A 57,671-nucleotide genomic window follows, 5' to 3' on the forward strand; every position below is an offset into this window, starting at 1 on the left:
GAATAGGTTCTTGGAAAAGACTGAATCTTATTTTAAAAATGCGAAACAATTAGGATGGATAACTGATAAGACAATTTTCGTTTTTCCTGAGTATTATGGCACTTGGCTGGTTGTTTCTGGTGAAAAATCATCTTTATATACTTCCCCAGATCTGCAATCTGGAATGATTTACTTCATTCTTCGAAATCCTTTTTCGTTTTTATATTATCTTCTCGCCTCTAAAGAAAATGATAAAGTTCAGGCTGCTATATTTAAGATCAAAGCAGAAGAGATGAAGGAGATCTATGAGAGTATCCTCTCCGCACTTGCTAAAAAGTACCAAGTCACAATCTTGGCTGGCTCTATTGTATTACCTTCTCCTTCTGTTCAAAAAGGGAAAATTGTTTTAGGTCCTTCTTCTTTATTTAATACAAGCTTTGTATTTGGAAAAGATGGTTCTGTTTTAGGCGAGCCGATTCGTAAAAAGTTTTTAACAGAAGAGGAGAAACCATTCTTAGATTCCAATTTGAGACCCGGAACTGTCATAGATACTCCTGCAGGAAGAATGGGAGTTTTAGTTTGTGCAGACTCTTGGTATCCTGAATCTTATTCGAATTTGAAAGAGTCTGGTGCGGATTTTATTGCTGTTCCTTCTTATATCAATCGAGGAAAAACTTCAGTTTGGGATCAGTCTTGGGCGGGATATAATGGAGCAAAAAATCCCTCTGATGTAGATCCAAAGGATATTGGAAAGATTACAGAAGGGCAGGCCTGGAAAAAATACGCATTGGAAACGAGGGCTGCCCGATCCGGATTTAAGAGCGGAATCAATGTATTTTTGCAGGGGAAACTTTGGGATCTGGAATCAGACGGCCAGGCTTTTATTTTAAGAAATGGAAAGCCGGAAACCGTTTCGGTTTCCGAGCATAATAAAAATAGAATGTATAATCTTTGGCTTTAGGACTTCAGTTTACTTAAAAAATCTGAGAAAACTCCGCTCGTAGGGAGAAGTATAACTTCTCCTTTTTTTAAAGGGACCTTGGGTACCATATATTCTATTCCTGCAAACCAAGGAAGGAAATATTTGCTAATTGCCATTACGCCTGAAACATCGAATCCAGTAGTGGCGATTACCTTAATTCCCTCGAATCCATCTTGATAGATCCTGCGGATCATCCAAAGACCAGAGGTCTGAGTTTCCATTGTGATATCGGTGATGACTGCTTTGAGTTTATGTTTGTTCGCAAGGTAAAGGTCCCAGCCTTGAGATGCATCTATGGCGCGAAGGACTTCGCATCCATTTTCTTGGAGATAAGTTTTGAGATTATTTGCATAGCGATCATTGTCGTCGACTACAAGAACTAATGGTTTCAAGGCAGCATCCCCGCTCCTGCGTATTGGTTGTCTGTAAGTTTACGATAAAGACCGTTTTTCTCCATTAAAGAAGTATGATTTCCTTCTTCTACAATTCTTCCGTTGTCCATAACTAATATGCGCGGAATGTCTTTGATAGTGGAAAGTCTATGTGCGATCACGAATGTAGTGCGATTAGCGAATAATCTACGAAATGCATCGCTGACTAATCTTTCGGATTCTGCGTCTAATGCGGAAGTGGCTTCGTCTAAGATCATAATTTCAGGATCTCTTAATAAGGCTCTTGCGATCACTAACCTTTGCCTTTGGCCACCTGAAAGATTTAAACCTCTAACTCCCAAGATACTATCGTATCCATTGTCCATTTGTTTGATAAAGTCATGAGCGTGAGCAAGCCTTGCTGCTCTGATCACATCTTTTCTACTCGCTCCCGGTTTTCCATAAGCGATATTATCTGCAACTTTTCCGTGGAATAAAAATATGTCCTGAGTTACGATCCCGATCTTATTACGTAGATCCGCAAGAGATAGATCTTTGATATTTTGATTATCAAACTCGATCGATCCAACGCTTGGGTCAAAAAATCTTGGAATTAAATCCATCAATGTGGATTTTCCACAACCGCTGGCTCCAACGATTGCGATTGTTTCTCCCACTTTTACGTTCAAGTTGATGTCTTTTAAAACTTCTGCGTTTGTTCCCGGGTAAGCGAAGTTGATCCCTTTGAATTGGATAGAGTTTGTGACTCTTTCTACTTTTACTTTTTCATCTTCGCTATGATCTTCCGTTTCTAGATCTATGATCTCGAAAATCCTTCTTCCTGCGATGATCGCTTGGGAAATTTTTCCTACCATCTGTGATAGCTGTGTTAATGGGCGGAGAAGGAAAAGAAGAGTGAGAAGGAAAACCATGAACTGTCCTACTGTGAATGGAGAGCCCACGTTACCTGCGAGAATGTATCTTGCGCCTAAAGCAAAAAATCCAAGAGCTACTAATGAAGAAGTTAGCTCCACTAAGCTCGGAGCAATTTGTAAATAATACTGCCCTTTAAAATTTCTACGATAAACGTTCTGATTGATCTTCTGGAATTTTTCCTTCTCGTATTTCTCTGTATTAAAAACACGGATCACTTTAATTCCGGAAATCATTTCTTGTAGATTTGCGTTTAGATCGGCCAGCTTCTCTTGGAATCTTTCAGTGGATCTTGTGATCTTTTTAGTGAATAAGGTCACCGGAAGAATGATCAAAGGGACAGTTCCACACGCGATAAGAAGAAGTTCCGTATTCAGATAAAGTAATACTAAAAGGTGAGTGATCACATAGAAAAAATTGATCGTAGCATCTCTAAAGTTAGAAGAGATAACTGCTGCCACCACTTCTACATCGTTGATGATCCTACTCATCAAAAGCCCTGTTTTTTCCTTAAAGAAAAAGGTAAGAGGGAGCATTTGGTTCTTCTCAAATAATTCCTGACGTATATCCCTGACGGCCCAATAACCGGCTGTCGCAAGACAATACACAGAAGCAAGATACGTGATCAGTTTGAGCCCATACAAAGGAAGGATCAAAAGGCAAACTGCCCAAACAACTTCCTTAGGCTCCATATACTTAGTGCGTCCGTTAGACCATCTTTTGACGTCGATAAGTACTTTCTTAGCTCTTTCTACGGGGTTTAAGCGGATCTCTAAGTTGGATTCTTCTTTAGTGATGATCTCTTGTTCTGCTTCTGTGAATTCAAATTGGAAGCGAGTGTTAGGATCCGCTGCCATAGTATCGAAAAGGGGAATGATTGAAGTTAAGGAGACTGCGTTTAATATAGCAGTCAGAAGTGCGAACGCGATACCTAATGAAAATCTGTACTTATAACGTACTGAATAACTCATTAAGCGGAAAAAAATTTTCATTTGGTTTATGCTTCTGAAACGATTCGAGAAAAGTTTCTCACCAGTTCCAATCCGTCTTGGGTCATGATAGATTCCGGATGGAATTGAACTCCGTATAAATGAGGTTTTGTTTTATGTCGTACTCCCATGATAATGCCGTCTTCCGTCTTAGAGGAAATTTCTAAAACGTCAGGAAGACTTTCAGGTTGGATCACAAGAGAATGATATCTGGTAGCTAAAAAAGGAGAAGGCAAGGACTTATAAATATCCTTACCATCATGTTCTATCAAGCTTACTTTACCGTGCATGATATTTGGAGCGTTTACGATCTTTCCACCATGAACTAAACCAATTGCTTGGTGACCTAAACATACACCTAAGATCGGTAATTGTCCTGCTAGTTCCTTTAAAATATCGATACAAACTCCTGAATCTTCAGGACGTCCTGGACCTGGACTTAATACGATCCCTTTTGGAGCCAATTTTTTGATCTCGCTCAGATCAATCTTATCGTTTCGAAAAACTTCTACTTTATTGCCGATCTGAGAAAAATACTGATACAGATTGTATGTAAAAGAATCGTAATTATCTACGAGAAGGATCATCTGTTCCATTCTCCTTTCAATCCGTTTCTTGCAAAGTCTACCGCTCGGAGTAATGCGGCCATTTTGTTTTTGGTCTCTTCTAATTCGCCTTCTGGAGAAGAATCATAAACAACTCCACCACCTGCTTGGACAAATGCCTTCTCTCCGTAAAAAGAGATAGTGCGGATCACAATTGCCATGTCAGTATCTCCTTGGTAGGAAATATAACCTAAGGCTCCCGAATAAATTCCTCTTCTGGTCCTTTCTAATTCGTCTATGATTTCCATAGCTCGGATCTTCGGTGCGCCTGAAACTGTTCCTGCTGGAAGAGTTGCACGAAGAAGATCGTAAACAGATTTTCCTTCTTCCAAAATTCCGGAACACTGGCTTACGATATGCATAACGTGGGAATATTTTTCTATAATTTTAAAATCTTCTACTCGAACACTTCCTGCTTCGCAGACTCTACCTAAGTCGTTTCTTCCTAGGTCCACGAGCATTATATGTTCAGCGATCTCTTTGGGATCCGCTAGAAGATTTTCTTCCAAAAGTTTATCCGCTTCCGGATTCGCTCCTCTTGGTCTAGTTCCTGCAATCGGTCTTAAATAAGTTTTTCTATCCTTACATTTTACCATGATCTCTGGAGAAGATCCCACCAAGGAAATATCATCCAATTTTAGGAAATACATATAAGGACTTGGATTTACCGTTCTTAATCCGCGATATACTTGGAAAGGAGGAACACCTGGTCGGAATTCCAACTTTCTAGAAGGAACTACTTGGAAGATATCTCCAGCGTAAATATATTCCTTCGCTTTCTGGACTGCTTTCTTATAATCTTCGTCAGGAATATTAGGGATATATTCCAACTTCTCTTTGGTCTCTAAAGGATGCTTCACCCAACCGGGAAGTTCTCCTTCTCTGATCTCTTTTTCAATCGCATCAATTCTTTCTAATGTAGCTTCATAACAAGCTTTAGGATCTTCGTATTCAGAAAGACGTGCATTTACAACAATCCTTAAGAGGCGGTCTACATGATCTACTACAAGCACTTCGTCGTATAACGCGAAATATGCGTCTGGAGCAGGTTCATCTTCCGGCTTTGTATCCGGAATATTCTCATAATAACGGACAGCACCAAAAGAAAGAAAGCCTACTGCTCCTCCTTGGAAAGCTGGAAGTCGATGATCCGGAACATATTTGTCGTCTCCCATGGAATATTCCAATAGGAACAACGGATCATAAGTTATGATCTCTGTTTCAGGTTCTTTTCTTTTAGAAACATAGAATAGACCGTTCTTACCGTAGAGCAATCTGTAAGGATCTTTTCCTAAGAAGGAATTCCTACCAACATTCTCTCCGCCTTCTACCGATTCTAGAAGAAAAGAATGTTTGGCCTCGGTACCTCCCCATTTTGCAAAAAGAGACACCGGGGTTTCCAAATCCAAGAAGACTTGTTTGAAAACCGGGATTAAATTCCCGGATTTTGTTTTCTCCAGGAATTCTTCGTATGTTAAGGAAAATTCCTTCAGAGGTTCGGTCCTTCTATTCCTTTACCTTCTGTCAGGTAACGAGAAATGATCAATCTTTGGATTTGAGAAGTTCCTTCGTAAATTTGGAAAATTTTAGCGTCTCTCATCAGTTTTTCAACCGGGTATTCGGAGTTGAAACCGTAACCGCCTAATACTTGTACTGCGTCAGTCGTAATTCTCATACAAGCATCTGCGCAGAATGCTTTAGCAATAGAAGCTTGGTATGTATTTCTGAAACCGTTATCGATCAACCAGGCAGCTTGGTGACAAAGAAGTCTTCCTGCTTCTATATCTCTCGCCATCTCCGCGATCATAAAAGAGATTGCTTGGTTCTCTACGATAGGTTTGCCGAATGCAGTTCTAGTTTTAGCATATTCTAATGCATGCTCCATGGCGGCTCTTGCGACTCCAACAGCTCCGATTGCGACACCCGGACGAGTATGATCGAATGCTCCCATCGCGATCTTAAATCCTTCGCCTTCTTTGCCGATCATTTGGCTTTTGTGGACTTTCACTTCTTCGAAAGTGATCCCTCTGGTGTCGGAACATTTTTGTCCCATGTTCAATTCTTTTTTGCCAACGACCACACCTGGAGTTTTGGAACTAACTATAAAACCTGTGATACCTTTGTGGCCCGCAGCAGGATCGGTTTTAGTAAGAACGAAAAACCAATCCGCATAACCTGCGTTAGTGATCCACATCTTAGATCCGTTGATGATATACTCATCTCCAACTTTTCTTGCAGTGGTGCGGATACCTGCAACGTCAGAACCTGCACCAGGCTCGGTAACTGCATAAGCGCAGAGTTGGAATTGTTCAGTCATAGGCTGAACCCATTTTTTTAGGACTTCGTCGCTTGCTCCGATCAAAACCGGTGCTAATGCCAAGTTGTTTGCAAGGATAGCGGTCGCCATTGCGGAACAACCCCAGAATAATTCCTCTCCGATGATTGTATCATCTAACTCGGTCATTCCGGCTCCGTTATATTTTTCCGGAATATGGATATTCATTAAGCCGATTTCCCAGGCCTTTTTCAAGATCTGAAGAGGGTATTCTCCCGTTTTATCATGATGTTCCGCTTTTGGGCGGATCTCATTTTTTGCAAAATCTCTGGCAAGACCTCTGAGCGCTTTTTGATCGTCTGAAAGAGCGAAATCCATTATAACTATAACCTTAATTGGAATGAGGGTAATCAGCGGGAGACGCGATGTATGAACCCTGAGGAACAGGTTCTAAGCGGAAGGGTACCGAGTCAAGAACGTACGATTAGATTAGAAGAGATGAGAAGAATCCAGAAATCGTTTAAATGCCGAAAAGACGGCATCGGTTTTTGGATTCTCTTTTGGAAATAAATTTCATAAACGGATATAATGAGAGATAAACTCTCTTCCACTAAGACCCAAATGGGTTTTCATTTAGTTCCAGATTGCAGGTTTCAAATCCTTCTTTTAAATATGTTTCATAAAAAAAGAAGGAGGCTAAATTAGCGAAATTTTATATGAACTTTTGAATTTTGATTGTGGGCGGTCTGTACTTTTTCGGATTATCTTTTACCTTGGCCTTGGGATTTTTACCGGGGCTAAAAACAATTAAAAGGATGTTCCATGAAAAAACTAGTATTAGCGCTTACGACTCTTTCTCTCGTTGTAGCTTTCGCGCTAAGCGCGGAAGAGAAAAAAGAAGCTCCTAAAAAAGAGGAAGCAAAGAAAGAAGCACATAAGGCTGACCACAAAACTGAGACAAAAAAAGAAGCACACAAGGCTGACGCAAAAAAATAATCCCATATGGGTTTATTGACGTCGGCACTGGATATAAGAGTGCAGCGACAAAAAGGGCCTCCCGTAAAGGAGGCCCTTTTTTATTTCAATATAGCTAAAGAAGAACTCTGTATTAGTCGGTCTTCAAAAAAGGATCCGGCAAGGTTTGAGCCGCACCGGATATAAGAGTGAAGCGACGATAGGAGTCCAAGGACTCCCGTTTCTTATTCATAAGATCCTTCCCTCATTGTCAGCTATTTTTTCCTAGTTAGGTCCTTCTGCACTTTTTGATCGACTGTGCGTAATTACGGATTTTTTATCTGCTATAACATTTAGGCTCCCAATATTTGGGATTTCATAAAATGAGCGGACCTTCTTCCTAACTCTAGAGCCAATCTTCCGTTTTCCATTTTATTCGGATGAAGATAAGGAGTATTGGTCACTACTCTAATAATTTTTTTTCCGTACTTCTTAGCCAATAGTTCTTTAAGATCTTTTGTTTCGCTAGCGATCACACTCACGCAGGAATCGAATGCTCTCATTAGAATTTTATCAGAAACAGGTTTTCGGTTTTCAATATCATGGACTACGATTCTTTTGATGCTTGGATCCAAGATAAATTCTTTGATAGGTTCTGCGTCTGCAACACCTCCATCTAAAAATTCCTCTCCCTTTAGGTTTGGAATTTCGAAAAGAATGGGGAATGTCATGGATGCCATGATCATATCGATGATATTCCCTTCGGTCTTTAATTCTCTGATACCTTTGGTAAGATTAGAAACAGCGATCCCCATCTTGATAGGCATCTCGGAAATATCCTTACCTCCCAAGTAAGCTTCTAGTAAGTCCCTGATCTTTTTTCCGGAAAGGATGCCTGAATAATTTTTAAGTCCTTTTCTAAACGGTTTCAGGAACTGGCTGAAAAAATTTCCATCCCAGAAATCGCTTTTTTGCAAAGTAAGTATAAATCTTGTGATCTCTTCCGGAGGAATTCCTGCTGAAACTAAGGAACCTATCAAGGCTCCTGAGCTAGAACCTGCGATTGCTGCCGGTTTAAAACCGATCTCTTTTAGTCCAAGAGAGAAGCCGGAGTGTGCGTAAAAACCGAAAAATGCGGAATTCAAAGCCAATGCGTCATACGATTTTTTAAAGATAAGATTCGGCGATTTTTTGGAAGCCATTGCGAATTTCTTAATTCAGAGGGGGACTTTGTCCAGGATTTTACCTCAACTTTAGGGCTTTCGTTTTGTGAATTCGGAGAATCATTCTTGAAACAATTCAATTCTGGTAGTATCAATATGTGATGAGCTATCGAACTTTTTACGTCACTACGAAGAATGAGGCCGAGGCTTTAGAAATTGCAGAAACTTTAGTGAATGAAAGACTTGTTGCCTGTGCCAATTTGATCCCCGGTATGAAATCTATTTATAGATGGCATGGAAGATTAGAGCATAATCAGGAAACGGTTCTTTTGTTAAAAACTAAAGATTCCGAGGCGGAAAAAGTCGTAGCAAGAATTTCAGAGCTACATAGTTACACTGTCCCTTGTATTGTTTCCTGGGAAATCAAAGAGGCGAACCAAAAGTATTTGGATTGGATAGATTCGGAAATCGGAAAATAATTCTTTCCCTTTAAACATTCTTTTCATACATTCGGATATTTTTATCGAGTCTCTTGGTTGGAAATTCCGATAGATTCGTGACTGAGGCGGATGAATGGTAGAAAAAGCGGAAAAGTTTTGGACCTGGTTTTCCCAAAACAGCCGGTATTACACTAAACTAGATGACCTGGATGATAAAGAAAGAGATCGGCTATTGGACGATCTAATGGATCGACTCCAGGAAGTGAATTCCGAGTTTTTTTTCGAGATCGGCGGGGGAGACGAGAGCCCTCACGAATTCACAGTCGTCACTGCTGGAGACGAGGATCTCTACGCAGAGGCGGAAAGATTTGTAGACCTCGCTCCTGAAATTTCAGGCTGGGATGTATTTTCCGTAGACCAATACCAGGAAAAAGGCACGGTCATATTTCACGAAGGTTTGGAATTAGATTCAGAAGAGATCTGGTTTCTACCTTTAGAAAACACAAGTCTTCCTAAAAGTTTTGGAGTTCGGATCTGTTTCCCTGATTTTCCGAATGTAGAATCTAATCCTCATCTCAAAAAAGCAGTCGGCTTATTATTGGAAGCTCTTCTCGGTGAAGATACGTACACCAAAGAAATCGGATATTATGAGATTGGAATGCTTCCTGACGACCCTGAGGAAGAAGGATTTATAGAACTAGTAGAATTGCCTGACTATATCCAGTGGAGAAAAGAAAGAGAGGCATAAAAAAGGCGGGCAAGCCCGCCGTTAAAAAAGGGGAATGGAATCCGAAATTAATTCTCCGATTGGATCACTAAAGTGGATTGTGGGGTTTTGGAGTGTTTCACATCCAAACCATAAATCAGCACAGTAGGCACCGAGTATTGTGAATCGAAAGTGTCGATTGCAATCGCGATCTTATTTCCCGCAGGAACATCATAAGCTACCGCATTTAGATCGATAGACATATCTTTTGTTTCATACCATCCTGCGTCGAAAATAGTTCCGGTCCCATGAGTGATCAAAGTAGCGGTGCCGTATTTATCTACATCGTAGAAGTAAACGTTCACGTTAGCCTTTCCTAAACTAGAAGAGATCCTTCCGTTCCAGAACATTTTACCTCTGATCTTCACTGTAGAACTTAAGGTAGAAGATTGATAAACAATACCGTTCACTCTGCTTACCAAACCTAAATTGGTAGTTACAGGAATTTCAGCATGAGCAGCAAGAATATCCGAAAGTAAAGGAAATCCAGTACTCGCTACAGTGTCTGCTCCGGAAAGAATTCCTGTATTCGTAACGGTAGTATTTTGGCTCGTAGATAATTCTCCGTTAGTGAACAAGCCTCTTGGTTTCAGATAAAAAGTTTTATCGGAAACAGTCGGAGAAGGCCAAGAAGGAAGAGTTACGCGAGGGCCAGCAAAACGTTTTTGGAAAGTAACTTGAGGTTTGTCCATGATCCCGTTATTGATCCCTTTCAACCAATAATCGAACCAATCGTATGCGTTATCCCAAACAGTGCCGGAAAAACCTAGGATGCCACCGATTTCTGCGGAAGCATGGATTCCTTCGTTCATTAAAAGTTTTTTCGGAATTTGGATTTTTGCAAAATAATCCAAAACCGCATTCGGGTTAAATAAGAAGTCCTCGAAGTTATTCGAGATCATTACAGACTTACCTGAAGAAGCATTCAATTGTCCTACAAAAGTTTCCGGAGAACGATCTGCTGCCCATGTAGTTACAGCATCGATATCCGTATGTTGTAGAAGTTTTCCGAAATTCTGTGCGATGATCGGATCAGGTCTTCCTGTTATATAACTGGAAGCAACAAGCAATAATCCCCAGATTAATCTAGGAGTATCGTTGCCATAAAGAGAACGTTTGAGATTTCCCCATCCGCTCATTGCAACCGCAGTTTTAATTCTAGGTTCAGTGCTCACGCCCGCTAAAGAAATTCCAGCACCATAAGAGATACCTGAAATACCGATGTTTGCAGAATCGGTTTGAGTGTTCGCAAGCAACCAATCGATAATTTTGCTCAAATCTGCTCTGTCTTTTGGACCGGCAGTATCAATGAGTCCTCCGGAAGCTCCGAAACCTCTTGTGCTATAAGAGAGAACGATATATCCCTTTTTAGCGAGTTTCGCAGCAGGAACCAGATACTCGTATTTGTTCAATGCCCAGCTGTTCACAAAAATTACAGTTGGGTATTTTCCGGTAGGGGAAGGTAGAGAAGGTGTGAAAAGGCTCGCTTCTAACACAACTCCGTCGTTTGCAGTTACCTTAATAGTATTGTCGAAAGTGAAACTTCCGTCGCTCTCTTGCGCGAATGCGTTTTGGATCTCACCACTTGAATCTTCTAACTCGGAAACACCTTTGTTTCCTGCAGCTTGAGCCAGGCTTGGATCTAAGGAAGCTAAGAGGGCGGCAGCTTCCGCATTTTGAGAAGAATCACTTTTACAAGAGTAAAAAGATCCTCCTAAGATCAGCATTAGTATGCAAAATCGCATAACTAACGTTCGGTATATTTTTCTCATCACTATTCTCCATACGCTTTTTCAGTCTTTGACTTTTTAGCTAATTTATGGAGATGGAGTATAAGACAGTTATCAGTAAGGGTCGTCTTGGATTCGAATCTTGGACAAATTAAAAGGTCTTAATTTTTTATTTAAACAAATTTGGAAGAAAACGTTCGTTCAATTAAAAGACTTTAGATTTTCGAAGATACTCTCTAGGAGAAACACCTTGTATAGATTTGAATGCAAGATTAAAAGTTGCCTTGGAATTGAAACCGGATCTGTAAGCTACTGAAAGAATATTGGCTCCTTCTTCTTTTTTTAAGATACGAACTGCTTCCGCTACACGGAAACCGTTTACGAACTTCGCGAAGTTAGTTCCCTTTCTCTGATTTAGAAATTCTGAAAGTTGATATGGTTTGATGTCTAACTGATTCGATAGTATAGAAAGAGAAAGATCTTCTTGTAGATAGATTTTTTCTTTTGTCATCAAACTTTCCAGACGATTTTCCAGATCGGTTGTGTCTACACCTTCTAATCTGGAATTACGGTATGCATCTCTCATCGAAGGTCCCATCTCGCTGAAAACTTCCGGAGCATAAATTTGTGCTAGATAACCTGCAACTGCGTAAATGACAGTGCTTAGTACAGAAATGAATAATAAATTAATATCTCTAATTAAATAAGAAATAACAAGGATAGAAGTTACACTCCCGCTTCCGATCACAACGAAGAGGAGTATCCTTGCTCCTGCATCTTTCTTCAGTCTCTCCAACCGGAACGCAGCTCTCGTCTGCCAAACAATAGAAGAATAAAATACTAAATTCGCAGAATAAGCACCTAACAGTAGGATATCGGACCAACTTGTGGAACCTTTTTCGAAATAATCCACAGGACGGTTCCAAAAGATTTGAGGTAAAACTAAATACAGAATTGGAAATAAGATAAGTAGAAGTATTCCAGGAAGATAAAAACCCCTTTCGAAGGCTGTGAATTTCTCCTCTCGAACCGTAACAGAATACAAACTATACATTCCTGGTCCTAAAAACCAGGCGAATGGGATATGAAGATGGTTTAAAAACGAAGGTTCGAAATAAATCCCCTTCAAAAGAAAATAAACATATAAGAATTGGATAGAAACACAAAAAGATAATAAAGATAAGATCCTTAAACCTGCGTTCTTTTCCGGTCGGAGTAGGCATGCCACAGAAAGGAGCATACAAAACAAAACTCCGAAGAATACGATCTCATGGAAATGAGGAACCACGAACTAATTGGATGAATTTTTATCGCCTACTTGTCAAGTTCTTACGGTTAGAATAGGTGCCTGCAGATCCCTTTTCAGGGAAGAAACTTGGGTCGTTTTAGGCTAAATATCTCGGAAATAGACCCGTTTTTTAAGATTCCTTTCTAAGTTTTTGGGGAATTTTTTCGAAACTATTAGTATGGCATTTCGAGGGTTCCTTTTTCTATTCTTCTTAATACCCTCTTATATATTTTCCGAAACTCAAATACTGTTCCGATGGAAAATGAAATCCGGAGATGACCTGGAATTAAACGAATATCATAGAGTAAAGGCCAGACAGGGCCTCAGAGTTATCAATAGAGAAGATAAAAATCGCATTTTGTTAAAAGCGACTTCTTGTAAAAAGGAAGGCTGCGATTTTTCAGCAATATTCGATACATATATTAAATTTCCTGAATTAGATCCCGCTTTTTACAAAGACAAAACCTTTAAGAGTAAATTTCATATTTCTGAAACAGGTCAATATACCGTCCCTCCTGAATATAGTATGCCCAACCTAAGGTCATTGCCTAGTTTCTCCTCCAAAGAAGTTGGAGTTGGAGAAGAATGGACCAAACCTGCTTCTGAAAGTTTTCAATTTCCTACTGCGAGAATAGAGATCCCAGTCCAAGCAAAATATGTTTATCAAGGAAAGGGAAACTGGGAATATGCAGGTAAAAAAGGGAACGCAGATCTGATCGAATATAATTATAATTTAATGAAGGAATCGGATCCGATTGCTCAGAATATTCCCTACAAAATTTACGGTTTTGCAAAAGGAAAAGTTTTCTTTGATTCCGAGCAAGGCGTTCCTCAATATAAGTATGTTCAGCTTGCTTATACATTCGTTTTTCCGAATGGGATCGCGCAAGAAATGTCTTTCGAGATCCACGGAGTTTATTCTAAACAAAACTCTGTTACGGAAAACGATAAGGACAAAATTGCCGAAGAAGTCAAAAGGATCCTCGGGCCTTTTCCAGAAGGAACTGCTTATCCTAAAAAGAAACCGACCGGTAAAAAAGGGAATGGATTAGAATGGCCTGAATGGGAAGGAAATCCGGAAGAAGAAGTCGCGGATCGCGCACCTGTTGAGATCAGAAAATCGAATGAGGGTGTTGTACTTTCTTTGGATAATCTTCTTTTCGATTATAATAAGTCCGAATTAAAGCCGGAAGCCAAAAAGGTTTTGGAAAGGATCGCAGACGTTTTGAAAAAATATCCGGATAGAGAAATTCGGATTGGCGGGCATACTGACGACAAAGGCAGCCAAGAATATAATCTCAAACTTTCGCAAGACAGAGCATTATCAGTTCTGCAAGAGTTAAGAGATTCTCATGGAATAGAAGAAACTAGAATGTCTTATCGAGGTTATGGAAAAACTCAACCTGTAACTGAAAATTCTACAGAATCAGGTAGGGCTAAAAACCGAAGAGTGGATATTACCATCGTTTTAGAATAGTCTTCGGCTTTTGCTCTTATGTAAAAAGTTACTAATTAAAAATAACTTTCACTGTCACATTCGTTAAAATGATTATTTTCCATTAAGCAGGAAAGAAGGATGCTATTATAGGATTCTGTTCCGGGGTCATGAGCAGCAACTGCTTGGCAAACTGCATCTCTCATTACTTTTCTTCTGTCTTGGCAGCGTTTAACAGGATTACTTCCACAAGAGATAAAACCGAATATTAGAATAAGACAAGATATAACTTTCATTCTTTTCACCTATTTCTGTTTGGATTAGCAAGCGGATAACATAACGAAGGGTATGGAAAAAGCAAGGAGTTTTGGTAAAAAGAGGTAGAGAAACTTTGGCGTAAAACGAATTCTATTCGTGAATATAACCCCAGCTTTCCAAGACCTTTCTTACTTCTTTTCCTAACGCAGCTTGTTCAGAAGATTCTGAATTTCCGGAAAGTCCAGCATCGTTATAAAAATAAGGTAGTTTAGAAGTTTTGAATTCGTAAGGAAGTTTTGTAGAAACCACAGATTCAGGAGAATCTCTGTAAATTTTAGAACTCGCTTCCGATAGAATTCCCCATTTTCCGGATTTATAATCTTCCGGTTTTCCATCCTTAGAAATGGATAAACGAAATCCAAAAATAGGTTCTACAGTGTAGAAGGAGAGGATACTTTCTTTTCCTGCCGCTTGTTTGACTGTGAGAGATGCCGATTTTGTTTCTAATCTATTTTCGGTAAATGGAGTATCCGAATGTATTTTATAAATTCCAGCTTGGATACCTATCTCGATCTTACGAGTGCATTCTTTTTCGCAGGCGGGTAATCTGAGTTTATAAACATTTTTCTTTAAGCTGTGAGAGTCGAGATCCTGTCTAGCTTTTGTCAGAAGTGTTGAATTTGTAGAAGATAGATTTTGTAATTCTCCAGGATCGGAAACCAAGGAATAAAATTCCTCGGACATTTTATGAGGTTCTCCCTCCTTGGTTCTTCTTACAAAATCATAACCTGGATATCTACGAATCAGTTTATATTCTTTGGTTCGGATGGACTCTGAAAATCTTCCTTCAGTATATACAAATTCTTCGGATTGAGGACCTTCTTCTCCATATATTGCTTTAGAGTAATCGTTTCCATCGCAAGAATTCGGATCACAAGGTAATCCTAATGCGCCGACTAAAGTTGGGAAAAGAGAAAGTAAGGAAACTTGTTCGGAGAAAATTCTTTTTTCAATATTTGATTTTGCCGATGCAGGAGGATGAATGATCCAAGGAACTTTGATCTCTTCGTCGTAATGAGTTTCTCCGTGGGCATGCAGATTTTCCGCCACGAAATGGTGATGATAATAATGCTCCATGGATTGTAATTCTCCATGGTCAGCCACTACTGCAATCCAGGATTTATCGAAGGCTCCTGTCTTTTTAGCTTCTTCTAAAATTAATCCTATGACTTCGTCTGTATATAAGATCTCCGCCATGTATTTTCTTACATAAGGATCATAACTATTCCAGATCTTTGGATCGGTCTTCTTTGCCAAAATATCCATATACTTTCTTTCCGGCAGATAAGGATAATGCGGAGTATTGATATTTATGTGGAGAAAGAACCTTCTGTTTTTATTCTCATTTAAGAACTTTATAGATTCTGCAAGTATTAGTTCGGTGTCGTCTTTGTCTTTTCCAGGTTGAAATAGTTTATGAAACCCTAAATCTACTCCCACTCCTGTATAATCCAGGAGAAAGACATTATTCATAAGACTTGCAGTTATGTAACCTTTGGATCTTAGATGATTCGGAAGTGTTTCCGGTTTTTTGGAATAGAATATTTTCCTATGAAGGTTACTGGAATAAAACCAAGCGTTTCCCAGACCTAATTCAGATGCGATCTTCGAAGTAAAAAAGGAGATCATACTCGGTTTAGTCCAATTTCCGTTAGAGAAAGCATTCTCAAAAACGATAGAATCGGAAGCAAGTTCGTCCAAATTAGGACTAGTGGGAATCGGAGAACCTCCGAATCCCAAACGATCCGGACGAAGAGCATCTACTACGATCAATATTACATTTTCTTTAGGTCCCCAAAGTTTTGGATCCGCTACAGACGCATATAATGTAGGCTGCCCTACAAATAAAAGATCGTTTTGATTTTTAGGGATCCATTCAAAATTCCAAGTGGTAGAAGGATTTTCTTCCAATGATTTGGAAAGGGATTCCGGGATCTTGATCTTATGATCGATCCATTCTCTTCCTTGGCTTTGAAGTTCGTCGGAGAATACGATCGAATCTCCTAACTTCACGATCAATTTTCCTGAACTCAGAATATTCTCCCCTGAAGTAGAAAGGGCAGTGGTGGAAAAATCCAAAACGACATTTTGTAGATCGTAAAGTTTTGCTCCAGGAATAATAAACTCAGAAGAAATATCGCAACCACCGTTTTGGAATAAAAGTAAACTATCTCTGGATTCGTTTAGAAGAGTTTGTTTATCTTTTAAGATAGTAAGTTGAGTGTTTCTCCATTTTTCATGAAGGGGAAGTTCCGAATAACGGGATGGATTTTTTTTATAATGATAAGAGATCTTTTTAATGGCTTCTTCTGAATTTCCTTTGCATACACTTCCGGATTTTTTTAAAGAACGAAGTCCGTCCCAAACAGGAATTATGGTCTCTTCTTCTTTTGAAAACGATCCGGGAAAAATTTGCCTACAATCCTGTAAAAGATAACAAAGCAGGATAGGGATCATTAGCCTAGAAAGTTTGGAACCAAAAGAAATCATAAGAACAAGGACAGAATTTTACTTGAGGGGTCCGCTTACAACACTTATAGTCCGCCACGCGGGCTTCAGGAGCGAAGCGACTATCATCCGGATGAACACCATTCAGTCGGCGGTTGTTTGAGCGAACAGAACGTTCGTTAATAAAAATTCAATGGACCTGTGGGATCGGTGTCTAAAAAATAGGGCCGTAGAAACGATCTTCGATCCTTCGAAGGTTTTTAAACCAATCCAAAGGAAAAGGATTATGGCAGAAAAAGGCATTTCAAAAGACCTGATCGGCACAAAACTCGACTCCTACGAATTCGACGTAGAGAGAGGAAAGATAAAAGAGTTCTGTCTAGCGATCGGCGAAAGCAATCCGATATACTTCGATCTAGAAGCGGCAAAAAAAGCGGGATACGAGGACATTCCAGCTCCTCCTACATTTCCCACAGTGATCCAGTTTTGGGGATATCCTAAAATATGGAAAGATATGGAGAACATGGGGGTTGACACTTCCAGGATCCTACATCTAAAAGAAAAATATAATTATGTTAAAACTCTTTATCCTGGTAGAGTTTCTTCTCAGGGAGAATGTGTTAACGTAACCGTGGGTAAGATGGATACTATGACTTTCCGCACAACCATTCGTAATGCGAAAGGTGAAACTGTAATAGAAGCAGAGATGTCCATTTTCATCCGTAAACCGGAACAATAATAGGAGGATTAAGATGAGTAAGATTGAATTCGACAAGTACGAAGTAGGACAAGAACTCCCTCCTTTAAAAGTGGATACTATTACACATGCGCATCTGGTACGTTATGCGGGAGCGAGCGGTGACTTCAACCCGATCCATAACGATCCTGATTTCGCTCGTAAGACCGGATTAGACGGAACTATTGCTCATGGTATGTTTGTAATGGCTCAGATTGGAAGACTTTGCACTTCTTGGGCGGATCAAAAACAGATCAAAGAATTCGGGGTCACTTTCAAAGCTATGACCAAGCCTGGACAAAAACTAACTTGTTCCGGAAAGATCAAACGTAAGAAAGAAGAAAACGGAGAGAAAATTCTAACAGTTGCTGTAGAAGCTTCCGATGAATCTGGAGAAGTAAAAGCTTCCGGAGAATTAGTAGTTATCTGCTAATTTTTTTATTTCTTTAATTAAGAAAGCCTCCGGTTTCGGGGGCTTTTTTTATACCTACGCAGGATATTCGGGAGTTTCTCTGGATTCGATCGCGATGATCGTGATATCATCGTATCTTTGTTCGTCTCCTCTGGATCGTTCTTCCATTACTACTAATTCTTCTAATAGTTTTTGGAGGCTTACGCTGGAAAGTGTACCTGCTCTGGATGCAATGGTCTCCACAGTGCTCCATCTATTTTCCTTTCTTCTGTTTTCTATAAGTCCATCAGAGAAAAGTAATAAACGGCTTCCTAATGGGAACTTATAGGTAGAAAATTCAATTTCTAAATCATCGAACAGACCTAATATAGGGCCTGTTTTATGAAGTAGTTCGAAATTACCGTCAGGAGAAAGTAATACCTGGTCCGGATGTCCCGCAGAAGCGTAGAGTACTTCTTTTTTTTCTAAATAGATATCAGCTACAAAACAAGGGAAGATACTTTCTAATGTATCGAACTTTCTTAAAAATCTTCCATTCAATTCTTTTAATACATGAGTAGGGCAGGGCAGTTTTTTTAATTCTTCATATTCCGTTTTTAGAGCCATGGTCATAAGGCTCGCCTGTACTCCATGTCCTACTGCATCGGCTAAAAGTACCCTTACTTGGCCAGGATTGATTTCTGAAATATCTAAGAAGTCTCCGCCTACTTTTTCCAGAGGTTTATAGACATAGTCGAAACGTATTCCTTTGATCTCTCTTTCTGGAGGAGTGAGGATTTTTCTTTGTACATTCTGGGCGATCTCTAGCTCTCTATTGATCTGTTGCAGAGTATCGTTTAGGGTTCTCGTCCTATCTTCTACCTTTTGAACCAACTTTTCTTTCATTTCAAAAAGTTCCAAGTTCATAGTTTGAAGATCTTCTGTGAGAAGTTTTGCTTCTTTATACTTGGAAGAACGATCCGAAGCAATCACCAAAGACTGCAGGAATACAAAGAGTACGAGCGCAATATGAGAAACTTGAAGAGAGGAAACTTTTAAGATATAAGTATAGAATAGATCAATTGCTACTCCTAAGAAGAGTATTCCCGAACCGTATAAGATATAAGAAGAGTTATTCTCCTTATCAAAGTCTATACCAAAGATCACATAGATCACGTATCCGATCGTGATCCCGATAAACAAATGGAAATAGACAACCTTACTACTATTGAATTCCAGAGAACCGAGTAGAGTCATCAGGATGAACAGAGAGATAATTACTAAGGAAATCTTTATGTACAGTTTGGATGCGTAAACAGTGAAAGTTTCATAGAAGAAGAGCAGATATAATCCGGTAGCACACATCATGGAAATTTGTTCTATTATCTGTATTCCGTTTTGGTTGATAGAAGGAAAAAATTCCATGAGAAGTCTTGTGTTCGTAACAAGAGTTCTCATACCTATTGCCATACTCATAAATCCAAAATACAAAGGAGCCTTGCTGGATCTTAAATATAAATACAGAGAGATATGATAGAGCCCCATGATCACTAAACTGGAGAATGCAAAAATATCAGTGAAGATGGCCCTTGTTCTTGTGGACCACATCACTTCGGATGGACCTAATTTAACAGGAGAGCTGATCCCTCCTTGTCTTGCGAAATTATTCGTAACAAAAAGTGCGATTTCTATCTGACTGGAACTAGGAACGAATGAAAAAGATCTAGGTTGCACTCTTGCAACACTAGTTTGAGGAGAAGTGGACGGATCTCCAGATTCTCCTTGAAACTCTCCATCCAAGTATAATCTGTAGGAACTCCAAACAGTGCCTAAGCCTAGTGTGAGAACCTTCCCCACCCAAACATCAGGCAAAAGAACTTTGAGTCTATAGGTGGCATAACCTAATCTTTCATAAGATGGATGTAATTCGGTCTCTCTGTTCCAAGAGCCTGGGACCGTCATATTCCCGTGAAAGGATTCTAGAATTTTCCCAGGCTCTTGACTCCAGAAAAATTCCCATTCTCCGGATAGATCTACCGGGCCGGAGCTCGCACTTTGGATACCTCTGAGGTCGATTACACCTTTGTAAGCGCGTAAGTTTTCTTCCTTATGCCAGGGGGTGAGAGACAGAAGGAAAATGAGGAAGCCGATGGGTCCTAATAAAAAGAATAAATATTTTGCCGTGTGCATTGAGCAGGAAGGTTGGGACCATCCTCCATCGGATTATATTTTCTCGTCAATCTTTCTCCGACTAACAAGAGTATTCGAGAGAATTTTGGAAAATAATAATTTCCAAACCTAACTCTAGAATGTTTGACCTTCAACTTTTGGCTTGGATTCCGTAAATACGAAAGAAGCGTCCCTAAAGTCTATCAGGGAACTTCAAAGACTATTAGAGGAAAAAAAAACGAAGAATTATACGTCCAATCCGACGTTTTTCGTAAAAAAGAAGTATTTTGGCAAATCTACTTAAAAACCGGAAATTCCTGTTGCCATGTTGATCCTTCGGAAGAGCATGAAAAAGACCGATACGAATCACATATATGAGCCGTTTTCATTTTTCGAGAAACTATTCTATTTTAGCTAGCGTTACACTTGTATTGGCGTTTTATTCTGCTTGTTCCGGGGAGAAGGATGAACCTTCTATTTTGGAAATCAGAGATCTGTTGGACTCCGGTCATTTAACAGAATCGGTTCAGAAGGCAAAGGATAAGGCTTTGATCACCGGAAAAATGGACCAGGTCCATTATCTCAGGGGATGGATCCATTATTTACGCAAAGAAGATTCCTCCGCAGAGAAAGAATATAAACTTTGTTTAAAGGAGAATAAAAACTCCATCGATTGCCTGAGAGGTCTTGCTCAGATCGAAAAACATAAACAGAATTATGAAAAGGCGGAAACTAGATATAAGCAAGCCTTAGTAATTGCGCAAGCCACCAAAAACCAAGAATACAGTTCCATGTTACTAACGGATCTGGGAAATTTGGCTCTCTCTCAGGATGAAAGAGAAGAAGCCCTGGACTGGTACAATAAATCTATCCAAGTAAAACCGGAAGGTTCTGCCTATTATGGACTCGGTTTTGTGCATCTATTGAATCGAGACAAGGTAGCTTCTATTCAATCCTTAAAGAAGGGATTGGGAACTGAATATAGAGATTTAATCATCAAAGCGGAAACCTATTATCTTCTGGCAAAGTTACAAAACGATTTCGAAAAAAATCCGCAAGCGGCAAGCGAGTCGGCAAAAAAGGCCTTCGAATTATTTCCTGCAATGGAGAAATACTCAAAATCTTGGGAACAATATTCCAAACTTTCCAGTTCTAAATAAAACAGGACCCAATGAATTTACTCAGAACGATCTGGCGTATCATCCATAAACAAATCATTTTACCCTTCCAAGAATCCTATGCTCCTATTCACGAAGTTTGTTTAGGAACTACTGTAGGCCTGCTTTGGTCAATGACTCCTCTCGTAGGAGTGCAGATGTATTTGGGATTGGGAACTTGGCTTATACTTCGATTGTTCCGTATCCGTTTTTATCTTCCGATTGCGATCGCTATGATCTGGATTACGAATCCGGTAACAGTTCCATTTTTTTATTCCTTATTCTATTGGATAGGCAAACAGGTTTTACTTTTGCTCGGAATTCCTTTCCAACAGATCAGCTTCGATACGTTATTAGCCATCTCTAAAGAATCAGAATCCATGGATCTGATCGGTGGATTATATCATTGGACAATTTTTTTATTTGATAAGATGGGACTTCCAATGTTCGTAGGTGGTTTTGCTTTTGGAGTTCCCTTGGCATTACTCGGCTACCCGATCACCTATCGTTTATTAAATTCTTATAGAGCCAGAAGAGCACATGAAGAAGGTATTAGTCTTCAAGAATGGGAACTAAAACATGTAAGAAAAGACGTAGGATTGTTCGCCGCCAAAACGCCATAGCACCCTTCCGAACTAAACCTACACAATTCCTAAAAGATTGGAAAGAGTTTCCGCATCGTATTGAGATTTGCCGGAACTGCTTTCCGCTTCTGAAATCAAAGAAGCGATCTTACGATTGATCGGAGCTTTATGGCCGACCTTATCCGCTAAACTTACTATTTCTCCATTCAAATAAGAAATCTCAGTTGTTTTTCCATGATGTAGGTCTTCCCACATCGAAGATCTTGCTTCAGGGTCAATTTTAACCATGGAAGAAGCGACTCTGAAAAATAGGAAGTCCGGCAAACCTAAAATGATCGGTGCAAGCCAAGGGATCATTTTGCCGGCACTTGCAGGCTGGATCCCGGAAAGTTTAAGGATTTCTAAACCTTCTAAGATCATGGAAGCTAAAATTTTTCTGTAAGTTCTTTGGGATAATTCTTCTCTGAGAGGAATGCCTGCGAGTGCGTTTAAGCTATTATTCAAATTGAAAAGTAGTTTTCCCCAAAGAACACCTTCCATATTTTTATGCACGGTAGAAGGTAGGCCCGCTCTTCTTAGATAAGAATGGATTTTGTTCCCGAATTCATTTGATTTAACTACAAGTTCTCCGCTTGTCCCTTGGTGGAATTGTCCTTTTCCTTTAGCAACCACATTGAACGGCACCATACCCGGTAAATTTCTATCGTTTAACTCAGGTAATACGGAGGCAAGTTCCTTAGAGTTTCGAACTCCATTCTGAAAACTTACTACGATAATTTTGGATAATTCTTCAGGTGAAAAAAGAGAACGGATGGATTTTCCTGCTTCTATCGTATCCTTACTTTTGACAGTGATCAAAAATACGTTCGAGTCTTTGGCTTCTTTTATATCGGTTGCATAACGGACCTGGCTCGGTGCGAGAGTGAAAGAATTTCCCTTATAGTCGCTGATCCCTAAGCCGAATAATTGGATCTCTTGTTTTAATCTTTCTCTGCCTAAAAATACTACAGGATACCCTGCTTTTACCAAGTACGCTCCGATATATGTTCCTATACTTCCGGAACCCAAGATCGCAAATTTTGTGGAAAAACTCATAAGCGGAAAGATTGAAGAATATTAGAAAAATACCAACTAGAAAATCGGTATTCTACACTTAGATTTAGGCATAAAAAAAGCCGGGAGATTAACCCCGGCTTTTTTCACACGCAACGTCGAAATTACTGATTAGATTTCGCGTTGGAAGCCATTTTCAAGAAGTAACCTTCCACATCGTACCAAAACTTTCCGGAATTCAAGGTGTTAGAAGCTTGTAAATGGTCTACACCAGTTACTAGAAGTCCGTAATCAGGTCCACCTTTGAAAGTTCCCCATTTCAAAGAAGTGTAAGGAACGAGTCCATCGCAGGTTCCGCCTTGTCCGTTAAACAATCCCCCAGCCACACAAGCAGGTTGAATGATTCCCATCAATGGGTGTTGGATTAGGTCAGGAATGGTGATGTAAGATCCGTAAGAGAAATACTTAACGGAAGAAGCATCAGGAGTGCGAGTGTTGAAAGCCGCAGTTCCGCTGGTAGTCAAGGAACCAAGTGCCGCAAGAGCGTCTTGGTTTCCGCCGCCATACACTAATTGAACTACAACCCCTAAGATACCGCTAACGAAAGGTTTGATCCAATCAGGAAGAACGGTAGTTACGATATCCGCAATTGGAGATCCTCTGTGAGGAGTGTTCAAAGTGGTTAAAGTGGAAACTTTGGAAGAAAGTCCTAAGTTGGAGATAGCATAGCGGCTATCCAATCCACCTTGGGAGTGTCCAAGGATATGCACTTTGCTAAAGCCGTTTGCGGCCATATAAGTAAGGACTTTATCCTTTAATTGAACCCCGCGAGTCTCATTAGACTGCGCTGCAGTCTTAGTGGGAGCATACACGGTTGCACCTTGGGATTGCAGATATGTGTCCATTCCGCCCCAATAGTTAACTATACTAATTATGCCGGAAGAATCAGTTCCCCAACCGAAAAGTCCGTGGGAAAGAACGATTGGATACGATCCAGCTAATGGTTTGGAGGAAGATCCTCCCCCTGAAGCGAACAACGTGCCGCTACACAAAAATAGGAGTAATACCGCTAATCCTAATTTACGCATTTGAGTTTACCTCTTCACTATTCTCTTGCTGTCTATATGGTTTCTCAGATTGAGATTCGCTTAGTTTTAACTTGTTCGCTTTTTTATCTGTATCACTCGGTACAAAACCGAGCTTTTGAAGAATAAATCTAGACTCAAAGCTGTCAAGATAAAACGTTCGAAAAAAGTGATGATAAAATAACGTTTGATATAGAACTAATTTCTTTTCATAACGGTCGGTTTATTATAAATATTCCTTTAGGGATGCTTTTGGAGAAGAAGGTCTTAAGGTGAAAAATTCCTATTTTCAAGCCTGACTAACGTGTTTTTGTGGATCGTGTTCTAATTTGATGCGATGGATTCGAGTAAGAAGCATGGTTGAAAGTTCGGTAATAGTTATTCGGGAAATTGGAGTTCATTCTATTCTGCGGCGTGATAGGTAAATGTATGAATGTCCGATAGTGTTCTCTCCGGGCGTGCATTGGTACATGCGCATTAGTGGACCTCGAACTACCAAAACATTTTCTTTTTTTTGTAAACAATCGTTCATCTATATTCCAAAAATTTGAAAAAGATTGACTATGGATTATTATACACTTTCGTAACGAGGCTCTTAGATATAGAATAAAGAAGAGGAATCATATGAAGTACGATGTTCTGATCAAGAACGGAAGAATATTCGATGGAGAAGGAAACGAATCATTTATAGGAGATGTAGCAGTTTCAGATGGAAAGATTGTCGAGATCTCTAAATCCATTTCCGGTGATGCAAAAAAGATGTACGATGCAAAAGGACTTTGGATCACACCAGGATTTATAGATTTTCATACACATTATGATGCAGAGGTGGAAGCTTCTCCAGGATTAAAAGAGTCAGTGATGCATGGAGTGACTACAATTACAATGGGAAGTTGTTCTCTTAGTCTTTGTATCGGATCACCGGAAGATCTTGCTGATATGTTCAGTAGAGTAGAAGCGATACCGAGAGAGCAGGTGCTTCCTCTATTACAAAAAAAGAAAACTTGGAATTCGATGAAAGAATATGCGGATCATTTGAATTCACTTCCTTTGGGTCCGAATGTTTCTACTTTCTTGGGACATTCTGCTATTCGATCTTATTCTATGGGATTAGAAAGATCTCTTTCTTATGGAGTAAAACCTACGGAAGAAGAAATGGTCAAAATGGAGAAACTTCTGCAAGAAGCGATTGATTGCGGATACTTAGGACTTTCTATCAATACTCTTACGTGGGATAAAATGGATGGCAGTCGTTTCAGAAGTAAGCCGCTTCCTTCTACATTTGCCAAATGGTCTGAAATTAGTAGATTAAATAAAATTGTTCGAAGAGAAGACAGGATTTTCCAGGGAGTGCCGAATGTTTCTACGAAGTATAATGTTTTACTCTTCTTTAAAGAAAGTCTTGGTATATTCAGAAAGAAACTAAAGACTACAATCATTTCGCTTATGGATCCACGGTCCAACCGCTCTATTTACAAGTTAGTAGCATTCCTTACTCGGATTGTGAATACGATCTTGCAAGGTGATGTTCGTTTGCAGGCAGTTCCCGCCGTTTTCGATCTTTATGCAGATGGAGTGGATGTAGTAGTCTTCGAAGAATTCGGTGCAGGGACTGCGGCAATCCATTTAGCGGATCTTGCGGAAAGACGAAAACTTCTACTCGATAAAGGGTATAGAAAATGGTTCCGTAGACAATGGACGAATTGGTTTTTACCTAGAGTATTCCACAGAGACTTTAATGAATCCAAAATTGTAGAATGTCCCGACCAAAAACTGGTCGGCAGATCTTTTTCTGAATTAGCCAAAGAAAGAAAACAACATGTGGTCGAAACATTTTTGGATCTATGTGCCGAATATGGGAATGATATTCGTTGGTACACTGTGATAGGAAACGATCGCAAAGGACCTTTAAAATATATAGTCAGTCACCCGGATGTATTGATCGGATTCTCAGATGCTGGTGCTCACTTGAGGGGAATGGCACATTATAATTTTCCATTACGTTTTTTGAAATTAGTTAGAGACGCAGAACTGGAAGGAAAACCTTTTCTTTCTCCGGAAAAAGCGGTTTGGAGAGTCACTGGGGAAATTGCGGATTGGTTCGGTTTGGACACGGGCAAACTGAAGGTCGGCGCGCAAGCAGATATTGTTCTTTTAAATCCGAATGGATTAAACGAAAAAGTGGAAACCATCCAAGAAACTCCAATGCCAGAATTTGGCGGAATGGTTCGGTTAGTCCGAAGGAATGAAGAAGCGATCCGTGCAGTATTGATCAATGGAAAAGTCGCAGTAGAGAATGGGGTCGTTCTTCCAGAGATCGGAAAAGAAAGCGGCTTCGGAAGATTTATGGCTTATAAGGAAAAAGATTATCTATATTCTTCCGCGAAATCGCAAAAGAGAGAAGCTGCAGGATCTGCAGCTTAAGCTCAAGGGATCCGAACTACGATCTTTCCGAAATGTTTTCCGTCTTTCAGATACTCTAATGCATCTTTGAATTCGGAAAGTTCGTAGACTTTATCTACTACAGGTTTCAGTTTCCATTCTTCAATGGCTTTGTTCATAGCAAGGAATCCTTCCCTATGACCAACTACGATCCCTTGGACTTTGATTTGGTTCATAACTAAAGGAAGAAGGTTTAAATCCTTGATAGCTCCCGCTAATATCCCGATCAGATGAATTGTACCGAATAATTTTACAGCTTTAATGGATTGCTCTAAGGTTCCTGCTCCGCCAACTTCCACAATATGGTCTGCGCCTTCTCCCCCAGTTAGTTCTCTGATCTTTTCTCCCCAAGCAGTAATATTTTTATAATTGATCAGATAATCTGCGCCTAAGGACTTTCCTCTTTCCAGCTTTTCATCGGAAGAAGAAGTTAAGTATACGATAGCTCCAACTGCTTTAGCAAATTGTAATGCGAATAAAGAGACTCCTCCGGTACCTTGGATAACTACGGATTCTCCTTTTTTGAGTTGGTTTTCCACAAAGAATGAGGACCAAGCGGTAAGTCCAGCGCAAGGAAGTGTGGCCGCTTCTTCAAAACTAAGATGAGAAGGCATTGGGACCACTCCTATCGCAGGAAGGATTGCATATTGTCTTAATGTCCCGTCTAAAGGCCCACCTAGCGTGGTCCTGAGTTCTTTTTTATTTGCATGTCCGGACAACCAGTATGGTGCAAAGGTTGCGTTGATCTTGTCTCCGGTTTTGATGTCTGTGACATTCTCTCCGACTTCTATAATTTCTCCCGATCCATCGCTGCAAGGAACCATAGGCACTGGAAAATTCGGATTGTACTTTCCCTGGACCACAAGATAGTCCCGGAAATTTAAGGAAGCCGCCCTGAAACGTACTAAAACTTCTCCCGGGCCTGGTTTGCCTGGGTCTGGTAAATCGATTAAGGAGAGATTTTCTTTTCCGAAAGAGGAAAGTTGGACCGCTTTCATTTAATTATGCTTTTATAATATAGTTCGGAGGATCGAAGGACTCCTGGGATCAGGAGCCCTTCGTAGGCAGATTATTTTCTACCTAGTCCTAGTTTATCGGCACCTACAAGGATACTCATGTTTCCCGCAGGGTGTTTGTTCTCTTTCATCAATTGGTGAGCTTGCGCAGTTTCGTTGAACTGGAAAGTTTGAGAAAGAACTGGATCCACTTTTTTATCGATCACTAATTGATTGATACCAATTGAGTTTTCGTCGTTTGCAAAGTGAGAACCTTGGAGACGTTTTTGACGCATCCAAAGATATCTTAAATCTACAGTTGCATTGTAACCTGTGGTTCCAGCGCAGATAACGACCATTCCTCCAGTTTCACAAACGAATACTGAAGTAGGGATGGTTGTTTCACCTGGATGTTCGAATACGATCTTAGGATTGTTTCCTTTTCCTGCGATGTCCCAAATAGCCTTTCCGAATTCTCTGGCTTGTTTGGTCCATTCTACAAATACTTCAGGCTTATTAATATCCGAAGTGAGAGCGCCCCAATGTTTGAAATTGTTTCTGTTAATCACTCCGGCAGCGCCTAATTTTTTACAGAACTCGATCTTATCATCGGAAGAAACTACTGCGATTGGAATTCCACCTGCAGCCTTTACGATCTGGATCGCCATGGCTCCTAATCCGCCTGCTCCTCCCCAGATAAGAACTACATCTCCCGGTTTTACATCATTCGGTTTCCAGTGGTGAAGCATTCTATATGCGGTTGCTCCAACGAGCATGTAAGCAGCTGCTTCTTCCCAAGAAAGATGTTTCGGTTTAGGAAGACATTGGTGGTCTTGGACTTTACAGAATTGTGCAAAGGACCCCCAGTTAGTTTCGTATGCCCAAATCAATTGAGAAGGTGCAAACATAGGATCATTTCCTGCTTTGACCCAAGGATCGTTCTTGTCCCAGATACCGCAATGTAGGACAACCTCGTCTCCTACTTTTACGTTCTTAACTTCGGAACCTACTTTATAAACGATTCCGGATGCGTCTGAACCACCGATGTGGAACTTTTCCGGTTCGCCTTTTTTGTTTCGTGCCCCGATCACATCGACTGGAAATCCAAGACCCGCCCATACGTTATTATAATTAATTCCGGCAGCCATAACTGCAACCAGCACTTCGTCAGGTTTAATTTCAGGAACGTCGATCTCTTCCGGCTGGATGGACTTTATCGGGTCTCCAAAACGCTCTGGTCGGATGACCTGTGCATGCATTTTTTTAGGGACCACTCCTAATGGAGGGAGTTGGCCGATTGGTACGATTTCAGGTGCGCTCATGGGGACCAGAAAACCTAACCGACCGAGGCTTACGAGAAAAAAAACAGTCTTAAACTCGGCTTTCGGGCTTAAGTAAGAAGGATATGATCAATCCTATCTTCCAAACCACGGACCCTATCCTCAAAAAATCGCTCTGAGGAGATCGAAAGTATCAAACTATGTAATAGATCTACGAGTAGGGAAAGCTTCAGTTCCGCGTTTTTGGTTGGAGGATTGCGATCCACTGCCGCATCTAATAACTTTCTGTACTGCGCTCCGTAATGATTCGTGTATTCTTGGACCAGATTTTCAGGTGCAGAATATACTAAGCTGAATGGAAGTTTGGCTCTGTCAGGGAACTGTCTAGCGATATCCGAAATTGCTCTGAATACTGAGACAACTTCTTCTCTTAAACCTTTGTCTTTTACCAATCTGCTTCTGATATCGTTCAATATCATCAAATGAGTGGCGACCAACGCTTTTCTGAACAGGTTTTCTTTGGAATGAAAATGATGATAGATGCTAGGTTGCTCTAGGCCGCATTCTCTACTGATCTCTCTCAGAGAAGTTCCATGGAATCCCTTGCGGGCAAAAGCTATCGCAGCGCCTTCTAAAATTCTCTCACGAGAATTTCTGAAAACTCCGTTTGTGGGGTAGACAGGGCTACCGTCCTTCTTTTTCACCGATCCGACCTCTTTTAGGAGGATTAATCCGGCGAATCTATTTTTTTATTTGAAGATCGAAGATCCCGATATCGCCGGAAGATCTATCCCTTAGGATAGAAATTTCACTATATTAGCGAAGATATAACAAACGCCAGAATTCCGCAATTCATTAACTTATCTGGAAATGCTATTTAAGTCAAACTTGCCTGAATGATAGTCTTACCTGATCGTAATTTAATCTTAAGATTCAGAACTCCTTTTTAAAAACTTCGAAGTAGTTGTTTAACTCACTCGTACCTGGAAGTCTTCCCTCTGCTCCCGGTTGTTTTTTGCCCGGAGAACCTGGTTGGTTTAGGTTTTGATCCTTCTCTTCTCGCCCAAAGGCTGCTGCAGGAGTGTATAATTGACTGCCGAACAATAATTCAAAGTTTGCAACGTTAGACTCTGATTCATCTAATCTGATCTCTACTAAGAAATGATTCTCTCCGAATCTAGCTTCCCATTCATAAACGAAAGAAGGTTCTACAAATCCTGTGAACAAAGGGGATAGCTTTCTATCTTCGCTATCCGATTGGAAGATATGTACCATAACGGACTGGTCCGGATTTTCATGAGCGAGACCTACTCCTAACTTGCGAACTATCTTTCTGTCTTTACCTTCAGGAAATTGGAGTTTGAAAGATACTGTACTTCCTTTGAACACTGAACCGGTAAAATGGGATTTTCGATCTACGATATATCCTCTGTCTTTTAAAGAAACCTTAACTTCTTCTACTAACTTCTTGAATGTAGGAGGTCCTCCTGCTACTGATTCTTTGGGGTTAGCCGGTGGATTAGAAGTAGAAGTTTGGGCAAACAGGCCGGATTGGATAATTAAGAATAAAAACAGAATTAAGGGAAAGAATCCAAGTCGGGGAAGTTCTAATAGAAAAGATCGCATGATTACTAACAGACTAACTTGGATCGTACATTCTCGCCAGATTTTTTCGAAAATAATTCGGAAAATAAAGGAGAATCCCTCGGGAAAAGTCGGAAAAAAACGATAAATTAATTATGTGCACCGTTCTAAGAAAAAACTCGGAGGAATCATGAAAAGGAATCTGGGTATTCTTACCTTAATTTTTGCCTGTATTTCCATTCTGTCTAACTGTGTTTCTCAATCCAAGTATGACGCCTTGCAAGCGATGTACGACGAGAAAGCAAGAGACCTTTCCAATTTAGAAAAAGATAAGTCTTCTCTCCAAAGATCCGTAGAAGATATGAAAAGGATCCAAGAAGAAACGGAAAGAAGGATCGCAGATTATCGAAGTTTATTAGAAAGTTTTAAAGGAATGATCGATTCCGGAAAACTTAAGATCCGGATAGTAGATGGAAGAATGGTGGTAATACTTTCTTCCGATATATTATTCCCACCGGGTTCTTCGAGTTTATCTTCAAAAGGAACCGATGCAATCAAAGAAGTCACTGGGATTCTATCTTCTCTTCATGGAAGAAGATTCCAAGTAGAAGGTCATACGGACGATGTGCCTACAGGTATCAAAGGATATTCCAACTGGGAACTTGCATCTGCAAGAGCTTTGACCGTATTACATACAATGGTAAAGTCCGGAATGCCAGAAGATAGGATCAGCGCGGCTTCTATGGGATCTTCTCGTCCTTCTGTCCCGAATACAAGTGTGGAAAATAGAACCGCGAATCGAAGGATAGAAATTGTAATTGTTCCAGACTTATCTAATCTACCAGGTATTGAAGAATTACGTAAATTGAGCGAATAGACCAGGCCTAGGATTCGCTTGGCGAATTACAGCACCCTATAAACTATGGTCTTATCCCCTCTTTTAATAAGATTCCTTCGGTGTTTAGGTAGGTTGTATGATCAGCGTTTCCGGTTTATCTCTGAATTTCGGAAAGAAAATTCTTTTTGAAAACGTTACAGTTAAGTTTAAAGAAAGCTGTAGATACGGTCTGATCGGAGCCAATGGTTCCGGTAAATCCACTTTTATGAAAATCCTTGCTGGAATGGAACAAGCAGCTGCAGGTTCTGTCTCCATTGATGTAGGAGTCAAAGTAGGCTACTTAAAACAGGACCATTACGAATACGAAAACGAAACAGTATTGAATACTGTAATGATGGGGAATAAAGAACTTTGGACAATCGCCAAAGAGAGAGACGAAATTTATTCTAAGCCTGAAATGTCCGATGAGGACGGGATCCGAGTTTCCGAATTAGAAGAAGCTTTCGGAGAGATGGGCGGTTACGAAGCGGAAAGTGTAGCTGGAGAATTATTGGAAGGTTTAGGAATTCCTACAAACATTCATGGTCAGACACTTTCTTTTTTAACAGGCGGTTTTAAACTTAGAGTATTACTCGCTCAGGTCTTATTCCAGAAACCGGATGTTCTACTTTTGGATGAGCCTACCAACCACTTGGATATCAAGACGATTCACTGGTTGGAATCCTTCCTTTTGAACTATAAGGGAGTTGTTATTGTTATTTCCCACGACCGTCACTTCATCAACTCAGTTGCTTCTCATATCTGTGACTTAGATTATCAGACGATGACCGTTTATCCTGGAAACTACGACGAGTACATGGAAGCGTCTCAAGCTGCGAGAGAAAGAGCTCAATCCGATAATAAACGAGCAAAAGAAAAAATTGCAGAATTACAAGAATTCGTCAGTAGATTCAGCGCCAACGCGGCAAAATCTAAACAGGCTACTTCTCGCCAGAAGATGATCGAGAAGATCAAAGATAATATGGCGGATATCAGACCTTCTTCCAGACTTTTCCCTTATATAATTTTCAAAATGAAAAGAGTTTTAGGTAAGGATGTAATCCTTGCAGATAATATCACTAAAGCTTACGAAGACAGAGTTATCTTTAAAGATTTTACGATCAATATCACCAAAGGGGAGAAGATCGCTATCATTGGAACAAACGGTGTAGGAAAAACCACTCTCTTAAAAACTTTGATGAAACAGATCGAGCCTGATTCAGGAACGGTTGCATTCGGAGATTCGGTAGAGACTTCCATCTTTCCTCAAGATCATAGAGAAGGGATCGGTGAAGACGCAGACTCTATTATAGAATGGTTATATAGATACGCTCCTCCAGGTACCGAGATGGAAGAGATCCGCGCTATTTTAGGAAGAATGTTATTCAGTGGGGATATGGCTAAAAAACCAACCCAAGTGCTTTCGGGGGGAGAAAAATCCAGGATCATATTAGGAAAGATGATTCTGTCTCAAGACAATCTTCTGGCCTTGGACGAACCTACTAACCACTTAGATTTGGAATCCATCGAATCCTTGAACTACGCATTAACCAAGTTTGAAGGAACCATCTTATTCGTTTCTCACGATAGGGAATTTGTAAGTTCAATCGCGACACGAGTACTGGAAGTTACCACGGAAGGTATCAGAGATTTTAAAGGAACTTACGAAGAGTTCTTAGAAAGAGAAGGCCAAGAATTTTACAAACGCCTGGCAGGTGGACCTGTTCTCACGGAAGCTTAGTAAGATAAGATATATTTATCCAAAAGCTTCATTAATATCGGCATAAAGACTGTTATCGAAACTCCAGTTGCTAAGATCCATTTTGTTTGAGTAGATATCAACTGGTGGATTTTAGAGATTTCCTTATAAACTCCTAAAAATCCAGAATGCATTTCAGTTTTTAATTCTAATTTCATTTCGGCCATTTCGGTTCTGAGTTCGAATCTACAAATTGCAATTTCAGATTTGATCTCAGATCTAACGGCTACAAATTCTGATCTAACTTCCGTTTTAAATCCTTCGAATTCAGATCGGAAGATTGCAAGCTCCGTTTTTACATTTGTAAGTTCACCTTTCAAACTATTATAAGCTTGGTCTGTACTAGTTTTAAATTCAGATATATCGGTTTTTATTTTTCCGACTTCTTCAGTAAGTCTCTTCTCGAATTGGTTACTTGATTCTTCCAAAAGTATCTTGCTCCCTAAATTCCAATTGAAATTTACGAAATCTAAAAATTCGTCCCTTCCTTCCGGTCCTAAAATGCCTTCTAATCTGGCGGGAACTTTTTTATAGATAGGTACCTTCATTTTAACCTCCGACGGTTGTTTGGCAACTCGTTCTTCAGTTTCAGGTACTCATTTATCCAAAATGCTTGCGTTTTTCAATAAAAATCCCGGAATATTCATTCGGAATCTATATTCAGTTTTATGAATATGTTTTCAGATATTTTACTAGCTCATCCAATGCTTTCTTTCGATGCGAAACTGAATTCTTTTTCTCATCTGAGACTTGGGAAAAATGAGCGGAGAAGGGTGGGTAATAAAAAATAGGATCGTATCCGAATCCATTTCCACTTGTATCATATTTATCAGAGATCAATCCAGCGCATTCTCCTTCGAAAGTAAATTCTCCTTCCGAAGTGACTAACGCGATCACACATACGTATTTTGCGTTTCGATTTTTTTCTCCTTTCATTTTTTCCAGGAGAAGTCTGGCTCTTCCTTCGTCGTCTAAACCTTCTCCGCCGAAACGGGCAGAATGGACTCCAGGTTCTCCACCTAGAGCTTCTACGCAAATTCCCGAATCATCTGCTAATGAAGAAAGTTTAGAAAGAGAAAATAATTCCCTGGCTTTGAGAAGAGCATTTTCAGTAAAAGTTTTACCGGTTTCTTCCGGACCGAAATCGATCCCTAACTCCTTTGGGGTGGATAAGGTAAACCCTAAAGGAGAAAGGATGGCTCGAATTTCGCGAACTTTATGAGAATTGTTGGAAGCTAAAGAAAGGGATTTCAATTTCCCAATTTGAACTCGTCAAAAGCGTCTTCAATAGTAGGAAGAACTTTAAACACTTTGTCCAACATTGTGATCTCGAATAGTTGAAGAAGATCATCGTCATTCACTACGATGATGATATCTCCTTCTGCTGAGTTGAACTTTTTTTTGTAGGAGACTAGGATCCCCAATGCAGTCGAGCAAATATGACTCACCTCTGTAAGATCGATTATGATCTTAGGAGAAGGTTCGAAATTATGGTCGCTCAGATTGCGGTCCAGTTCCTCGCTGTCGGATTGCAGAATGGATCCGGAAATTTTGATGATGTGGATGTCGCCTTGAACCGTTATTTCCATGTGGGTAACGAACCTTGTGTGCATATTCGATTTTTTTATAGCAAGCAAAAAACGTCCTTTCACGAACTTCTTTGCACTCTTCTTCCCGAATAATTTTAGAAAAAGGAAAGAATGCGCCTTTTTTCGGGACATTCGCCCCAAAAAACTTCATTTATGTCCCTATGAGTTGAGATATCTCAAGACTTTGCTTTAATTTCCGATCAGGAAACCTTCTGCAATTGTTCTCTGAAAACTTCCGAAGTCATCTTGACTTTGTATTTTGCGATCAGTTTATCTTTGAGGATCGCAAACGGTTTTTCAGTGATCAAATGATAGAAATACGCAAAGAAGAAAACCGTCAATCCAACCGGGATGGTATAGAGTAGGAATTCGTGCTGTTCTAATTGTTTATCTGCATAAAGCAATTTTCTAGAAATAGGAGTCATTACCACGATATGAATTATGTATGCGCAGTATGATAATTTCGCAAAAGGAGAGAACCCTTTCCAAGAAAGAAATTTTCCGATAGGATCTCCTTTTCTCATCGATAAAATAAAAATCCCGATCCATAAGAGAGCAAAACTTGGGTAGCGAATGATCTGATGGAATCCCATTTCGAATTCGTTCACTAATGCAGTATAAGTCAAGAGTCCAATCCAAAGCCCTGCATGCAAATAATTTGCCCAAGGTCCTAATTGAAGCGCTTTCTCGACCCATGATTTATGAAAATTGAATATATACGCGAATACGATCCCATATAGAACTGAATCTATATGTCCGTGGAATGGATAATAGATATTCGCGTTATACAAATCCACACTTTCGGAACCGGTAGTCTTTAAGATGACCGTATACATAAAGATCGCACGATAAATCAACGGGATTGCAGTGAGGAAGATCAAAAATCCCAATCTAAAACGTTTCGGAACATATCTGAAAATGACTAAAAGAAAGATTGGAAAGGCGATATAGAATTGTTCCTCTAAAGAGAGGGACCAGCCGTGGAACATGGTTCCCTTGAAATAGTCGGAAAGATACAGAAAGTCGAACCAGATCTTACTTTTAGCTGCTTCAATTTGGGGTATAAGCTCCGGCGGAGCGCTTCTGAGCATTGCAGGGATGAATAAGAAATATTGTAGAATTAGAAAAATATAAAATGGAGGAAAAATCCTTAAAGATCGTTTTAAATAGAAAAACTTCCAGTTGATAGTTCCCTTGGATTCTAATTCGGCAAACAAAGGGCTTGCGATCAAAAATCCACTCAATGGAAAGAATAGATCTAAACAAACAGAACCATTATTTAAGAAATTTCTTAAGTATGGATCGATATCCGGAATAAAGATCTGAACTGTGCGATACATATGTCCATAAATCAGCATAAAAAAACCCAAGGTTCTTGCCCCGTTAAAGGGTGCTATCTCCCTTTCGTCAGGTCTAAAAATTCCCAGGAAATATTCTTTCATTCAATGATCCTTACTATTGTGGATTTATAGTGAAAGGAGTTCTTGTTTAAGATTTGAAACTCTTCACTTTCCTTTTCCGGTGTTTCTAATGTAATCGTAATTGCAGGTTCTGAGTCGGAACATCTAAAGGATTTTGGAACTAAAAAATGCCATTCTTCGTTTAAGCATGAATTATATCCTTCTCTAGTTAGCCTAAGAAGGATCCCTAAACTAAGATCTCCTTGTCCGAAGTCTTTAGTATCGGATTTCCAGCGAATTCTATATTTGGTTTCTTTTTGCGGAGAGATGGCTGCTATGAATTTCTCAGGTCTGTCGTCGTATTCAAATTCTGTGTTCTTGCCATAGATCGCAATACATAAGAATATTATAGAAATGAAATAAATTTTGAAGTTCTTAGTATTTGGGAATACTAATTTAGATAGAATGATCTTCAGGTTTAGATAATAAAGAAGGCCAGCCAAAACATAGGTGAACCAATAGATATGGGAGATCTGCCCTCCTTTCATCTTGAATGCACCGAATAAGGTAATGAAGAATGCCCAGATCAGGACTTTGAGTAAAGATCTATCAAATTCTTGTAATTTATCCTTCCAGAAACTAGGAATTCCGAAAAGTAAGCCTACCACTAAAAGTGCAGGGATCTGTTTTGGAATGCTAAGCGGCGAAACGTAATAAGACAAAACATACTGCAATGTTGGGCCAAGTTTATGAAAGGTGGAATTCTTAAGAGCTAATCCTATAATTTTGCTTAAGTTTCCTGGAGTATTCGTGAATTGTTCAACGAGTGGAGGAATCCAGCAGATGATCGTGAATACTACTGCAAATAAGATACTTAATCCAAACTCTTTTGTCTTATACTGAGAAAGACCTTTGTTCGTATAAAAATAGAAACATCCGACTACAAACATAGGAACAATAAAAGAGATCCCAACGATTTGGTTTTGAACGATGATATTCGCACAAACTACAAACCAGAAAAAATTTCGGATAGAGCCTTGGGAAAAATCGGTTAAAGAAAGGATCAACACCAATGTGGGCAAAAGGATTACCCCCGGCCCCCAAATATTTGAAAACGCATTCGGTAGAAGAGGAGTTAATCCTAAGACCAAAGATGCGAATAATAGAATTTCAGATCTGTTCTCTTTTAATTTTGTATGAAGAATTCTTAAACCGATTAGAAGGAAAAAAAGATTATAAAGAACTATTCCGATTGAATGAGCTCCATGAGGAGATTTCACAAAGAAAAATATTTTTTCCGCAAGAGCCAGATAGTAAAATACGATCGGTCCAGGATGATTTACTAAAAAGCGGGAGTATGCTCCCAAACTTTCTTCTAACTTTCCTGCCTTCCAGATTTGAAGTGCATTTGCAGCATAATCTCCAGTTTCTTGGTATTGCTGACCAAAGAAACCTGGGTTCGCTAGCAGGTATGCTACACAGAACAAGATCGGAAAAAGTAGATAAAGTGGAAGTTTTTTGATGGAAGATGTTTGCATGAATCGGAGAGGAATAGGTTGGCCGATATTTCCAGTAAGCTTCTTTTTTTCGATTTCTAGGTCAAGTAGATTCCTTTTTAGAACGTGCTATATGCAAAGAAGGAAAGCTTTGAAGGAAGCTTAAATTATTTATGTTGGAATTCCGACAAATCTAAGGAGTTCCATAAAATTTTGGAAATAAATTACGCTTGATCCGAGTCGGATCGTTACTCTAAGCTTCCGGGACTACTTTTCTACACCAATCAATGGATCCGTTATTTTTTAACTTTTACTCTTTCGGTTCGATCTTAATCGTTCTCTATTACCTTTATACAGCCTTCTTCTTTTTAACCATCAAGAAAAGGAGTGGAGCCGCCTTCCATTTGGGAGTCTGTGGTTTAACCACGGTTTTCCATAATATAGGATATTTCTGGGGCTTTATTTCCTTCGAGGAAAGCACGATTCATCATAGGATTATTGCAGTTGCAGGACCACTGATGAGTTTTACTCAATTAGTAGGATTCTTCATTTATTTCCCCGAGCCAAGGAAGAAGGGGATCTTACCTGGTTTGATCTTTTATTGGCTTCTTTATTTAGGAGTTTTGTTAGTCACCGGATATTATGTGTATATTAGTTGGGATGCTCCAAGATCTTTCGTGCCCGGAAGTCATTACTGGGATTATGAGGTCCATGTATTTTACAGTTATTTTATATATGTGATCTTATTCTACGAAGTAAGTTATCTTGTGATCGGAATTTGGAAAGCGATCATAGAAACTGGAAAGGAGAGAAGGTCCGTAATTTATATTCTTCTGAGCTATGCAGTGATCACGGTAGTTCCAGGAATTTTAAATGCGCTTAGTCGAAACGGAACAGTTGCGCGCGCTACTTATCAACAGTCCTTTAACCTAGGAATGGTTACCGGAATGTTCCTGATCATGATCGTGTATGTGAACGCTACTAAAGAAAGAACTACGATCTTAAACCGTATCATCGGAGTTTCTTTAGCAACATTCTTCGTATGTTATCAATTGGTGGGTTATTCGATCCTGAACGGATATGAAAGAACTTACGACGATATGAAAAGAAGGGATAGTTCAATTGCGGTTCAGGAACAAAAAGATCCACAAGGCTTGGCTTATATAGTTTCTTACGATCCGGAGAAGAATGAGTTTCGATCGGAAAGAGGAAAGAAGGATCCTAGATTTAAAAAGGAAGATGAATTGGAGGTTCGATTTTTTAGAGAAAAACAAAAGATCTCTAATATAGGAAGTTTACCTGCAAAGGAAAGGTTAGAAAGAACAGAAAAGATCCTGGAAACTTCTCCCAATGACTTTAAGGCTTATGCCACCGGTATCCGTGCTTTTCTAAAGTCAAAAAACAATGAAACAGTAAAAGATTCCGATGTAGAAGATTATTTCCGAAGCATATACGGAAAATTGAATATTATTCGAAATAAATACTCTAGACTTCCTGATCGTAAAAAACAAAAATCAATCGAAGGATTGCTTGCTTCTTCGGATATAGGGCTGTCAGAAACCTTGGCTTATGTGAAACAATCCGCAATCCAGGCCGTAAATTCGGAAAAATCCGCGGAGCAGGTTTCTAAAATCGTATTAAATTCTCTGGCTCCGATTCATTTTGCGGGAGAAAGGATTTATCGAGGTACAAGGATCTATTCTACTTCTGATCCTAAGCCGGTAATGTATCTATCCTATTATTTTGCTCCGAACCTCGGTGGAAAAATATATGAGGTAGGATTTGATTATAAAGATTATAGAACGTTCCATCATGATCCTAGTTTTATATTAGTTGCCTCCATGGTCCTGACATTCTTCGTGATTGTGATTGGATTCAGATTCTTCTTTCAAAATGCGATCGTAGTTCCTATGGACGAAGTAGTAGTGGGACTAACCGAAGTAAATTCTGGAAATTTAGAATATAGGCTGACTCCTCGTGTAGAAGATGAGATTGGATTTATCGCAAGGTCTTTTAATAAAATGGCAAGAAGTATCCAAGCAGCCAGAAAGAGACTCGAAAAATACGCAGACGAACTCGAAGAAAAGGTAAAAGATAGAACCAAAGAATTAGAAAAAACTTTGGAAGAAGTAAAGGACCTCAAACAACAACAGGACGGTGATTACTTTCTTACGTCACTTCTGATCAAACCTTTGGGGGCAAACAAGGCAGTATCGGATAACGTCAAAGTGGATTTTCTAATAGAACAAAAGAAGAAGTTCAGCTTCCGAAGATTTAATGATGAGATCGGAGGAGATATGAATATCTCCAACCAGATCACTCTCAGAGGACAACGTTATATAGTATTCTTAAATGCGGATGCAATGGGAAAATCCATGCAAGGGGCGGGAGGGGCCTTAGTGTTAGGTGCCGTTTGCGAATCCATTATTGAGAGGACTCGGATCGAAGAATCCATGAAGGAGCAATCCCCGGAAAGATGGCTAAAAAACGCATTTATAGAATTACATAAGGTATTCGAAAGTTTCGAAGGTTCTATGCTTGTTTCATCAGTGATCGGACTAATAGACGAAAATTCTGGAACATTATATTATATTAATGCAGAACATCCTTGGACTGTGCTCTATCGAGATGGAAAAGCGGAATTTATAGAGCAAGATCTTATGTTCAGGAAGCTGGGAACCACGGGGATGGATGGAAAAATTTCAGTGAAAACATTCCAATTATTGCCTGGCGATGTTATTATTGCAGGCTCCGATGGAAGGGACGATATTCTTATAGGAAACGACGAAGAAGGTGCAAGGATCATCAACGACGACGAAAAACTTTTTCTTAAACTAATTGAAGAAGGAAAAGGAGAACTTTCTAATATATATGAATCCATACAACAAGTTGGTTCATTGACAGATGATCTATCTTTGGTCCGTATCTCTTTTAAAGAAGAAGGCGGGATAGAAAGAATACGAGAAAAAGAGAAGATCAGACAACTTCTTCGAAAAGCCAAAGAGAAATCCCAAGATAAGAACATCAAAGAAGCATTATCTTTATTAGAAGAAGCAGATTCATTAGACAATTGTCTACCTGAAGTGAAAAAGGGATTACTTAAGTATCATATTCGATTAAAGAATTATTCCAAGGCAGCACAATTTGCAGAAGAATATTTGAACATTCGTCCGGTAGATAAAGAAATACTATTCATTGCCTCGTATGTAGCAAGAAGAGCTAGACAATTCCAAAAAGCTCAAGATTTCGGCGAAAGGTTGCTCTTAAGAGAACCTGACCATGTTAGAAATTTGATCAATTTGACTAGGATCTCTATCGCTTTACGAAATTATGAAAGAGCGAAACAGCTTTTGAGAGAAGCTTACAGACTGGAGCCGGAGAATTCTCAGGTTCTGAAGGTCAAACATGCCTTAGATAAAATCTAAAACTTTCTATCTAATGCGACTTAATTAAGAGACTAAAAATTAAAATCGATTTAGTAAATTAATTTTGTCCAAACTGTGTAAATATCTTGCAAAATGGGGTCAAAAAATTTAAAATACGCGGATCAAATATGAAACAAAATTAAAAGATTAGAAACTTTTAATCAATGTTTTCCTTATCATGCTCTCATATGATTCTAAACTAAGACTCGGAGTTATCGGAATAGGTTTTTTAGGCCTAATGATTGGTGTTTCTTCTTGGGTCAGCAGCAGGAATCTGGCTCAATCTAAAGATTGGGAGTCTCATACATTCGGTGTACTTTCCAGATTAGAAAGTTTGGCTTCTTCCGTAAAGGAAACCAAGATCCGATTTTTGCTCTTTTTGGCCTCTGGAAAAAAAGAGGATCTGCAATATTATAAAACTGAAAAACAGAATTTATTCTTTAAACTAGGTGAATTGAAATATATTACTAGAGATAATTCTACTCAGCAAGACGGCCTTTTGGAGTTAGAAAAATTACTCACCAAAAAAGAGGAACTGATCCAGAAAAAAGGTCATTCTACTTTCAAAAACAAAGAAGCAGAGACTGAAAGTGCAGTATTAGAGAATGAGATCGATCGCCTAATAGATAGACTGAAAGAAAAAGAACTCTCACTACTTTCGGAAAGGGTTCACGATTCAAAAGTGAACGAAAAGATCGCGGATTGGATCCTATTCTTTTCGGTCTCTTTTAATATATTAATTTTAGCAATACTTTATAGATTCTTAAAGAAGGAATCCGACCTTCGAATAGAAACAGAAACAATCCTTTTTGAGAAAAATAATCTTTTAGAACATACACTTTCCGAAAAAGAAAAATTCTATAAAGAAATATTAATGATCAAATCCGCTTTGGATTGCGCTTCTAGTAATATCATGATTGCGGACAACGATCTGAATGTGGTATATACGAACCGATCCGTGGTAAATATGTTCCAAACTGCAAAGGAGAATATTCGCAACCAATATCCGAATTTTTCCCCAGAGTTTTTAATTGGATCTTGTATAGATTCTTTTCATTCTCAACCTGAAAAGCAAAGGCAGATACTTTCCACATTTACTAATACTCATAAAAGTTCCATTTCCATAGGCGGAAGACAATTTAATCTGAGTGCGGACCCTGTTATCGATTCTTCCGGAGAAAGACTCGGAAGTGTTGTGGAATGGTTGGATATAACTGAAAGGAATCTGAAGGAATTTCAGATAAACCAACTGAATCAAGACCTCGAAGAGAATATTCAAAAATTAGAATATGCAAATCGAGAATTGGAAGCATTCAGTTATTCCGTTTCCCATGATTTACGGGCTCCTATCCGGGGAATAGACGGATTTACTAAGATCATGTTGGAAGATTACTCCACGGTTTTGGAACCGGAGGCCCTAAGGCTTTTGAATGTGATCGCTACCAATGCGAAATTTATGGGGCAGTTGATAGACGACCTGTTGGCATTCTATCGTGTATCCAAGTTGGAACCGAAATCGGATTCTATAAATATGAAACATATGGTTTCCGATTCGATAGAGATTATCAATCAAGAATACGGATCCAGAAGCCCTATAGTCGAAATTTCGGAACTTCCTCCAGTAAAAGGGGATGCTTCTATGCTAAAACAGGTTTGGTTGAATCTGATCTCGAACGCATACAAGTATTCTTCCAAATCGCAAAATCCTTTCGTCGAGATAGGTTTTTTAAGCGGGGAAGGCAACCGTACATTCTTCGTAAAGGATAATGGAGTGGGTTTCGACGATCAATATTCCCATAAACTTTTCAAGGTATTCCAGCGATTGCATTCGAACGAAGAATTTAACGGTACCGGAATTGGACTTGCGATTGTAGATAGGATCGTACAGAGGCATGGCGGAAAAGTTTGGGCGGAAGGAAAAACGGGACACGGTGCCACATTTTATTTTACAATACCGAACAAGGAATAGAGAAGAATGAACCAATCGGGAAACTATGATATACTTTATGCGGAGGATAATCCGAACGATGCTGAACTTACTCTGAGAGGTTTCAAAAAAAATAATTTAGTAAATCAAGTCTTTCATGTCAAAGATGGTGAGGAAGCTTTAGAGTTTTTATTTTGCAGAGGAAGGTATCAAGGAAGGGAATCCGGTGGAAAACCTTTATTCGTATTATTGGATCTGAAAATGCCTAAAGTGGACGGTCTAGAAGTACTAAAAGAGATCAAGTCCGACGAAAAATTAAGAACAGTCCCGGTTGTAATGTTAACCTCTTCCGCAGAAGAGAAAGATATAGTAGAAAGTTATAAACTAGGTGTGAACAGTTATATTATAAAACCTGTAGAATTCGAAAAATTGATCATAACTGTATCTGAAATAGGACAATATTGGTGTATATTAAATAAATCGGTGCATTGACATGAAGACGCTAAAATTCCTTTTTTTAGAAGATTCTTCTACCGATCTAGAGCTTATCCAAAGAGAATTAAAAAGGGCAGGAGTGGAATATATTCCGGTCCATGTTCAAGACAGAGAAGAATATCTAAAGGCAATCGAAGATGAGAAGCCTGATTTTATTTTTTCGGACTACTCACTTCCAAATTTCGATGGATTATCCGCATTAACCATCGCAAAAGAGCAATGCCCTAGCACTCCTTTCATATTTGTTTCGGGAACGTACGGAGAAGAAGCAGCCATTCAAACTTTGACAAGAGGAGCGACTGATTACGTTCTGAAAGACAGGTTAGTAAAACTTGTCCCAGCTTTAAGAAGAGCGATCCGAGAAATAGAAGAACATAAAGCTTTAAGAAGGGCAGAACAAGAGAAGTTTGAAATTGAAGAACAACTCAGACAAAGTCAGAAAGTTGAAGCGATGGGATTTTTGGCGGGAGCCATGGCCCACGAGATCAACAATCCGATTATGGCTATCATTGATTATGCCCAGCTGATCTCTAAAGGAGATATGGATATAGATAAGGCTCAAAAAATCGCTTCTAAGATTAAACAAGAAGGCGAAAGAATTTCCGTAATGGTAAAAGATCTGTTAAGATTTGCCAGACAGGAAAAGGCAGCCTTCGAACCTGTAAGCGTTTTCGCCTTGATATCGAAGACACGCTCCATCGCAGAACAAAGGCTAAAGATGAGCCGTATTCAATTAGATCTGGATGTACATACTAATCTTCCGTCAGTAATGTGTAAAGAAGGACAGATACTTCAGGTACTTTTGAATCTGATCAATAACGGAATTGATGCCTTGAACGAACGTTATCCGGAATACGACGAAAATAAAAGAATGATCATCTCCGCAAAGCCGGAAGAGATCGGCGGCAAGTCTTGGGTAAGGATCGCTGTAGAAGATTTAGGTTCAGGAATTCCTCAGGAGATCGGTAAGTCCATCTTCAATACATTCTTCACTACTAAAGGAGCGGATAAAGGGACCGGTCTCGGACTTTCTGTCAGCCTTGGCATAGTAAAAGAACATGGAGGGTTTCTTTCCTTCGAAAGTGCTGCCAATGAATACACCAGATTTTTCTTGGATTTGCCCGCAGTCTAACAGCGATTTTTGGACCTTCTTCGTAATTTTTTTGTCAAATAATTATCTACGAGTGGTTATACTAAATAATGGAATCGACTGAATATATAAACTTAGTTTCGGAAAGACCTTTTGCCGATCTAGACTTAAGAGTCGGTAAAGTGATCGGTTTCGAATTGCTTCTCGATCATGGTGAAAAAGCTTATAGATTGATCTTGGACTTTGGTGAGAATGCAGGAGTCCGCAAATCAAGTGAACCCATTCTTTCTCTTGGAGAAGAGAAAGATTTCTTCGGTAAACAAACCCTTTGCGTAATGGATTACCCTTCCGCTCATATTGCAAGAATGAGAGCTCAAGCTTTGTTCCTAGGCTTTATGGAAGATGAGGAAGAGTTCAGCAAGTCCGACGCAATCAGCTTCGTCCAACTCGCCTGTTAATCGGTTTATAAAAAATAAGGAGTCTCGCGGGCTCCTTATTAATATCTAATTTCGCCTATCTTTCCCCTTGACGGCCCGAGGTTTTTACGTATAGTAAAGCGGCGCTTCTCGTTAAGAATCTTAAAATATGCCATACAAACCCACAGAACCCAGCATGAAGTTGGGAAAATTCGCAGTTTCATTCGCAAGAGATACTTCTCTTGGGGTTCTCTCCGGAGTTAAATCCGCGCTCACAGGTTCATTCGAATGGTGCGCAAAAAGTTTATCCCAAATTTCGGAAACGCCTACGGTAAACGGAACTCGTCTCGGAGAATTTCTAAAGGATGCGGGAAAGTCTCTGGGGGAAGCAGGAAGTAAAACGGAAGAAGGTCTATCCAGAGCGTTCGAATCCACGGCACAAGCAATGCATACTGCATTAGAAGCTTTGAGTGAAACGGAATCTTTGATACAGAGAAAGGTATTCGAAAACATTTCCGTCTCCAGCGTTGTGGGAGAATCATTTGCAGGAATGATCACCACTTCAGAGATCCAAGCATCTTTTCGTTTAGATGGAAAAGATGTAAGTCCGGAAGAAGTGTTGGCGGATTGGAAAAAATCAGGATCTAAAAAACCGATCTTATGTATTCCAGGTCTATTTTGTGACGAAGGGCTTTGGATTAAGAATGGAGAGCCCTCCTTCTCCGAAATTCTGATAAAAGAAAATTATTATCCTTTTTATCTTAGGTTTAATCCAGGATCTCATATCTCCGAGAATGGCTTTAAACTTCTGGAATTAGTAAGAAAGCTCCTGGAAGATCCGGAGTTAAAACAGAAAAAATTTGACGTAGTCTCTTATAGCCAAGGCGGTCTTGTTTTTAGGAGCGCTCTCTATTCTTCCAAAAAAGAAGGTAAACCACTTTCTTCTAATATTCAAAAAGTGTTATTTATAAGTTCTCCGGATGGAGGTTCTTATATTGAAAAAGTGGGTTTTTGGTTAGGCCTTGGAGCGGAAGCTTTGCCTGTGTTTCCAGTGCAGCTAGTAGGTTATATAGGAAACCAAAGAAGTGAAGCAATGAAAGATCTTTCTCATGGGATTATCAGAGAAGAAGATTGGAAAGAAGGAACACATCTAGGTAGATATGGAAAAGATAAATATTTCGGCGAGCTAGATGAGATAGATGCCTATCAGATCTATAGTTTCGTTTCGGAAGAAGATGGAGACTGGTCTTCTTGGATCGGAGATGGGATCGTAGAAAAACCAAGTCTTACTCTTTTTAGCGATTCTATATTTCGCAAGAAATCCAATCCGGAGCACAGAGTAAAGATCCTGAAAGGATTATCTCATTATCAGATCATGCCTTCTCCTGAATTGAGAGAATACTTCTTAAAGATCTTCTTGGGAAAGTAGGTCTTTTATTTTACCCAGCCTTTCTTCTTATAATCTTCGTATCCTAATTTTAAGGCGTCTTTGATTTGAGTGAGGAGGACTGGGTCATTCTTCTTTATATAGAAACAACTTTTTCCTTTTAAACATTTCAGAAGTTCTGGAGGGAAAATCTTTTTTAATCCGGGCTCTGAATATATAGGCATAAAATAAAATCCTACATATCCTTTTTGAACAAGTGCGCCTGCGAAATAAACTTCCGGCTTTTTTTTGCCGTTTACTTCGATCTCCATCTCACTGACCAAGCCGTATTGACCTCTTGAGTCTCCTCTTTCTTTGAGACTTCCCCTTATATAGGGTTTCATTAGCTTTTTGATCTCATTAAAAATAGGAACTAGTTCCGGCTGTCCTGGGGATTTATCTTCGTATTTGATCCCTCGTTTAGGGGAAGAGTTCGTCTTTGGGGACTTCTTCTTAGCTGGCATGATTCGCATTTTGGTGACATTCTTTCAATGAAACAAGTTGTTTTTGGGTTTCCATTCATTCATAAGGAAGGATCTAAAAAATTTTGTACGCCGCGTATGAAATTTTTTAGTTAAAATAATATTAAATAAATATAATGTATGAGTAGCTACTCACTTAACTCTGTTCGTTTGTGGTCATACTAATTTACAAATAAATTATTAATAACAATCGTTCACCATAAAAAGAAGCATATATAAGCAACTTATAAGAAGAAGCTTGTTACAAGTTAAGCCTTCGAAATATTATGCTTCCACAGAAGTAAAAAGGTGAATGGAAATATGAAGAGAAAATTAATCATGCTTACCGTTTTGCTGATAAGCTTGTCTTCGACTAGTTTGTTTGCGAGTAGGGGAGCAGTAACTGAAAGTCCGATCGATATATTCGAAAAGTCTGCGGAAGCAAAATCGCTCGCTGTGCAAAGACAAGTGCAAGTGGCAGCAAACCTGCCGGTGCACAAGGCTTTGTTTTACGGCACACATAACTCTTATAATAGCAAAGCGTACGCAGGACCTTTCTTTTCTTACGCTTTTCCTAATCAACAGGTTTCGATTACCGACCAGTTGAGATTGGGAGCTAGGTTTATAGAATTAGATATTCATTATTATTTGAGTACGAATTTCAAAAATGATTTCTTGCTTTGCCACGCTCAATCCAACGATTTGGGATGTAACGTATTCGATCGTCCTGCGAGTAAAGGATTAGAAGAGATCCGCAACTGGATTTCTTCTCCCGAAAATAGGAACGAAGTTCTGGTCCTTTATTTCGAGGATTATCTGGATGGAAGACAAGATGAGTTTTTGGGAATAGTAAGAAGCTATTTGGATCCTTATTTATACAGATACAGCGGCTCTTGCGGAGATATTCCTAGCGCTGCTAATATGCCTAAACTGAAAGATATAGTTTCTTCTAACAGAAGGATCTTGATGATGAGCAACGGTTGTTATGACGGAGTTTGGAACCAATACTCAAAAAGGATTTTCTTCGGAAGTAATACCATCAGCCCGAAAGCTTTCCAAGGTTATCCTAGCTGCAATTGGTCCAGAAGCGTATATGATAACACTATGACTCGAGTCTTCAACGATAGCACCAACTACTTCGGTGTTTACGACGGAGTAAAAGAAAGTGGAGTATTCACAAACGATAATATTGCTCAGATGTTAGCTTGTGGTATTAGCGTATTTGGTATCGACCAGTTCAGTCCAGATTTTGCCAAACAAGGACTTTGGTCTTGGGATAAAGCGGAGCCGAACGATTATGGCGGAGCAGAAGATTGCCTACAGATCGTAGGAAGCGGACGTTGGAATGACAATAAATGTTCCAATAGCTATCGTTACGCTTGTAAAGATGGAAGTGGCAACTGGGCAATCACTGATGCTTCCGGAAATTGGGCAAACGGAAAGAGTGCATGTTCTGCAAGAGGCTGGAACTTCTCCTCTCCTGTAACTCCATACGAGAACAAAAAACTCCAAGAAGCAAAAACAGCTAAGGGAGTTTCAGAAGTATGGGCAAACCTTACCGACCAGTACTCGGAAGGATACTGGGAAGCCGGAAGATAATCTAATATACTTTCCACTTTAACTCAAAAACGGGATCTTCGAGAATTCGGGGTCCCGTTTTTTTATTTTTGGGCCAAATTCGATGAAATTTTATCGTCGACTTAAACTTTATAAAAACGGATAACTTACGAAGAATAAAAGTTTTAAGTCGGCCTTTTATGGGTTCTGGCGGTTAGTTAAGGAAACGTTTACGGTTATGGTCCAATCGTCTTTCAAAGTTTTATTTGCCGAAGACAATGAGAGTTCTGCCGAATTACTCATTCATTTTTTGGAAAGATTCAATTTCGAAGTAGATCACGTAATGGATGGAATGAATGCTGAACTGAAATTAAGAAAATCCAAATATGATTTTATACTTTTGGACAATAAGATGCCTATTCTATCCGGAGTCCGGTTGGCTAGCAAAATTCCCGATATGAACAAAAATACTCCGATCATTTTCCTTACGGCAAGTAACGAGAAAGAAGATGTCATCTCTGCATTTCAGAGCAAACAACTTGCCGGGTATATTTTAAAACCTTTCGAGCAAGAAAAAGTATTGGAGAAGATTACTTCCGTTCTAAAAATTTCGGAAAATATGTTGATCGATAAGAAAAAATTCCCTTTTTCGATCGAGAAAGTTGATAATAAAACTTATGGGATCGGAGTGAAATTGATCGGTTGTCCTTACATGAAAAATTCCGAAAAGATCGCTCAAGAGATTGCATTCATTCTGAAAGATTTACCCGTTAGGCACACATTTTTTATGGAAATTGGCAAAGAATTTTATTATTACAAAAAGGCTCAGGAATTTCTTTCTTCCATCTTAAAACGTCTGGCATCCAAATACGAGATCAAAGAAGAAGATATTCTCATACTTTCTTCTTAATTTTTTTGGAACCGACTTTTTAGGCTCCGGTCCCAGGAGCATAAAGAGGAGAAATGAATGTTTCGCAAAATTACGAAAATAACCGCGATTTTGTTGGTGCTGGGGACTACCGCCCTACTGACTCAAGGCTGCCATCACAAGTGGATGTCTCATGAGAAAAGAGCCAATTATATCGTCAAAAAACTTAAGTCCGAATTGGATTTAACTGACACACAAGCTGCGACCTTAGATAAGATCAAAGAGGACGTGCTTGCAAAACGTAAAGAGCTTAAATTGGGCGGACACTTCTTGCCTAAAGAAGCGGTCGAAGAACTTCGTGCTGACAAATTGAATCCTGAAAAATGGAACAAATTAGGCGAAGAAAAAGAGAAAAAGATCGCAGCTCTTAGAGTATTTTTCACCAAAAAGGCAGTGGAATTCCACGCAGTATTAACTCCCGAACAAAGAGGGAAACTGGCGGATCTAATCCTTAAGTTCCAAAGTAAATTCGATAAGGAAGACGAGGATTAATTTCCAAAGTTTTTCGGAGGTAAAATGGGAGAGGCAGAATTTTCCCGCTTCGTAGAAGAAACCAGGGAGATCGTCTTAGCGGCGGTCTCCCGTTACTTGTATGAACGCTTTGCATATGCGATAGACGATGTCGCACAGGAAACATATCTTCGCGCTTATAAGGCATTACAAAAAGGTCAATTCAGGGGAGACTCTAAGTTGACTACTTGGTTATACACAATCGCCAGAAACGAATCCATTCGCATGAATGAAAATCTGATGAGAGAAGAAACTAAGGCTGAGAAAGCCGGAAAAAGATCGGAAGAAGATTCCAGAGGTTTCGCTTTTGAAAAAGAACTACCAGAGGATAGAGAAGATCTTCCTACTTGGGAAAAAGCAAAACTTTGGATTGGCAATCTACCGGAAGCGTATAGAAGTGTGATCCAATATTATCTTTCTGGATATTCGGAAAAAGAGATCTCCGAAGTTCTGGGAGTTCCCGCAGGGACTGTAAAATCCAGGGCAGCTAGAGGAAAGGAAATGTTGCGAAGAATGCAGAACTCCGAAAAAAGAGAAGGAGGAGAAGTATGGGGAAAATATTAAAAGATTGTCTGCCAATGAAGGAAGAGATCGAAAAAAGAAAATCAGATCCGAACTGGTCTAAGAATTTAGCTTCTTGCGTTATCGATAGATACAAAAAAGAAGAAAGTTCTAAAAAGCTGGTTCAATTCCCGATCAGAAATGTATTAGCGGTAGCGGCCGCACTCCTCGTAGGCATTTCTATCGGATGGTATTCTTTTGCCGGACCACTCAACACTGAAGATGAATATTATCTTGGTGTTTCTTCCATTTTAGAAGGCGAATCTTATCTCTCCACTCTGGAAGAATAAATAGATCGGGCCTCGATTGCCGAGGCCCGTCATTCTCTCCATCTATAGCGGATTTCGCGGAATGAAAATTCTGGCAGAAGTCCCGCTGAATCCAAAAAAATCACAAGCGAAGTAAACATTCTACTACACGTAGCTCCTATATTCCCCAGGAGGAAAATGTTTATGAAAAATCTATCACTCACCGTTCTAGACGGTTTTTTAACTGCCGATCCAGAATTAAAGAGAACCCAGGCTGGAAAGTCTGTCACGAATTTCACTGTGGCAGTGAACCATAACTACAAAAAGACAGAAGGAGAAGAATCCGAGGTTTCATATGTGGATGTGGAAGTTTGGGAGAGGCTTGCAGAAAATTGTTCGGAGTATCTTAAAAAAGGAAAAAAGGTAACGGTAATCGGACATTTAAAACAGGATAGATGGAAAAATCAGGAAGGCCAATCTCGTTCCAAGGTCAAAGTAATAGCGGACGAGGTCCGATTCGACAGCTTCGGGGATAGAAAAGAAAAAGAAGCGGCATAGCTCCTCACCGGGTGCGGCCTTGGGAGGATTTTCGAGGTCTCACCTTTCTTGACGGTTCGGGTCGGTCCTTGGTTTATGTAGGAAAAGAATGCTTACTATCATTTGGGCCGGTGGACAACCCGGAAAAATTTCGGAATTGAGAAGAATGAGCCAAGAAGAATGGGAACTTCTGCGCAATGATATTCCGACTAACGTTAAAACCTTTATAGACTGCGACGAAGATACTATCCTAATTTCTCATCCTGATTTTTCGGAAAAGGAATTGGTGGAAATCTCTAACTTCGATAGCCTCCAATTCTCCAACGGTTTGATCCCTGTGATCACTAAGGATGAAAAGGGATTAGTTTTGATGCAGGCATTCTCCAACTTAGAAAGTTTAGAACTCAGCCAAAAAGAATCTCTTGGAATTTATTTTAGCAGATCTAGGAACCAACTTTGGAAAAAGGGGGATACTTCCGGACATATCCAAAAACTGAAAAGGATCTTCGCTCCCAAAGACGGTAGTTTTGTTGTGTACGAAGTGGAACAGGAAGGCGCAGCCTGTCACGAAGGGTATTATTCCTGTTTTTTCAGAGAGCAGGATAAAAGTGGGAACAAAAACTTAGTTCCTGAGATCCCTTTTTTAGGGAAGTAGAGGTTCCGTAAAAAGGAAATTTCGCCGATAGAAATATGAGGCAAATGCGGTTATGATTTTTAAAAATACATTTGTAAGAAGATCCGTTGTTTTATTAGGCATACTTGCACTTTCGGGTGTGGTCGCCTTCTTTGTTGTAGATGAGATCAAAGGAGGAGCCGTAGGCGCCGGCCAGGTAAAAGTGGACATCATCGTAGAGCCGGGCGATTCTCCGGTTGAAGTTACCGAAAATCTTTCCAAGAACGGATTATTAAAGTCTTCCAAATATTTCCTTTTTCTAATTAAAGCAACCAGATCCGCAGGAAAGATCAAAGCCGGTTTATATGAGATCAACGACGGAATGGATGCACGTAAGATCTTGCAAGTGATCACAGAAGGAAAGGTAAAACTTGTCACATTTACAGTTCCTGAAGGTTATAATAACCGCCAGATCGGGGACTTATTAGTTAAGAAAAACTTAATTAAGGCCAGAGCTGACTTTTTAAATGCAGCTTCCAGAACCGAATTATTGAGAGAGTTTAAGATCCCTGCAAATAATGCAGAAGGTTATTTGTTCCCGGAAACTTACAGTGTTCCTGTGAATTTTCCTGCGGATAAGATCGCGAGAATGATGATCAAAAGATTTTATGTTAGATTGGAAAAGGTTCCAGGTGCAAAGGAACTGGATCCTAAAAAACTACATGAGATCGTTGTGCTCGCTTCTGTGGTAGAAAGAGAAGCCAAAAAAAATGAAGAAAGACCTTTGATGGCGGGCGTATTCTTAAATCGTTTGAAACAGGATATTCCTTTGGAGTCTTGTGCTACTATCCAGTATCTTTTTGATAAACCTCATCCTCGTATTTTCGAAAAGGATCTGAAGATCGTTTCTCCTTATAATACTTATATGAATAAAGGATATCCGCCTGGTCCTATTTCCAATCCGGGACAACCTTCTTTGGAAGCGGCACTCATGCCTACTAAAACCGAGTATCTATTCTTCTTATTAAAACCGGATGGATTTCATTACTTCTCTAAAAGTTTTAAAGAACATGCCGAAGCTAAGAAAAAGTACATCGACGTTCTTTACGAATAGAGGATTGTATATGAGTTCCCCTGTAGAAGAAATCGTTTCTGTCACAGAACAATTAAAAGAGGTCCAAAAGGCTTTGGATCTTTTTAAAGAAAAACAGCAAAAGAGAGAATCTGCGAGCGACGCGGCAATAGAGTTCGTGGAAAAGGCCAGTTTGGTTTTAGATAGGGCCGAAAGAAAAGAGATCCTTCTGACCGATGACCAAAAGAGAAGGATCCGGAACAATCTATTGAAGATCAGATCTTCTCTGGTGAAGAACCAAGAGAACGCTTAAAAAGCCAATAGAACCTTTCTATTCTTATATTTTATCCTATATTTCGCCGAGACTTGGGTTCAAAAACTTAAATGACAGGCCGAAACGACCCCAGGTTATAGTATTTTAGGCGCCTTGGTCCAGGCTTTTGGCGCCAATAAGCAATAATTCGCAAATCAGAAGGATAAGAGATGATGGCAACGAAAGCTCCGGCGGATTCTACCTCGGCAAAACAGGCTTTAAGCAAGTCTTCAGCAATAATCGAGCAAGTAACCAAGGCCTTAGCGGCTAAATGTAGCTCCAATGGAAAAGTGTCCGTTTCCAAAATGGACCAAAACCAATTCGTGCAGTACCAAATCGCTTGGTTGACCTCCGAACAAAAGATCGCAGAAAACTTTATAGACTACGCTTGGAACGATTCTCTTGGAACAGGTGAGCTTGAAAAATTGATGGCTCAGGTTTTCGCTGCAGAAGCTGTTTCTCATATCCGCACCGAGTTTAGTTCCAGAGCTTCCGAGTATGGAATCTCCACTCAAGAACTGGTTTCTAAATTATTCGATGACGCCACTAACAAGTTCTTAGAAGAATCTAGTGCGATCGAAAACTATAATCATATCGCTGACCTAATCGCTTCTTCAGGAAGTTTTGGAGCTTACGGTCTGAGTGAAGACCACGAAATGTTCCGCCAAACTTTCAAACAGTTCGCAGAAGAAGTAGTAGCTCCTAAAGCAGAGCATGTTCACCGTCATGACGATATCGTTCCGGAAGAGATTATCCAAGGTTTAAGAGACATGGGATGTTTCGGTCTTTGTATCCCTGAAACTTACGGTGGATTACAATCTAACGATAAGCCTGATAATATTTCCATGCTTGTCGTAACCGAAGAACTTTCTAGAGGATCTTTGGGGATCGCAGGGTCTTTAATCACTCGTCCTGAAATTCTTTCTAAAGCTTTATTAAAAGGTGGAACTGACGCTCAAAAAGAGAAGTGGCTTCCTCTTATCGCTTCCGGAGAGAAGATGGGTGGTATCATGGTAACAGAGCCTAATTATGGTTCTGACGTTGCTGGAGTTTCCGTAACCGCGAAAAAAGTGGATGGAGGCTGGTCTATCAATGGTGTTAAGACTTGGTGTACTTTTGCAGGTTATGCAAACCTTCTTCTTATCCTTGTGAGAACTGAGTCAGATCCTGAGTTGAAACACAAAGGTCTTTCTATTGTTCTTGCGGAGAAGCCAAGTTTCACTGGTCACGAATTCGATTATAAACAAGATGGTGGCGGAAGAATTTCCGGCAAAGCGATCGGAACCATCGGTTATCGCGGTATGCACTCTTTCGAAGTTTCTTTCGAGGACTATTTTGTTCCTGAAGATAACTTGATCGGAGGCGAAGCAGGAAGAGGAAAAGGATTCTATTTCCAAATGGAAGGTTTCTCAGGTGGAAGGATCCAAACTGCAGCTCGTGCAAACGGTGTAATGCAAGCAGCGTTAGAAGCAGGTCTTCGTTACGCTCAAGAAAGACAAGTTTTCCAAAAACCTATCTTCGATTATAACCTGACCAAGTATAAGATTGCTCGTATGGCTATGATCGTTCAGGCTTCCCGTCAGTTCACTAATACCGTAGCGAAACTTTTGGATAACCACCAAGGACAAATGGAAGCAACTTTGATCAAGTTCTATGCTTCTAAAGTTGCTGAATGGGTAACAAGAGAAGCAATGCAGATCCATGGAGGAATGGGATATGCGGAAGAATACGCTGTTTCTCGTTACTTCGTAGATGCTCGAGTATTCTCCATCTTCGAAGGTGCGGAAGAAGTAATGGCTCTTAGAGTAATTGCAAAATCTCTTATGGACCAATACGCCGTTTGATCCTTCTTAAACTCTGAAGAATAAAAAAAGGAAGTCGAAAGACTTCCTTTTTTTTGGAGCGGAACTTCTTCTTATCCGCGACTCGTCGGAGCGAAGTCAAACAAACTGCGCTTGAATTCTTAGCTAGCGAGTTGTTCTACGAAAGCGAGAATGTCGGAATTGTCCCTTTCCAGAAACTCAAGAGTCCTTTCTACCAGATGATCCAAATAATAATTCGGGTTATGATAATCTCTTAGGAAAGCTTTTACTTGTTCTATCTTTTCTTCGGGGATCCTATCTTCCAAAACGATTTGCGCTAAAGCGTAAATCCCGAATGCGGATTTGAAAGGATCGTTTAAAGAAGAGATGGAAATGATCTCATCTATATCAATTTCTTTGAATGTAGGGATCAGATCTCCAATGAGTTCCAGAGCGCCTGTCGGAATGGTCCTATCTAAGGACTTTACATAATTGATGAACAATCTATAAGACTGAGAATCTCCGATCCGGGAAAGCATATGAAAGATCCCGGAAAGAAGTCTTTTATGAAATCCCCAGGATAATCTGCCGGAATCCGCCTCTCTGATTGCCTGGTATAAAAAACTCCAAACCAGCTTGTCTCCGGATCTCGCTCTTTCAGACAATTGGTCCAACCAAAGATCGAAGTTGGGATTATCCGATTCTTTTTTGAGGAAATCCATCAGTTCGGAGGGAGTTTGTACAGAAGGGAGAGTAAGGGCAATTTTCGACATAAGCAGAAGATACTCCTATTTAAGATCGGTTTCCAGTCTTTTTGTAAAACATCTGCTTTTTATTCTTTTACAATTCCCTTACTCGAGGAATAGTTTTGTCTCATTAAATTATTGATGTTCTACCTGGCTAACATCTCTGACAGCTCCGGTATGTGCAGAAGTAGTCATAGCTGCATAAGCTCTCAATGCCGCGGAAACAGTTCTTTTTCTGGACTTAGGTTTCCATGCATCCTTTCCTTTTTCGTTCATTCTATCTCTGCGATCCGAAAGTTCTGCGTCACTCACTCTTAAATGTATAGATCTGTCCGGGATATCTATCTCAATGATATCACCTTCTTCCACTAGGCCAATAACTCCACCCGCTGCCGCTTCCGGAGAAACATGTCCAATAGAAAGTCCGGAAGTTCCTCCGGAAAATCTCCCATCAGTTAGAAGTGCACATCCTTTTCCTAAACCTTTGGATTTCAGATAAGAAGTAGGGTATAACATTTCCTGCATTCCTGGTCCGCCTTTTGGACCTTCATAACGGATCACAACTACGTCTCCTTCTACAACTTCGTTCCCAAGGATTTTGGCCACAGCTTCTTCTTGGCTTTCCATTACTCTGGCTCTGCCTTTGAATTTCCAGATGGACTCATCCACCCCGGCTGTCTTAACGATACTGCCTTCAGGTGCGATATTTCCGTAAAGAACTGCAAGTCCTCCGTCTTGAGAGTATGCATGTTCTACATCACGGATACATCCGTTCGCTCTATCCAAGTCCAGTTCAGGCCAACGTTTGTCTTGGGAGAATGCTTCCGTTGTAGGAATTCCACCAGGTGCTGCGGAGAATAATGCGTATGCTTTTGAGTTCGCTTTTTGGCGAACGATATCCCATTCTTCTAAAGCTTTTCCTAATGTAGGAGAATGAACTGTAGGTACATCTCTATGGATCAGTCCAGCTCTGTCCAACTCGGAAAGTATACCTATGACTCCACCTGCTCTGTGAACATCTTCCATATGATATTTCTGAGTGGCAGGAGCAACTTTACAAACGCAAGGAACTCTTCTGGAGATCAGGTCTATATCATGCATTTTGAAATTGATCCCTGCTTCGTGAGCGGCTGCAAGAATGTGAAGAACAGTGTTTGTGGATCCTCCCATCGCTACGTCTAAGCTCATCGCGTTTTGGAATGCTTCATGAGTTGCGATGTTTCTAGGAAGAACGGACTCATCATCTTGTTCATAATATCTTTTTGCAAGTTCTACTATCAGTCTTCCTGCAGTTAAGAATAGTTGTTTTCTGTCCGCATGAGTGGCTAACGTGGATCCGTTACCTGGAAGAGAAAGTCCTAATGCTTCCGTAAGACAGTTCATCGAATTTGCAGTGAACATCCCGGAGCAAGATCCGCAAGTAGGACAAGCGGAGCGTTCTATTTGTTCTACAAGTTCGTCTGAAACATTTTCGTTGGCGGCTTCTACCATTGCGTCCACCAAATCTAATTTTCGGATGTCTCCATTCCAATTTACTTTTCCAGCTTCCATCGGTCCGCCGGATACGAAAACGGTTGGTATGTTCAAACGAAGGGCTGCCATTAACATGCCCGGTGTGATCTTATCACAATTCGAAATACAAATAAGTGCATCCGCAGTATGTGCGTTGACCATATATTCTACCGAGTCAGCAATCAGGTCACGGCTTGGTAAAGAGTATAACATTCCGCCATGCCCCATGGCGATACCATCATCCACTGCGATTGTATTGAACTCTTTTGCGACTGCTCCCGCCTTCTCCACTTCTCTTGCGACCATTTGCCCTAGGTCTTTTAAATGAACATGTCCTGGAACGAACTGAGTGAATGAGTTTGCGATCGCGATGATCGGTTTTCCGAAATCACCTTCTTTCATACCGGTGGCTCTCCAGAGGGCTCTGGCTCCGGCCATATTGCGTCCGTGGGTGGAAGTACGAGATCTTAATTGAGGCATATTTAAGACTCCCTAATACAAGTTTAGACGTCGAGTTTTTTCCTAATGGAGAAATGAACTTGGAATAGGCACGCTTTTTGCTATTTAAGTCTCGAGATGGAATCAAAAGAAGAATTTAGTCGAACCCTCGGACCTTGGCTACTCTGGGGTTTAGGAGTTGGATACGTAATTTCAGGCATGTATTTTGGCTGGAACTTGGGTCTACCAGTGGGTGGAACCTTGGGCTTGGGAATTGCCACCTTACTGATCATTCTGCTATATGTTTGTTTTTCTTTTAGC

54 protein-coding genes (2 of these 54 running past the window's edge) are annotated in these 57,671 nt (G+C 39.9%); 29 read left to right on the forward strand and 25 right to left on the reverse strand.

Annotated elements, in window-relative coordinates:
* Positions 1 to 940, forward strand: the 3' portion of a protein-coding gene (locus tag CH352_RS01040) for a carbon-nitrogen hydrolase family protein (RefSeq protein WP_100706562.1). Its footprint begins 191 nt before the window's first position; only the last 940 of its 1,131 coding nucleotides appear in the window; its start codon lies beyond the left edge, outside the window; it ends in the stop codon at positions 938 to 940.
* Here CH352_RS01040 and CH352_RS01045 read toward each other — a convergent pair.
* The 5 genes from CH352_RS01045 to CH352_RS01065 all read right to left on the reverse strand — a co-directional run bounded on the left by CH352_RS01045 (position 937) and on the right by CH352_RS01065 (position 6,512).
* Positions 937 to 1,353, reverse strand: a complete 417-nt coding sequence (locus CH352_RS01045) for a response regulator (protein WP_100706561.1) — start codon at positions 1,351 to 1,353, stop codon at positions 937 to 939. The two genes, CH352_RS01040 and CH352_RS01045, sit on opposite strands and share 4 nt — an antisense overlap.
* Positions 1,350 to 3,257, reverse strand: coding sequence for an ABC transporter ATP-binding protein (locus CH352_RS01050; RefSeq protein ID WP_100706560.1), 1,908 nt, complete (start codon positions 3,255 to 3,257; stop codon positions 1,350 to 1,352). Before CH352_RS01050 ends, CH352_RS01045 begins: the two co-directional genes overlap by 4 nt.
* A 5-nt stretch (positions 3,258 to 3,262) precedes the next feature.
* On the reverse strand, positions 3,263 to 3,841 hold the full coding sequence (locus tag CH352_RS01055; protein WP_100706609.1) for an anthranilate synthase component II: 579 nt from the start codon (positions 3,839 to 3,841) through the stop codon (positions 3,263 to 3,265).
* Positions 3,838 to 5,262: an anthranilate synthase component I gene (gene trpE, locus CH352_RS01060; RefSeq protein WP_165780170.1), complete on the reverse strand. Its 1,425-nt coding sequence runs from the start codon at positions 5,260 to 5,262 to the stop codon at positions 3,838 to 3,840. Before trpE ends, CH352_RS01055 begins: the two co-directional genes overlap by 4 nt.
* Before the next feature lie 86 nt (positions 5,263 to 5,348).
* A complete protein-coding gene (locus CH352_RS01065) occupies positions 5,349 to 6,512 on the reverse strand; it encodes an acyl-CoA dehydrogenase family protein (protein ID WP_100706559.1) in 1,164 nt (387 codons plus the stop codon).
* A 444-nt stretch (positions 6,513 to 6,956) separates the two neighbouring features.
* Here CH352_RS01065 and CH352_RS18970 point away from each other — a divergent pair, with 444 nt between their 5' ends.
* Positions 6,957 to 7,130 carry a hypothetical protein gene (locus CH352_RS18970; protein WP_165780169.1) on the forward strand — a complete coding sequence of 58 codons (174 nt, stop codon included), beginning with the start codon at positions 6,957 to 6,959 and terminating at the stop codon, positions 7,128 to 7,130.
* Between the two features lie 311 nt (positions 7,131 to 7,441).
* On the opposite strand, the gene CH352_RS01070 is transcribed toward CH352_RS18970, so the two are convergent.
* Positions 7,442 to 8,290 (reverse strand): patatin-like phospholipase family protein, encoded by an 849-nt coding sequence (locus CH352_RS01070; RefSeq protein WP_100706558.1) that lies wholly within the window; start codon positions 8,288 to 8,290, stop codon positions 7,442 to 7,444.
* 122 nt (positions 8,291 to 8,412) lie between these two features.
* Between CH352_RS01070 and cutA the strand changes: the two genes are divergently transcribed.
* Positions 8,413 to 8,730, forward strand: coding sequence for a divalent-cation tolerance protein CutA (gene cutA / locus CH352_RS01075; protein ID WP_100706557.1), 318 nt, complete (start codon positions 8,413 to 8,415; stop codon positions 8,728 to 8,730).
* Between the two features lie 94 nt (positions 8,731 to 8,824).
* Positions 8,825 to 9,439 carry a hypothetical protein gene (locus CH352_RS01080; RefSeq protein WP_100706556.1) on the forward strand — a complete coding sequence of 205 codons (615 nt, stop codon included), beginning with the start codon at positions 8,825 to 8,827 and terminating at the stop codon, positions 9,437 to 9,439.
* A 47-nt stretch (positions 9,440 to 9,486) separates the two neighbouring features.
* Here CH352_RS01080 and CH352_RS01085 read toward each other — a convergent pair whose 3' ends face one another.
* Both CH352_RS01085 and CH352_RS01090 read right to left on the reverse strand, forming a co-directional pair.
* The gene (locus CH352_RS01085) at positions 9,487 to 11,184 is read right to left on the reverse strand and encodes an alpha/beta fold hydrolase (RefSeq protein WP_100706555.1); all 1,698 of its coding nucleotides are present in this window, start codon (positions 11,182 to 11,184) and stop codon (positions 9,487 to 9,489) included.
* A 208-nt stretch (positions 11,185 to 11,392) separates the two neighbouring features.
* Positions 11,393 to 12,427, reverse strand: coding sequence for a helix-turn-helix domain-containing protein (locus CH352_RS01090; RefSeq protein ID WP_100706554.1), 1,035 nt, complete (start codon positions 12,425 to 12,427; stop codon positions 11,393 to 11,395).
* Between the two features lie 226 nt (positions 12,428 to 12,653).
* Here CH352_RS01090 and CH352_RS01095 point away from each other — a divergent pair, with 226 nt between their 5' ends.
* Positions 12,654 to 13,952: an OmpA family protein gene (locus CH352_RS01095; RefSeq protein WP_100706608.1), complete on the forward strand. Its 1,299-nt coding sequence runs from the start codon at positions 12,654 to 12,656 to the stop codon at positions 13,950 to 13,952.
* Between the two features lie 35 nt (positions 13,953 to 13,987).
* Here the strand turns inward: CH352_RS01095 and CH352_RS01100 are convergent, their stop codons facing one another.
* Complete coding sequence (locus tag CH352_RS01100; protein ID WP_100706553.1) at positions 13,988 to 14,206, reverse strand: hypothetical protein; 219 nt, start codon at positions 14,204 to 14,206, stop codon at positions 13,988 to 13,990.
* Between the two features lie 112 nt (positions 14,207 to 14,318).
* On the reverse strand, positions 14,319 to 16,718 hold the full coding sequence (locus CH352_RS01105) for a sulfatase family protein (RefSeq protein WP_100706552.1): 2,400 nt from the start codon (positions 16,716 to 16,718) through the stop codon (positions 14,319 to 14,321).
* A gap of 244 nt (positions 16,719 to 16,962) precedes the next feature.
* On the opposite strand from CH352_RS01105, the gene CH352_RS01110 reads away from it, so the two are divergent.
* Together CH352_RS01110 and CH352_RS01115 are read left to right on the forward strand one after the other, a co-directional pair.
* Positions 16,963 to 17,415 (forward strand): FAS1-like dehydratase domain-containing protein, encoded by a 453-nt coding sequence (locus CH352_RS01110; protein WP_100706551.1) that lies wholly within the window; start codon positions 16,963 to 16,965, stop codon positions 17,413 to 17,415.
* Between the two features lie 13 nt (positions 17,416 to 17,428).
* Entirely contained in the window at positions 17,429 to 17,845 is a 417-nt protein-coding gene (locus CH352_RS01115) for a MaoC family dehydratase (RefSeq protein WP_100706550.1), read from the forward strand.
* A gap of 54 nt (positions 17,846 to 17,899) precedes the next feature.
* On the opposite strand, the gene CH352_RS01120 is transcribed toward CH352_RS01115, so the two are convergent.
* A complete protein-coding gene (locus tag CH352_RS01120; RefSeq protein ID WP_100706549.1) occupies positions 17,900 to 19,993 on the reverse strand; it encodes a SpoIIE family protein phosphatase in 2,094 nt (697 codons plus the stop codon).
* 353 nt (positions 19,994 to 20,346) lie between these two features.
* Here CH352_RS01120 and CH352_RS01130 point away from each other — a divergent pair, with 353 nt between their 5' ends.
* Both CH352_RS01130 and CH352_RS01135 read left to right on the forward strand, forming a co-directional pair.
* Positions 20,347 to 21,132, forward strand: coding sequence for a tetratricopeptide repeat protein (locus tag CH352_RS01130; protein ID WP_100706547.1), 786 nt, complete (start codon positions 20,347 to 20,349; stop codon positions 21,130 to 21,132).
* 11 nt (positions 21,133 to 21,143) lie between these two features.
* Entirely contained in the window at positions 21,144 to 21,752 is a 609-nt protein-coding gene (locus CH352_RS01135) for a DUF2062 domain-containing protein (protein WP_100706546.1), read from the forward strand.
* A gap of 18 nt (positions 21,753 to 21,770) precedes the next feature.
* Here the strand turns inward: CH352_RS01135 and CH352_RS01140 are convergent, their stop codons facing one another.
* Both CH352_RS01140 and CH352_RS01145 read right to left on the reverse strand, forming a co-directional pair.
* Positions 21,771 to 22,808 (reverse strand): 2-dehydropantoate 2-reductase, encoded by a 1,038-nt coding sequence (locus CH352_RS01140; RefSeq protein ID WP_100706545.1) that lies wholly within the window; start codon positions 22,806 to 22,808, stop codon positions 21,771 to 21,773.
* A gap of 122 nt (positions 22,809 to 22,930) precedes the next feature.
* Positions 22,931 to 23,854 (reverse strand): esterase/lipase family protein, encoded by a 924-nt coding sequence (locus CH352_RS01145; protein WP_008591357.1) that lies wholly within the window; start codon positions 23,852 to 23,854, stop codon positions 22,931 to 22,933.
* Positions 23,855 to 24,475: 621 nt separating this feature from the next.
* Here CH352_RS01145 and CH352_RS01150 point away from each other — a divergent pair.
* The gene (locus CH352_RS01150; RefSeq protein ID WP_100706544.1) at positions 24,476 to 26,275 is read left to right on the forward strand and encodes an N-acyl-D-amino-acid deacylase family protein; all 1,800 of its coding nucleotides are present in this window, start codon (positions 24,476 to 24,478) and stop codon (positions 26,273 to 26,275) included.
* Positions 26,276 to 26,277: 2 nt separating this feature from the next.
* Here the strand turns inward: CH352_RS01150 and CH352_RS01155 are convergent, their stop codons facing one another.
* The 4 genes from CH352_RS01155 to CH352_RS01170 all read right to left on the reverse strand — a co-directional run bounded on the left by CH352_RS01155 (position 26,278) and on the right by CH352_RS01170 (position 30,194).
* Positions 26,278 to 27,291 carry a zinc-dependent alcohol dehydrogenase family protein gene (locus CH352_RS01155; protein WP_100706543.1) on the reverse strand — a complete coding sequence of 338 codons (1,014 nt, stop codon included), beginning with the start codon at positions 27,289 to 27,291 and terminating at the stop codon, positions 26,278 to 26,280.
* Between the two features lie 71 nt (positions 27,292 to 27,362).
* On the reverse strand, positions 27,363 to 28,610 hold the full coding sequence (gene ccrA / locus CH352_RS01160) for a crotonyl-CoA carboxylase/reductase (RefSeq protein ID WP_100706542.1): 1,248 nt from the start codon (positions 28,608 to 28,610) through the stop codon (positions 27,363 to 27,365).
* A 68-nt stretch (positions 28,611 to 28,678) separates the two neighbouring features.
* Complete coding sequence (locus CH352_RS01165; protein ID WP_100706541.1) at positions 28,679 to 29,272, reverse strand: TetR/AcrR family transcriptional regulator; 594 nt, start codon at positions 29,270 to 29,272, stop codon at positions 28,679 to 28,681.
* A gap of 229 nt (positions 29,273 to 29,501) precedes the next feature.
* Complete coding sequence (locus tag CH352_RS01170) at positions 29,502 to 30,194, reverse strand: hypothetical protein (protein ID WP_100706540.1); 693 nt, start codon at positions 30,192 to 30,194, stop codon at positions 29,502 to 29,504.
* Positions 30,195 to 30,342: 148 nt separating this feature from the next.
* On the opposite strand from CH352_RS01170, the gene CH352_RS01175 reads away from it, so the two are divergent.
* Together CH352_RS01175 and CH352_RS01180 are read left to right on the forward strand one after the other, a co-directional pair.
* Positions 30,343 to 31,029 (forward strand): OmpA/MotB family protein, encoded by a 687-nt coding sequence (locus CH352_RS01175; protein ID WP_100706607.1) that lies wholly within the window; start codon positions 30,343 to 30,345, stop codon positions 31,027 to 31,029.
* A gap of 97 nt (positions 31,030 to 31,126) precedes the next feature.
* Positions 31,127 to 32,770 (forward strand): ATP-binding cassette domain-containing protein, encoded by a 1,644-nt coding sequence (locus CH352_RS01180; RefSeq protein ID WP_100706539.1) that lies wholly within the window; start codon positions 31,127 to 31,129, stop codon positions 32,768 to 32,770.
* On the opposite strand, the gene CH352_RS01185 is transcribed toward CH352_RS01180, so the two are convergent.
* From CH352_RS01185 to CH352_RS01205, 5 genes are all read right to left on the reverse strand, one after another.
* On the reverse strand, positions 32,767 to 33,336 hold the full coding sequence (locus CH352_RS01185; protein ID WP_100706538.1) for an LA_3696 family protein: 570 nt from the start codon (positions 33,334 to 33,336) through the stop codon (positions 32,767 to 32,769). The two genes, CH352_RS01180 and CH352_RS01185, sit on opposite strands and share 4 nt — an antisense overlap.
* A 118-nt stretch (positions 33,337 to 33,454) precedes the next feature.
* Positions 33,455 to 34,042, reverse strand: coding sequence for an RdgB/HAM1 family non-canonical purine NTP pyrophosphatase (gene rdgB, locus CH352_RS01190; RefSeq protein ID WP_100706537.1), 588 nt, complete (start codon positions 34,040 to 34,042; stop codon positions 33,455 to 33,457).
* Positions 34,039 to 34,377 carry an STAS domain-containing protein gene (locus tag CH352_RS01195; RefSeq protein WP_010514772.1) on the reverse strand — a complete coding sequence of 113 codons (339 nt, stop codon included), beginning with the start codon at positions 34,375 to 34,377 and terminating at the stop codon, positions 34,039 to 34,041. The genes rdgB and CH352_RS01195 overlap by 4 nt, the downstream gene beginning before the upstream one ends.
* A gap of 200 nt (positions 34,378 to 34,577) precedes the next feature.
* Positions 34,578 to 35,819: an acyltransferase family protein gene (locus CH352_RS01200; protein WP_100706536.1), complete on the reverse strand. Its 1,242-nt coding sequence runs from the start codon at positions 35,817 to 35,819 to the stop codon at positions 34,578 to 34,580.
* The gene (locus CH352_RS01205; RefSeq protein ID WP_100706535.1) at positions 35,816 to 37,315 is read right to left on the reverse strand and encodes a hypothetical protein; all 1,500 of its coding nucleotides are present in this window, start codon (positions 37,313 to 37,315) and stop codon (positions 35,816 to 35,818) included. The genes CH352_RS01200 and CH352_RS01205 overlap by 4 nt, the downstream gene beginning before the upstream one ends.
* 245 nt (positions 37,316 to 37,560) lie before the next feature.
* On the opposite strand from CH352_RS01205, the gene CH352_RS01210 reads away from it, so the two are divergent.
* From CH352_RS01210 to CH352_RS01235, 6 genes are all read left to right on the forward strand, one after another.
* Positions 37,561 to 40,698, forward strand: a complete 3,138-nt coding sequence (locus CH352_RS01210; RefSeq protein WP_100706534.1) for a SpoIIE family protein phosphatase — start codon at positions 37,561 to 37,563, stop codon at positions 40,696 to 40,698.
* Between the two features lie 178 nt (positions 40,699 to 40,876).
* On the forward strand, positions 40,877 to 42,667 hold the full coding sequence (locus tag CH352_RS01215) for an ATP-binding protein (protein WP_100706533.1): 1,791 nt from the start codon (positions 40,877 to 40,879) through the stop codon (positions 42,665 to 42,667).
* Positions 42,668 to 42,673: 6 nt separating this feature from the next.
* On the forward strand, positions 42,674 to 43,117 hold the full coding sequence (locus tag CH352_RS01220) for a response regulator (protein ID WP_100706532.1): 444 nt from the start codon (positions 42,674 to 42,676) through the stop codon (positions 43,115 to 43,117).
* A 1-nt stretch (position 43,118) separates the two neighbouring features.
* Positions 43,119 to 44,252: a hybrid histidine kinase/response regulator LvrB gene (lvrB, locus tag CH352_RS01225; protein WP_100706531.1), complete on the forward strand. Its 1,134-nt coding sequence runs from the start codon at positions 43,119 to 43,121 to the stop codon at positions 44,250 to 44,252.
* A 68-nt stretch (positions 44,253 to 44,320) separates the two neighbouring features.
* On the forward strand, positions 44,321 to 44,668 hold the full coding sequence (locus tag CH352_RS01230) for a CsaA family protein (protein WP_243396299.1): 348 nt from the start codon (positions 44,321 to 44,323) through the stop codon (positions 44,666 to 44,668).
* Positions 44,669 to 44,795: 127 nt separating this feature from the next.
* Entirely contained in the window at positions 44,796 to 46,055 is a 1,260-nt protein-coding gene (locus CH352_RS01235) for an esterase/lipase family protein (protein ID WP_207766671.1), read from the forward strand.
* Between the two features lie 5 nt (positions 46,056 to 46,060).
* On the opposite strand, the gene CH352_RS01240 is transcribed toward CH352_RS01235, so the two are convergent.
* Positions 46,061 to 46,525, reverse strand: coding sequence for a DUF1801 domain-containing protein (locus CH352_RS01240; protein ID WP_243396298.1), 465 nt, complete (start codon positions 46,523 to 46,525; stop codon positions 46,061 to 46,063).
* Between the two features lie 309 nt (positions 46,526 to 46,834).
* Here CH352_RS01240 and CH352_RS01245 point away from each other — a divergent pair, with 309 nt between their 5' ends.
* The 10 genes from CH352_RS01245 (at position 46,835) to CH352_RS01290 (ending at position 54,696) form a co-directional block, all read left to right on the forward strand.
* On the forward strand, positions 46,835 to 48,112 hold the full coding sequence (locus CH352_RS01245) for a phosphoinositide-specific phospholipase C-related protein (RefSeq protein WP_207766670.1): 1,278 nt from the start codon (positions 46,835 to 46,837) through the stop codon (positions 48,110 to 48,112).
* A gap of 196 nt (positions 48,113 to 48,308) precedes the next feature.
* A complete protein-coding gene (locus tag CH352_RS01250; protein ID WP_100706527.1) occupies positions 48,309 to 48,980 on the forward strand; it encodes a response regulator transcription factor in 672 nt (223 codons plus the stop codon).
* A 57-nt stretch (positions 48,981 to 49,037) separates the two neighbouring features.
* Positions 49,038 to 49,490 carry a Spy/CpxP family protein refolding chaperone gene (locus CH352_RS01255; RefSeq protein ID WP_207766669.1) on the forward strand — a complete coding sequence of 151 codons (453 nt, stop codon included), beginning with the start codon at positions 49,038 to 49,040 and terminating at the stop codon, positions 49,488 to 49,490.
* A gap of 24 nt (positions 49,491 to 49,514) precedes the next feature.
* Entirely contained in the window at positions 49,515 to 50,072 is a 558-nt protein-coding gene (locus CH352_RS01260) for an RNA polymerase sigma factor (RefSeq protein WP_100706526.1), read from the forward strand.
* Positions 50,057 to 50,359: a hypothetical protein gene (locus CH352_RS01265; RefSeq protein ID WP_165780168.1), complete on the forward strand. Its 303-nt coding sequence runs from the start codon at positions 50,057 to 50,059 to the stop codon at positions 50,357 to 50,359. The genes CH352_RS01260 and CH352_RS01265 overlap by 16 nt, the downstream gene beginning before the upstream one ends.
* 162 nt (positions 50,360 to 50,521) lie before the next feature.
* Complete coding sequence (locus tag CH352_RS01270) at positions 50,522 to 50,875, forward strand: single-stranded DNA-binding protein (protein ID WP_100706525.1); 354 nt, start codon at positions 50,522 to 50,524, stop codon at positions 50,873 to 50,875.
* Between the two features lie 88 nt (positions 50,876 to 50,963).
* Positions 50,964 to 51,509: a phosphoribosyl-AMP cyclohydrolase gene (locus CH352_RS01275; RefSeq protein ID WP_100706524.1), complete on the forward strand. Its 546-nt coding sequence runs from the start codon at positions 50,964 to 50,966 to the stop codon at positions 51,507 to 51,509.
* A gap of 52 nt (positions 51,510 to 51,561) precedes the next feature.
* A complete protein-coding gene (gene mltG / locus CH352_RS01280) occupies positions 51,562 to 52,581 on the forward strand; it encodes an endolytic transglycosylase MltG (protein WP_100706523.1) in 1,020 nt (339 codons plus the stop codon).
* A 10-nt stretch (positions 52,582 to 52,591) separates the two neighbouring features.
* Positions 52,592 to 52,852, forward strand: coding sequence for a hypothetical protein (locus CH352_RS01285; RefSeq protein ID WP_100706522.1), 261 nt, complete (start codon positions 52,592 to 52,594; stop codon positions 52,850 to 52,852).
* Between the two features lie 170 nt (positions 52,853 to 53,022).
* A complete protein-coding gene (locus CH352_RS01290; protein WP_423789695.1) occupies positions 53,023 to 54,696 on the forward strand; it encodes an acyl-CoA dehydrogenase family protein in 1,674 nt (557 codons plus the stop codon).
* A gap of 119 nt (positions 54,697 to 54,815) precedes the next feature.
* Here the strand turns inward: CH352_RS01290 and CH352_RS01295 are convergent, their stop codons facing one another.
* Positions 54,816 to 55,427 carry a hypothetical protein gene (locus CH352_RS01295; RefSeq protein WP_165780167.1) on the reverse strand — a complete coding sequence of 204 codons (612 nt, stop codon included), beginning with the start codon at positions 55,425 to 55,427 and terminating at the stop codon, positions 54,816 to 54,818.
* Positions 55,428 to 55,535: 108 nt separating this feature from the next.
* Positions 55,536 to 57,392: a dihydroxy-acid dehydratase gene (ilvD, locus tag CH352_RS01300; RefSeq protein WP_100706520.1), complete on the reverse strand. Its 1,857-nt coding sequence runs from the start codon at positions 57,390 to 57,392 to the stop codon at positions 55,536 to 55,538.
* A gap of 96 nt (positions 57,393 to 57,488) precedes the next feature.
* Here ilvD and eat point away from each other — a divergent pair, with 96 nt between their 5' ends.
* On the forward strand, positions 57,489 to 57,671 hold the 5' end (the start) of the coding sequence (gene eat, locus CH352_RS01305; protein ID WP_100706519.1) for an ethanolamine permease. The gene runs 1,128 nt beyond the window's last position; 183 of the gene's 1,311 nt are visible here — the first part of the coding sequence; its start codon is at positions 57,489 to 57,491; its stop codon lies beyond the right edge, outside the window.

The sequence above is a fragment of the Leptospira hartskeerlii genome (assembly GCF_002811475.1).
GTDB lineage: Bacteria > Spirochaetota > Leptospiria > Leptospirales > Leptospiraceae > Leptospira_B > Leptospira_B hartskeerlii.

Coding starts and splice junctions, on each gene's coding strand:
- CH352_RS01245 (WP_207766670.1), top strand. CDS start 46,835: ATGAAGAGAAAATTAATCATGCTTACCGTTTTGCTGATAAGCTTGTCT.
- CH352_RS01265 (WP_165780168.1), top strand. CDS start 50,057: ATGGGGAAAATATTAAAAGATTGTCTGCCAATGAAGGAAGAGATCGAA.
- CH352_RS01220 (WP_100706532.1), top strand. CDS start 42,674: ATGAACCAATCGGGAAACTATGATATACTTTATGCGGAGGATAATCCG.
- CH352_RS01175 (WP_100706607.1), top strand. CDS start 30,343: ATGAAAAGGAATCTGGGTATTCTTACCTTAATTTTTGCCTGTATTTCC.
- CH352_RS01115 (WP_100706550.1), top strand. CDS start 17,429: ATGAGTAAGATTGAATTCGACAAGTACGAAGTAGGACAAGAACTCCCT.
- CH352_RS01105 (WP_100706552.1), bottom strand. CDS start 16,718: ATGATTTCTTTTGGTTCCAAACTTTCTAGGCTAATGATCCCTATCCTG.
- CH352_RS01065 (WP_100706559.1), bottom strand. CDS start 6,512: ATGGATTTCGCTCTTTCAGACGATCAAAAAGCGCTCAGAGGTCTTGCC.
- CH352_RS01090 (WP_100706554.1), bottom strand. CDS start 12,427: ATGCTCCTTTCTGTGGCATGCCTACTCCGACCGGAAAAGAACGCAGGT.
- CH352_RS01290 (WP_423789695.1), top strand. CDS start 53,023: ATGATGGCAACGAAAGCTCCGGCGGATTCTACCTCGGCAAAACAGGCT.
- CH352_RS01055 (WP_100706609.1), bottom strand. CDS start 3,841: ATGATCCTTCTCGTAGATAATTACGATTCTTTTACATACAATCTGTAT.
- CH352_RS01170 (WP_100706540.1), bottom strand. CDS start 30,194: ATGCGATCTTTTCTATTAGAACTTCCCCGACTTGGATTCTTTCCCTTA.
- CH352_RS01110 (WP_100706551.1), top strand. CDS start 16,963: ATGGCAGAAAAAGGCATTTCAAAAGACCTGATCGGCACAAAACTCGAC.
- CH352_RS01085 (WP_100706555.1), bottom strand. CDS start 11,184: ATGCTGATCTTAGGAGGATCTTTTTACTCTTGTAAAAGTGATTCTTCT.
- CH352_RS01275 (WP_100706524.1), top strand. CDS start 50,964: ATGCTTACTATCATTTGGGCCGGTGGACAACCCGGAAAAATTTCGGAA.
- ilvD (WP_100706520.1), bottom strand. CDS start 57,392: ATGCCTCAATTAAGATCTCGTACTTCCACCCACGGACGCAATATGGCC.
- cutA (WP_100706557.1), top strand. CDS start 8,413: ATGAGCTATCGAACTTTTTACGTCACTACGAAGAATGAGGCCGAGGCT.
- CH352_RS01195 (WP_010514772.1), bottom strand. CDS start 34,377: ATGGAAATAACGGTTCAAGGCGACATCCACATCATCAAAATTTCCGGA.
- CH352_RS01260 (WP_100706526.1), top strand. CDS start 49,515: ATGGGAGAGGCAGAATTTTCCCGCTTCGTAGAAGAAACCAGGGAGATC.
- CH352_RS01130 (WP_100706547.1), top strand. CDS start 20,347: ATGAGCCGTTTTCATTTTTCGAGAAACTATTCTATTTTAGCTAGCGTT.
- CH352_RS01205 (WP_100706535.1), bottom strand. CDS start 37,315: ATGCAAACATCTTCCATCAAAAAACTTCCACTTTATCTACTTTTTCCG.
- CH352_RS01080 (WP_100706556.1), top strand. CDS start 8,825: ATGGTAGAAAAAGCGGAAAAGTTTTGGACCTGGTTTTCCCAAAACAGC.
- CH352_RS18970 (WP_165780169.1), top strand. CDS start 6,957: ATGAAAAAACTAGTATTAGCGCTTACGACTCTTTCTCTCGTTGTAGCT.
- CH352_RS01210 (WP_100706534.1), top strand. CDS start 37,561: ATGGATCCGTTATTTTTTAACTTTTACTCTTTCGGTTCGATCTTAATC.
- CH352_RS01140 (WP_100706545.1), bottom strand. CDS start 22,808: ATGAGTTTTTCCACAAAATTTGCGATCTTGGGTTCCGGAAGTATAGGA.
- CH352_RS01095 (WP_100706608.1), top strand. CDS start 12,654: ATGGCATTTCGAGGGTTCCTTTTTCTATTCTTCTTAATACCCTCTTAT.
- CH352_RS01235 (WP_207766671.1), top strand. CDS start 44,796: ATGCCATACAAACCCACAGAACCCAGCATGAAGTTGGGAAAATTCGCA.
- CH352_RS01270 (WP_100706525.1), top strand. CDS start 50,522: ATGAAAAATCTATCACTCACCGTTCTAGACGGTTTTTTAACTGCCGAT.
- lvrB (WP_100706531.1), top strand. CDS start 43,119: ATGAAGACGCTAAAATTCCTTTTTTTAGAAGATTCTTCTACCGATCTA.
- CH352_RS01215 (WP_100706533.1), top strand. CDS start 40,877: ATGCTCTCATATGATTCTAAACTAAGACTCGGAGTTATCGGAATAGGT.
- CH352_RS01180 (WP_100706539.1), top strand. CDS start 31,127: ATGATCAGCGTTTCCGGTTTATCTCTGAATTTCGGAAAGAAAATTCTT.
- CH352_RS01185 (WP_100706538.1), bottom strand. CDS start 33,336: ATGAAGGTACCTATCTATAAAAAAGTTCCCGCCAGATTAGAAGGCATT.
- CH352_RS01200 (WP_100706536.1), bottom strand. CDS start 35,819: ATGAAAGAATATTTCCTGGGAATTTTTAGACCTGACGAAAGGGAGATA.
- CH352_RS01295 (WP_165780167.1), bottom strand. CDS start 55,427: ATGTCGAAAATTGCCCTTACTCTCCCTTCTGTACAAACTCCCTCCGAA.
- ccrA (WP_100706542.1), bottom strand. CDS start 28,610: ATGAGCGCACCTGAAATCGTACCAATCGGCCAACTCCCTCCATTAGGA.
- CH352_RS01155 (WP_100706543.1), bottom strand. CDS start 27,291: ATGAAAGCGGTCCAACTTTCCTCTTTCGGAAAAGAAAATCTCTCCTTA.
- CH352_RS01050 (WP_100706560.1), bottom strand. CDS start 3,257: ATGAAAATTTTTTTCCGCTTAATGAGTTATTCAGTACGTTATAAGTAC.
- CH352_RS01100 (WP_100706553.1), bottom strand. CDS start 14,206: ATGAAAGTTATATCTTGTCTTATTCTAATATTCGGTTTTATCTCTTGT.
- CH352_RS01240 (WP_243396298.1), bottom strand. CDS start 46,525: ATGCGAATCATGCCAGCTAAGAAGAAGTCCCCAAAGACGAACTCTTCC.
- CH352_RS01145 (WP_008591357.1), bottom strand. CDS start 23,854: ATGCGTAAATTAGGATTAGCGGTATTACTCCTATTTTTGTGTAGCGGC.
- CH352_RS01070 (WP_100706558.1), bottom strand. CDS start 8,290: ATGGCTTCCAAAAAATCGCCGAATCTTATCTTTAAAAAATCGTATGAC.
- CH352_RS01135 (WP_100706546.1), top strand. CDS start 21,144: ATGAATTTACTCAGAACGATCTGGCGTATCATCCATAAACAAATCATT.
- CH352_RS01120 (WP_100706549.1), bottom strand. CDS start 19,993: ATGCACACGGCAAAATATTTATTCTTTTTATTAGGACCCATCGGCTTC.
- CH352_RS01250 (WP_100706527.1), top strand. CDS start 48,309: ATGGTCCAATCGTCTTTCAAAGTTTTATTTGCCGAAGACAATGAGAGT.
- CH352_RS01285 (WP_100706522.1), top strand. CDS start 52,592: ATGAGTTCCCCTGTAGAAGAAATCGTTTCTGTCACAGAACAATTAAAA.
- CH352_RS01150 (WP_100706544.1), top strand. CDS start 24,476: ATGAAGTACGATGTTCTGATCAAGAACGGAAGAATATTCGATGGAGAA.
- mltG (WP_100706523.1), top strand. CDS start 51,562: ATGATTTTTAAAAATACATTTGTAAGAAGATCCGTTGTTTTATTAGGC.
- CH352_RS01255 (WP_207766669.1), top strand. CDS start 49,038: ATGTTTCGCAAAATTACGAAAATAACCGCGATTTTGTTGGTGCTGGGG.
- CH352_RS01230 (WP_243396299.1), top strand. CDS start 44,321: ATGGAATCGACTGAATATATAAACTTAGTTTCGGAAAGACCTTTTGCC.